Below are 57671 nucleotides of genomic sequence, written 5' to 3'. Positions count from 1 at the left end.
CGCGAAGGTTCCCGATTTTATTTAGTTCTTCAGCAACTTGAACCGCTAACTCACGAGTAGGTGCTAATACAAGACCTTGAATTGTCCCTGCATCTACATCCATCTTCTCAATTAACGGAATTCCAAAAGCGGCTGTTTTCCCTGTTCCTGTTTGTGCTTGTCCGATAACGTCTTTCCCAGAAAGTGCTGTAGGAATCGTTTGTTCTTGAATTGGCGTTGCCTCTTCAAATCCCATGTCTGTAATTGCTTTAACAATTTGTTGGTGTATTCCAAAGTCATAAAAAGTTGTCAATGGATCTTAATCTCCTTTGTATCTAAATTAATTTATATTAATAGCGTTTGCTTTTTCTCAGAGATTTATCATACTGAATTCATGGAGTTAATCAAATTACTTCGTAAATAATCTACATAGGGGCCAATTTTTGGTAGTAGGAATGGAAACAAGAAAACCATATTCCAGTCATATGGAATATGGCCATTATCTTAACGTATATGATATCAATCGATTATAGACGAGTTACGTTAGCAGCTTGTGGACCACGGTTTCCTTCAACGATTTCAAATTCAACGTCTTGGCCTTCTTCTAAACTCTTGAAGCCTTCACTTTGAATGGCACTGAAGTGTACGAATACGTCGTCTCCACCTTCACGCTCGATAAATCCAAAACCTTTTTCTGCATTAAACCATTTTACTTTTCCTACCATGTTATATGGCCTCCTTAAAAAAACAAACTTTGTTAACAGTAGCAAACTGAAGATGACCCGGTACAACTCTAACTGAATAAAGAGGCCGCAGTAAAATCAATTCCTGACTAATTAACACTATTGTAACTATATTACTTTTTATCCTAAAAAGCAAATGAACATTATCGGTTTGTAATCGTTTCAGGGTACAAATCGTGGTTCATTAGGCGGAAGTTTGCCATTTCTTCATATTTAGTTCCTGGTCTTCCATAGTTGCAGTAAGGGTCAATGGAGATGCCTCCACGTGGCGTGAATTTCCCCCACACTTCAATATATCTCGGATTCATCAAATCGATTAAATCATTCATAATCGTATTGACACTATCTTCATGGAAATCACCGTGATTACGGAAACTAAATAAATACAATTTTAGCGATTTACTCTCCACCATTTTAACATCAGGGATATAACTAATGTAAATCGTAGCAAAATCCGGTTGTCCTGTTTTTGGGCATAGCGTTGTAAACTCCGGACAGTTAAATTTCACAAAATAATCTCTTCCCGGATGTTGATTATCAAACGTCTCTAATACGCTTGGGTCATACTCATAATTGTATTTTGTATTTTGGTTCCCTAATAATGTAACATCCTGTAAGTCTTCATCTTTGCGGCCTACCATTATGTTTTCCACCTTTCTCGTTTTCGAGCTTATATTTGATGTCGTTGTTCTATTCACATTTTGGCAAATAAAATGGTGAATTCGGACAATAAAATCAAAATCTGGACAATAAATGCTTCACTTCCGACAATAAAATTAAAAATCGGACAATAAATAACCGAAATTGGACAATATTTAGTTCGCAGATCCTTTTTGAAGAGATGCTAAGCCTTTTTCTCGAGCAACATCGTTAATTTTGTCACTAAAAAACAAAAAACGCACCCTAAGGAAGGATACGTATGGATTCCCTTAGTTTTTTATAGAGGGTTTGTGCTAGAACCTCTCCTGCGTTTTCACAGTTTTATTATTCTTTTATAACGAAACTAATTATAGGGAGATCAATAACCAATGTCAACGAAAAAAGTACATTTAGAAATACTTACATCATTTCAAAAAATGCGAGAAAATAAGAAAAGCGTAAGGTGCCTGCTTATTGGCGACAAGCGCTGGAGGGCCAGCAATAAGTGTCTTGCTCTTTAGACACATTTGATGGACCGAAGCGACCTCGAGCCGATGGCACCTGGAGCTAGACATCACCGAATTTTATACTTTCTTATCACCCATGAAAAAAGAGTGATAGTTGGACTATCACTCCCTGATTTTACACATCTGTATTCTTCGGTTTTTCACTAGTCGGTAATGCTTCACCCTGATTCTGATAACTAATATTATTCGGGTCCAACCCATGTCCGAGTGACCCATATCGATTACCTGCACGCGGGTCGACCAATTCATTTTGCTGATAATACAGTCGCGGCGTTTTAAATAATGCAATCATCGCCTGTAAGAAAGGCATTTCATGGTAGCGCTCAGGCCAACGCTGTTTGATTTGCTCTTTTACTAATGGATAGTATTTCGGGCTAATCGATGGAAATAAGTGATGCTCTGTATGATACGAAAAATTAAAGTGAATTGCATCTACCCACTTCGGAACTGTCACTGATAAACTGTTGGCTAGCGGGTCATTCACAGGTACTAGTGGATTCAATCGATGGTTCGTCGAAATATACGACATGACAATGAAATTTGCTATTAATAATGGAAGTAAGAAAACAAAGATCCAATTTGTAAATCCAATCCAAAACAGAAGACCAATCCATGATGCCCAAGGCAAGATTAACTGTAACCAAACTTTAGGACGGTTTCTTGGATCAAAATCTTTAATGTATACTTTAAACATTCTTGATGAATGTACAGTAAACGTCATTGCGAGTGAGAATAAACTAAATGTAGCACGAATAAATAAAGGAATACGATACATTAAACGCACTAACTTATTTTTTTCTAAATGCTCAGCTGTGATCCATGCATCTGGATCTTTATGTTCGTCTTGCGTGTGAACATGGTGATTCATATTATGCCATTTGCGCCACAAGCTTGGCCCTGTACATAACGGCCAAAAGGATATTGCCCCCAATAAGTCACGGAGCCACGGTTTTCTTACCACGGTTCCATGTAAAATTTCGTGTCCTAAAAAGCCAAGGCTAGCATAACAAGCTCCTAATACAAGAGCTATAAGCAGATTGAGCCAAAGGTTTAACTCAAGCAAACCAACAGCTAAAAAGCCTGCGACAATCACAACCAAAAATGCTAATCCACCTAATAAACGAGATGGTACTGGCTTAAACGCCTCTTTAGGAAGATGAGGTTTTATTCGGGCAGCGTACCAAGATAACGATTGATATTCTTTCATTTCTTTCCCCTTCCGATTTCACTCAAATTGTTTTCATACATTTCCTATTGTTTCTTTAAAATCTTCCTTTAAACACTAAAAGTTCCAATTAACTTTCATTAGTTTTATCGTAACAGTATTTAGTGATGAAAATCAATAGTTTTTTATTACCTGATACTAATAGCTATTATTATTAGTTAGTATTGGAAATATATGCATTTCTATCCATGAAGAATTATAAAGTTTATTCATTTCTCAAAAAAAAGCTGACTCCCTATTGTGTAATCCCCTCGACGCTAATGAATTAGCTACTTTTGAGAAGGCTCACACTTTATGGAGTCAGCATGTCTTTTTATTTAATTACAGGTCGACGTCTTCTTCTGTCCGGATTCCTTTGTTTTGGTTAAACATTTTTTCTACAAGCATTTCCGGTTGCTTTTCAATAATGAGTAAGTCTACATTAGCTTGTGGCATAAACCCTGCCGTTGCCGCTTTTTTTATCAGCTCACTAACTGGTTCATAGTAATTTAAAACATTTAAGGCGCCGATCGGTTTCTTATGGATGCCAATTTGGGCCCAGCACATGACTTCAAATAACTCTTCAAATGTTCCAATTCCGCCTGGTAATGCAATATAACCATCGGCTAATTCGGACATTAACGCTTTTCGCTCATGCATCGTTTCTGTTTCGTGAAACTCCGTTACTAAAGGGTGAATGATTTCTCTTTTAAATAAATTTTTCGGCATAACACCTGTCACTTTTCCGCCTGACTTTAAGACACTGTCAGCGATACTTCCCATTAAACCTATTTTCGATCCGCCATAGACTAACTCAATATTTTGTTCCGCTAAAATACGCCCTAACTGAACAGCACTCTGTTCAAATTCAGGACTTGCACCTACATTTGAACCTGCAAACACACATATTCTTTTCATCGTGTCTCTCCTACATCAATAATCTTAAACTTACTGTAATTTTAACATGTTCATCAACCTATCTTATTGATTGGTTTATTTTTTTTACTAAAAAGAAAACATAATAGAATAAATCTATTTTTATGATAACCTGTAATAGTATGAATGAAAATTAAAGGAGCTATAACAAGATGACTGAAAAGAAAAAAATTAACTTACAAGAAGCAATTAAACAGCAGCTAGCCAATAAAAAGAAAAACCAAGGACAAGGTGGTGTTAACTCACATTCGTCCAATCAACCTAAAAAAATGAAAAGCCAACAAACGAAAAAGATCAATAACCAGCGCAAACGGATGGGAACGTAATGAACGGACAAAACCGAAGTGATATTTCACCAGGGACTCAAGTGAATATCGTTCTAAAACAAGACCAGCGAACAGGAAAATTGACGAACGGTATTGTAAAGGACATCTTAACGAAATCAAGCTTTCACCCCCATGGCATCAAAGTTCGCCTTCAGGACGGTTCCGTTGGTCGTGTAAAAGAAATTCTTTAATAACCAGTATGATATATGATCGTTTGAAAATGACACAATAAAAGGTGTTGCATAAAAAAAGGTGACACATACAAAAAAGGGTGCCAGGTACCTTTAGTACACTAAAGGACCTGGCACTCTTTTTTTATAATTTAAACGAACTTTTTAACGATACAATTAAGTTAAAGACTAATTGATCGGTTGTTGTATGTTTAGGGTCCACATTGAAGTAACCATGTCTGAAGAACTGGAACTTATCGTTCGCTTTTGCTTCGGTCATGTTCGGCTCTACAAACCCTTTAAAGATTTCTAATGAATTTGGATTCACATGATCTAAAAATGTTTTGCCTTCTTCTTTATCTTCATCTAAGATCAAAGGGTTATATAAGCGGAACTCGGCAGGTACAGCATTTGTTGCCTCTACCCAATGAAGAGTTCCTTTAACCTTTCTCCCCGTAAAGCCCGTACCACTCTTTGTTTCTGGGTCATACGTACAACGAAGTTCAACGACATTTCCATTGTCGTCTTTAATCACTTCTTCACATTTAATAAAATACGCGTGTTTTAAACGAACTTCATTCCCTGGGAATAAGCGGAAGTACTTTTTCGGTGGATCTTCCATGAAATCTTCTTGTTCGATGTAAATTTCACGAGAAAATGGAATTTGACGCGTCCCCATTTCCGGATTTTCAGGGTTAATTTCCGCATCAAGCATTTCGACTTGCCCTTCAGGGTAATTCGTAATAACCACTTTTAACGGTTTGATAATCCCCATCGTACGTGGAGCCTTTAATTTTAAATCTTCACGAACAAAGTGCTCTAGCATTTGGACATCTACTGTACTATAGCTTCTCGCTACCCCGATTTCTCGGCAGAAATTACGGATCGATTCAGGTGTAAACCCTCTTCTTCTTAAGCCTGAAATCGTTGGCATGCGCGGGTCATCCCAGCCGTCTACTACATTTTCATCCACTAATTGTTTCAAATTTCGCTTACTCATAATCGTGTTTGTTAAGTTCAAACGAGCAAACTCAATTTGCTTTGGAGAAGCTTCCATTTCACAATGTTCAACGACCCAGTTGTATAACGGGCGATGATCTTCAAACTCGAGCGTACAAATCGAATGGGTTACCCCTTCAATCGCATCACCTAGTGGATGAGCAAAGTCATACATCGGATAGATGCACCACGTATCTCCTGTATTATGATGTGTCGTGTGCGAAATACGATAAAGAACCGGATCTCTCATATTTAAGTTAGGAGACTCCATATCAATTTTTGCTCGTAATACTTTTTCACCGTTACCGAATTCACCGTTCTTCATGCGCTCAAATAGATCTAGGTTTTCATCAACCGAACGATTGCGATTTGGACTCTCTTTACCAGGCTCAGTCAACGTTCCACGGTACTCTCTAATTTGTTCAGCGGTTAAATCATCCACATAAGCTAAACCTTTTTTAATCAGCAGTACTGCACGCTCATACATCTCGTCGAAATAATTAGAAGCATAGAAGAGTCCATCCCAGTCGTAACCTAACCATGTTACATCTTCTTTAATCGAGTCAACAAATTCTTGATCTTCTTTTAGTGGGTTTGTGTCATCAAATCGCAGGTTCGTTTTTCCTTTAAACTCATCAGCTAGTTCAAAGTTTAAGACGATTGATTTAGCATGACCAATATGTAAGTAGCCATTTGGCTCTGGAGGAAACCGAGTGACTACCTCATCGTTTCTTCCTGATTTTAAATCTTCAGTCACAATGTGTTTAATAAAGTTTGACGAATTATTCGTACTCTCCATCCACCTCAACCTCTCTATTTCACTGTTCATTTTATTAGTAGTTATATCATAAAAACACAAAGATAGCTATGAATGACACGCTATTAAAGTAAAATTCATCCACTACTATCATACTCACCATCGCGTCATTGTAAACGTAGGTCTAACCCTCCTTCTAAAGTCTGATTTTTCCCACATAAATCACCCATCCAAATATGTAATCGAACTTCAACCCTCTGCCAGACGTTTCCAAGTACAATCCATCTTAAAATGAAAGTAACAAAAATACAGGAGTGATGAAAGATGCAACATTTTGGATACGATGGACTAATCAATGAAAAGAAAAGGAAAGTTGACCAAATCTCAAAAGATGGTTGGAAATTCTCCACAAACCCCCTCAACAAACACTCTTGGTTCAATAAACTAAACAGGAAAGTCACCACAAAAAAGAGAATAAATCTAAATACACACTGCTGCTAGGGGTGCCAGGCACCTCCAGCGCAGCAACACAATAGCGCATTAAAGGTACCTGGCACCACCAGCAGAGTACTGCAATAGTGCGTTAAAGGTGCCAGGTACCGTTTTTCTAAGGGGGGATAACAGTGGATCGCCATCAAGAGATGACAAAGTTAAAGACAATTAAAGTGATTGCTGAAACATTGAATCAAGGAAATAACTTGGAAGAAATGCTGCAAACGGTATTAAAGGAACTGTTACAAGTGACCGAACTCCAAACGGGTTGGATCTACTTAATTGATCCAGAAGGAGACTATCAATTAGTGGCTGACATCGACCTCCCCCCAGCCTTAAGCTGGCAAGCAAAAAAACCGATGTGCGAAGGAAACTGTTGGTGTGTTAAAGAATACAATGACAATACCTTAAATAGAGCATTTAATATTATCGGCTGTAAACGACTAGACGATGCCATTAAATATCAATGGGGTGAAACAAACGAGATCACCCACCATGCAACAGTTCCCCTTCAAGCGGGAGACGAACGCTTCGGCCTGCTCAATGTTGCAGCACCTCATAAGTCACGTTTTGCGAAGAATGAGCTTGATTTGCTAGAGGCTGTTGCCTTTCAAATCGGTACTGCTATTAAACGAATGAAACTATACCATAATGAACAAAAACGTGCCGAACTCTACCAAACGTTAGGTCAATTCAGCGTAAACATTAACGCCCAGCGAGCTACCGAAGAACATCTAATATATTGTGCTGTAAATGAAATAAACCGTTCATTTTCCTGGTCCGGAATTGAACTACAATGCAACCAACTAAAAGCAGCCATACAGCCAATTACTAAAGTCCCTCTTCATACAATAGAAAAACAGTTCCAGATTGGTGAAACGAACGGAAACTTAACCATTTCACATGAACAACTTGATTCTATTGATGACGAAATCATCCAACAGCTAAGTCACCATCTTGGTATCTTATTTGAAAATTCACGGATTGACTCAAAATCAAGAGAAATTGCCCTCATCCAAGAACGTAACCGACTCGCAAGAGACTTGCACGATTCAGTCAATCAGCTGCTATTCTCACTATCTCTTACAGCTCGCGGTATGAAAGACTTGAAAGACTTAGATAAGCTGCACAACTCCCTATCCTACATCCAAGAACTCTCACAAGAAGCCTTACAGGAAATGCGAAGTCTCATTTGGCAGCTACGGCCATCTGGCTTAGAAAACGGGGTCATAAGCGCGTTAAAGTCGTATGCTGACACGTTAAAATTAAACATCGACGTCGATTTATCCGGAGTACTCAATGTACCTAATTCAATTAAAGAGTGCTTGTGGCGTGTTGGACAAGAAGCATTAAATAATATTAAAAAACATGCGCATACCCCTAAAGCGAAAATAAACATTGAAGCCGAAAGAAATCTAGTCAAAATGACCATAGAAGATGAAGGAATTGGGTTTGACCCTGATACCGTCAAAAATGGTGCTTCCATCGGGCTCTCTAGTATGAGGGAACGAGTCGAACTGCTTGGAGGAACCTTTCAAATCAATTCAACTGTAGGAAAAGGTACGTTATTATCTATTTCTTTTCCTAAATAAGGAGAGATAAAAAATGACCATTCGTATTCTCATTGCCGATGACCACCATGTCGTACGCAGAGGATTACGCTTTTTTCTAGATATGCAATCAGACATTCAAATAGTTGGCGAAGCGATCGACGGCCAGGGTGCCATTGATAAAGTCAATGAATTACATCCAGATGTAGTCTTAATGGATTTGGTAATGCCGACAATGGATGGGATTGAAGCAACGAAAAAAATTAGAGAAACGAACCGTACGATAAAAATTCTTATATTAACGAGTTTTTCCGATCAGGACCATGTAATTCCTGCCATACGAGCAGGAGCTAACGGCTACCAACTAAAAGACATTGAACCAGATGAATTGGTTAAAACGATAAAGGCTGTTTATAACGGACAAAGTCAATTACATCCCGAAGTCACACATCACGTGTTAACGCATATGTCTGGAGAAAGAGAAGAGCAATTAATTGATACACTAACAAAACGCGAAAAAGAAGTGCTGCTTGAAATTACAAACGGAAAAAGCAACAAAGAAATTGCGGCGGCACTTTTTATCACAGAAAAAACGGTAAAAACACACGTTTCCAATCTTTTAAGTAAACTTGAACTGTCCGATCGAACACAAGCTGCGCTTTATGCAATTAAGCATGGACTGAAATAAGATCTCCATCAAAAGTTGTAGAAGGATTTCAGTATGATTCCGTCTATTTCTCTAGGAAAATTTCAATCCTTTCACGGATGGTCTAGCTATTATTTTTTTATACAATAATACTATAGACAACGAGCAAAGGAGAGAAAAATAATGAATGTATTAGTTATAAACGGAACACCAAGAAAACACGGCAGAACACGGATATTAGCTTCATACTTAGCTGATACGCATAATACAAACTATATAGATTTAAGCAGCTTCTCGCTTCCTCTATATAATGGGGAAAAAGACCAACAAGACATTCGAGAAGTAACTCAGTTAAAGGAAATGGCACTAAAGGCCGAAGGCTTTATTTTATGTACACCAGAGTATCATTCAGGAATGAGCGGCGTATTAAAAAATATGCTAGATTTCCTCGGCAGTGACCACTTCAAAAATAAACCTGTTGCTTTAATCGCTGTTGCAGGTGGAGGTAAAGGCGGCATTAATGCCTTAAATAACATGAGAACGGTCGTCCGGGGATTATACGGTAATGCCATTCCTCGCCAACTCGTCTTAGACCCTGTTCATTTTGACAATGAGCAAAGAATGTTATCTAGCGATGGTAAAGAATTAGTAGAAAATGTAGTTGATGAGTTTAACGTATATTTGGAAACAGCTAAGAGACTGTCTTTCATGTAATAAGTGCAAAAGAGTCTAGCTTCTCAACCATTAGTTGGTGCGAGGCTAGACTTTTTTAATTACCTTGACTTCGCCCTACTACCTTTTCCCCTAAAACTAGTTATAATTATTCCCATATATTAATTATTATTCCATATTACGGACTCAAAGCGACCAAATCCACTCCATTATTTTCTATAAATACATGATCATATTCCTATCTTTCTACTTCTCTATCTTTTTATGTACCAACTACTACTTAATTACCCCTTATTATTTCGTTAAGCGAAACTTTAGGAATAGGAAATTAATCCTGCTTCGACCGGTTTTTGCAGTTTTTTATGCTAATATATAAAATTTTCACTCTATTAAATAAATCTTTTATACCAAGAATTTCACCCTACTTTATATTAATATACTAACTACCGTGACTTTTTAGAAAATTCATTCTCCTGCACAGAGCTGGATTTTCACAAACTACTATTATTTAAGGAGAGGATTTTATTGTTTCAACGCAGCAAGAATTCCTTTAAAGGAATTATCTTTTCACTCGTATTCTTATTAGCATTCTCATCGTTTGCTGGCTTTGCTGGAGCAAACACAACTCAAAATTCAGCTAAAGCATATGGTGAGTTTGACTTCTCATCGTCTGACGTAGTTCCAGTTATTGTTCAGCTGAATGAGCCTTCAATCATTGAAGCAAAGCATAAAGGTCAAAAGCAGTCTAAACAAAACTTAAAAAAGGTACGTGACAACGTAAAAGCGGACGTACAAAAAGTAGCACAAAACGCGAAATTTAACCGTGAATATGATTACGTATTCTCAGGTTTCTCTGTAGAAGTAAAAGAAAGTGATATTCCAGAACTTTTAAAAGTTCCTGGCGTAAAAGCAGTCTATCCAAACGTTGAGTATACTGTTGATACGGTTGGTGAAGGCGTAGAAATTGATGCATTTGAAATCTCACCTGAGATGCTAGACAGTGCTCCATTTATTGGATCTGACAAAGCATGGGCAGAAGGTTTCACTGGTAAAGGAATTACAGTAGCTGTCCTTGACACTGGTGTTGACTATAAACACCCTGATTTAAAAGATAACTTTGGAGATTACAAAGGATGGGACTTTGTTGATAACAATGACTCTCCTCAAGAAACTCCAGTTGGCGACCCTCGCGGTGGTGCAACTAACCATGGTACTCACGTAGCTGGTACAGTAGCTGCAAATGGAGCAATTAAAGGTGTAGCTCCAGAGGCAACATTACTTTCTTATCGTGTTCTTGGTCCGGGTGGACGTGGAACAACTGAAAACGTAATTGCAGGTATTGAAAGAGCGGTACAAGATGGTGCCGACATAATGAACTTATCTTTAGGTAATTCATTAAATAACCCAGATTTCGCAACTAGTCTTGCACTTGATTGGGCAATGGCTGAAGGTGTTGTAGCCGTTACTTCGAACGGTAACAGCGGTCCAAATAACTGGACAGTAGGTTCACCTGGTACATCTCGTGAAGCAATCTCTGTTGGTGCTACACAATTACCATACAATCTATTTTCATCAGTAATTGAAACTTCTGACGGTGTTGAATACCCATCAGCAAAAGTAATGGGCTTCCCAAGTGAAGAAGAATTACTTGCCCTTAATGGTGAATTTGAATTTGTTAACGTAGGTTTAGGTTATGCAGCGGACTTTGCAGGTAAAGACGTTGAAGGTAAAATTGCATTAATCAGCCGTGGTGAGTTTGCATTCGTTGATAAAGCGACAAATGCTGAAGCTGCTGGTGCAGTTGGTATTATTATGTACAACCACCTTGCTGGTGAAATGCCAGATGTTCCTGGATTAGCATTACCAACTATTAAAGTAACTAATGTTGATGGACTAAAACTTGTTGAAGAATTAGAAGCTGGAAACAATACCGTTTCATTCGATATCGCATTTGACCGTGAAGTCGGTGAAACAATGGCAAACTTCTCTTCTCGTGGTCCAGTTATGGATACATGGATGATCAAGCCTGACGTTTCAGCTCCTGGTGTAGCGATCGTGAGTACAGTACCGACTCACAACTCAGCACAACCTCATGGTTACGCGTCTCTACAAGGAACTAGTATGGCTGCTCCACACGTAGCGGGTGCTGCAGCACTTATTTTACAAGCGAATCCGAACTGGAGCGTAGACTTTGTCAAAGCTTCTCTTATGAATACAGCTGAAAACCTTTATGACATTAACGGTAATTTATACCCTCACAACTCTCAAGGAGCTGGAAGTATTCGTGTCGTTGATGCAATTAATGCAAAAACTTTGGTTACGCCTGGTAGCCACTCTTTCGGGGTATTCTTAAATGGTGAAGAAACGGAAGTAAGATCTCAACAATTTACAATTAATAACCTATCAGAACAACGTAACCGTTATTCATTTGACGTGAACTTTAAAGAAAAAGGCGTTAAAGTAACAACAAGCCGAAATCTTGTCGTACAACCTAACCGTTCACAAGATGTAAACTTCAATGTACATGTCGATGCTAATCTAGCACCAGGATACTACGAAGGAACAATTACAGTAAGTAACGGAACAGAAACATATGAAGTTCCAACCATTCTATTTGTTGGCGATCCACGTCCATAATGAAATAGAAAGACATGAAAAGGATCAGAGACTTATAATCTCTGATCCTTTTTAAGGTATCTAAAATTTGCACTTAGCCTTAAATTCCACATGCCGTGTTCTTCTTCATATAATCTAGAACTAGCTCTTTCCCTATCGGCTTCCCCACAAAATACCCTTGAACCGCATCACATTGTTTGAACTTTAGAAACTTTAACTGCTCTTCGTTTTCAACACCTTCGGCCACAACACCTAGTCCTAAACTGTGAGCAAGCGAAATAATGACGGATGCAATGGCTTGATTGGCTTCATTCTCATGTGCATCATAGATAAAGGAACGGTCGATCTTTAACGTATCAATAGGAAACTGATTTAAATAACTTAATGACGAAAATCCTGTGCCGAAATCATCAATAGAAATGAAAACCCCTAATTCTTTCAACTGCTTCAGCTTATACGCTGCCTGTTTCGGTTCCTTCATCACCGTACTTTCGGTTAATTCTAATTCTAAAGCATTAGGACTGAGACCTGTTTCTTTTATTATTTTTGCGATCAGTTCAGTAAGGTCATGCTTTTGAAATTGTTGCGCTGATAAATTAACACTGACCGTTAGTGGGTAACCTGCGTCATGCCACATCTTGCATTGTTTACATGCCTCACGAAGAACCCACTCTCCCATTGGAATAATTAGGCCCGTCTCTTCTGCTAATTCAATAAATTGACCAGGATATATGAGCCTACTATCATCTTGCCGCCAACGGATCAGTGCTTCCATTCCATAGATAACCCCCGTTTTTATGTTCAGCTTCGGCTGGTACTGGAGAATAAACTCATTTTTTTCTAATGCTTGCCTCAAAGAGATTTCCATTTCCATTCGCTTTTGTGCACTGTCCTTCATGACCGTATTAAAAAAGCGGAAACTATTTCTCCCCTGTTCTTTTGAACGATACATCGCAATGTCAGCATTTTGAATTAAAGTATGGATGTCTTCACCATGATCAGGGACGATACTAATTCCTATACTCGTTGAAACTTTAAAATTTTGCCCTTCAATAAAAAACGGCTCGTCCATCGCTTTCATGATTTTTTCACAAACTGTAACGGCTTCTCTATGATCCTTAAGATGAGGAAGAATAATAATAAACTCATCCCCTCCCAGTCTAGCCAGTGTATCATTTTCACTGATGGAGTAATGTAATCGTTTTGCGACTTGCTGCAACAAAAGGTCACCGGCTTGATGCCCTAAACTATCATTAATCACCTTAAAGTGATCTAAATCTAGCAGTAAAAAAGCTAGTTTTTCATTGGGAGTTCGTTCTTTCGTTAAATATCTCTTAATATGGGTATGGATATACCAGCGATTAGGAAGTCCTGTAAGGGAATCATGGTAAGCCATATGTTCCACCTGTTTTTCTGCCTTTTTACGATCGCTAATATCCCTGCTTAATCCTAAATATAATGTACGCTCTCCAACATGTATTAAACCTACATTCGTATCAGCTGGAAAAATAGATCCGTCTTTCCGTAACATCCCATGTTCATAATTAAAGGTTTTAAATTGAGCTACTTTTTCATAAACATTCGCTAATTCATCAGCAGATAAGGAGACAATATCTTTAATTGATAAATTCAACAAATCTTCTCTAGAATAGCCTAACTGGTTACACGCTGCGGTATTTACGTCGATTATTTTACCCTCACTATCACTTAGAAAAAAGCTGTCTGCAGCTTGGTCCACTAACTTCCGAAAAAGCTCTTCGCTTTCTTTTAGCCGCTTTTCAGCCTTCACCCGGTCCGTAATGTCTAGTGCAAACCCAAGAAGATACTCTTTCTTTAATTCATCTTCTATTGAAATAATCGTTTTTCCTGTATATACATAGCCTTCTAGACCTTGGAAATCAGTCATTACTTCTTTCGTAAACAGCTGCTTTGTCTCCCACACGTGTAAATCATCTTGACGAACTTTTTCAGCAATAGGCTTCGTAAAAAAATCAAACACTTTTTTTCCAACCAACTCTTCACTTGTTAACCCATTGCAATCACACGCTTGCTTATTCGCAAAAACCGTTCTTCCTTCATAATCTTCTAAAAAAATATTAATCGGTAGAGCATCAAGGATTTTTGTATTCAATTTTTCTTCCGTACGTAATTGAAGTAAAAGTTGAGCCTCTCTTTTTTCCAGCTCTTCTATCCGCTTGCTCAACTCAACTTCTATCGGTGACTGATTTCCCGATTTCATTCCTGTCACTCCCTGAGGTTTATAGTTTTATAGAAACTATTAAATCTGCTACTTATCTATTAGTAAGAAACTCTAATCAGTAAAAAATTCTATATAAATCTATCTTATATTTTCAAAAAGCAAAAGGTCTGTTAAACGACCATATATTTACCATTTTACTATAAAAATTTAACAGAAACTCAATATTATCGATTGACGTTCTTGTCTTTTTTAAGACAAAAGTTGTAGTTTCACATTATATGTCCTCTCATATAATACCAAATTATCTTATTATCTACTTCAATACATTCCAAAAGTACTAAAACCGATCTATTTCTACTTTCAAAAACCATTCTATTGAATTATTTTCCAACATTAACAATATAGAAACAGTTTTTAAATAATTCTTTAAAACTCGTTTGCTAGATTTTTTATAGAACAACTTCTATGTTTTGCATCCTAAAAATTATTAGGGAGGCATATTAATGGTAAACAATGGTATGAACAGGAGAGACTTTTTAAAAGTTGGAGGAATGAGTACGCTTGCATTAACGTTAGGAACTACGGGTGTAATGTCTTTGGCAGATCAAACAAAGGCCTTAGCATCAACAGCAGACCTAACAAAAGGCAGAGGCTGGGGTGGATACGGCCCTCTAGTAAAAGACCCGAATGGAATTATTGACCTGCCAGAAGGATTTAATTACAAAATCATATCTACAACTGGAACAGCCATGGTAAATCCAAGTGGTGATTTAGTTCCTGGTTTACCTGATGGAATGGCTGCTTATCAAGGTCCAAAAAAGAACACTACTATCCTTGTTCGTAACCATGAGTGTGGTACAAACCACCAATACCCTGTAAACGGTAAAAACCCTTGGAGCAAAGGTGCAGCTGGTGGAACGACTGCACTTGTCGTTGGCCCAAATCGTGAAGTCATTGATGAGTACGTAACCAACTCAGGGAACATTCGTAACTGTGCTGGTGGTGCATCGACTTGGGGGACATGGTTAACGTGTGAAGAAACACGTAACCTCGGGCATGGGTTTGTATTTGAAGTCAACCCTCTTGATCCTGAAAATGAAATGTCTAAAACACCAATTCGTGATATGGGTTATTTCTCTCATGAGGCATGTAGTGTCGACCCGGCTACTGGCATTTGGTATTTAACAGAGGATAGTGAGCCTTCATTCTTCTATCGATTTACCCCTCATGATCGCAGCCAGAAATTAGGGTCACTTCAAAAGGGCGGAATTCTTGAAGCAGCTGCACTTGATGAGCTTCCTGGTAATATGGCAAGTACATTTGCACCTGGACAAAAAGTAGGTATTGTATGGAAACAAGTAAATCCAGAACGTGCAAAAGAAGATGCGAGAGATCTCGGTTGCATTCGTTTTACACGACTTGAAGGTTCTTGGTTTGGAGGCGGGGCATTCTGGTTTGATGATACTAGTGCACGTTCAGAAACTGCACCAGCTCGTCATGGCCGTGTCTACCGTTACTTCCCAGCTACAAATACGTTAGAGCTATTCTTTGAATCCAATGATATGAATGATTTGCGTCGTCCAGATAATGTAACGATCACACCTTGGGGAGATCTTTGGATTGCTGAAGATGGTAACCCGCTTGGAGATCGTATTATCGGTTTAACACCTGAAGCTAATGTTTATACGTTTGCTCAAAATTTCATCGATGAATTTGCCGGTGTTTGTTTCTCTCCTGATGGCCGAACAATGTTTGTCAATATTCAAAATAAGCCTGGTATGACCCTTGCAATTTGGGGGCCATTTGCTAGAAGAAATAACGCTAACCAATTTGCGATGAGCCATGCAGCTCCTCCAGCAGGTTTTGCTCCACAGCTTTCTGATAAAGTACTAGCCTATGCAGAAAGAGAAGGCATGTCTCCTTTAGCTGCAGCTGTATTAGATCGCCATGGGGTCACTTTATAATTCTAACTCCATGCCTAATAAGCCCGTTAGATTTTAATGAGGAGGTTTTCCCATGTTATCAAACATTGGTATTCCAGGACTTATCCTTGTCCTTGTCATTGCATTAATTATTTTTGGGCCTTCCAAACTACCTGAAATCGGAAAAGCATTTGGAAGTACTTTAAAAGAGTTTAAGAAAGCAACGAATGAATTAGTCAATAGTGATAGAATGAAAAAAGTAACATAGAAGAAAAAACAACTCTTCAAGCTTTAGAACAAACGAATAGTAGTAAAACAGGAAGTTAAAATTGCAGGTGGAAAGATGTAAGCAGGTATTAGCTATCACTTACATCTTTCTTTCTCTTTTTTGTAGAAACAACCCGCATTAGCTAGAGCAACCAACCGCACTCGTATTTAATCTACTAAAACAGTAGCTCTTACTTTATTTCATATTTACAAATAATTCATGAAAATTAACAAAAAATTTAGAACCTACATACCTTTTTTTCTACAATCATCATACAAAAGACCCGAACAAAAATTCTTTTTCTCTTGCAAACGCTGTGCATTTTAATTAAGAAACTTTCTATTAGAACACAAGTCATTCTAATAGTTTTACTATTACACAAAAAATAGCACTTTGGTATTAAATGCTTATTTTTACATATTAAACACAAACTATACATAAACCATTAACACTTCTCTGCTAAATTTTTAATAGAGTTACTTAACATATCAGGCTTTTAAAACAAGGGAGGTACATAGATGGACAATAAACAAATGAATAGACGTGATTTTCTACGAGTAAGTGGAATAAGTACAATTGCCTTAACTTTAGGGACAACAGAATTATTTCCTCTTAGTGGACAAGCTAAAACGATCCCCCAGGGACGTGCCAATAACCCTACGAGTGGGTTTGGTGGATACGGTCCATTAGTAAAAGACCCAAACGGGATTCTCGACCTCCCAGAAGGGTTTCAATATAAGATCATCTCTCAAACAGGAGATAAACTCTCCAATGGCGCCCCTATTCCTGGTGCGATGGATGGAATGGCAGCATTCCAAGGAAAGCACAATACAACTGTTCTAGTTCGAAACCATGAGCAAGCATTAGATGCTAAGTACCCCGTTTACGGTAGTAACCCATTTAATAGTATGGTAGCTGGTGGAACAACTGCTCTTGTTGTAGGACCTGATCGAGAAGTTGTTAAGGAGTATGTAACGAATTCTGGAACTGCAGTTAACTGTGCAGGTGGTGCTTCTACATGGGGAACTTGGTTAACCTGTGAGGAAGTAGCATACAACGATGGTGCGATGGAGCATGGTTTTGTATACGAAGTAGACCCAAATGATCCAGAAAACCAAATGTCTAAAACACCGATTAGAGATATGGGCTTCTTTTCACACGAAGCTTGCAGTGTCGACCCTGCTACTGGCATTTGGTATTTAACAGAAGATGCTCGACCTATTAGCTTCCTTTACCGCTTCACTCCAAATGACAGAAGCCAGAAATTGGGATCGTTACAGAAAGGTGGAAAGCTCGAAGCCGCAGCTATTGATGAACTACCTCACTCAACTGCAAGTCAATTTATTAATGGTCAAAAGTTCGGCGTCGTCTGGAAAGAAGTAAATCCAGAAGATGCTCATCAATCTGCCCTAAAACAAGGCTGTATTCAGTTTAGACGACTCGAAGGCGCTTGTTTCTCAGCAGGTGTTTTCTGGTTTGACGATACAACTGCACGCCGGGTTTATCGTTACCTCCCGTCGACAAATACGTTAGAGCTATTCTATGAGTCGTCTGACGCTAACGACTTGAAATCTCCCGATAATATAACTATCACTCCATGGGGAGACCTTTGGATTGCTGAAGATGGAAGCGGTCACGACCGTGTGATTGGCTTAACACCTGAAGGAAATGTGTATCCTTTTGCTTATAATCGATGGAACGATTCTGAATTTGCAGGACCATGCTTTTCGCCTGATGGAAAAACATTTTTCGTTAACATTCAAGAACCAGGTATGACATTGGCCATATGGGGCCCTTTTGCTCGCAGGAACGCTGCTAGACAGGTTGTGATGGGGCATGCTGCACCTCCTGCTCATTATGCGCCAAAGATCTCAAACAACGTAGCCGAGTTTGCTGAACAAAATGGAATATCTCCATTAGCAGCTGCAGTATTAGATCGCCACGGTGTAACTATCTAAATCAATCATTACATCTTAAATACTTTAAATAAATGGAGGTTGTTTTTATATGTTAGCCAATATTGGGATACCAGGTTTAATTCTTGTTTTAGTCATTGCCCTTATTATTTTTGGGCCTTCTAAGTTACCTGAGATCGGAAAAGCGTTTGGAAGTACTCTTAAGGAATTTAAGAAAGCCACAAATGAACTAGTCAATGATGAACATGAAGCCAAACCTGAAGAAAAAACTAGACTTCAAGCTGTTGAACAAAAAAAGTAAAGCAAAACGTAAACATAGGGTGGTGCAGGTAAGTTTTATCTACCTACACCTTTTCTCGAGAAAGAAGGGCTCTAGATGGAAAAAGAAGAAATGCAGCTCGTTGATCATTTAACCGAGTTAAGAAAAAGAATTATTGTAACATTTATTATTTTTTTCATGGCACTCATTGGTGCTTTTGTCTTTGTACAAGACATCTATCAGTATCTCGTCAAAGATTTAGACGGAAAATTAGCTTTATTAGGTCCTGGTGACATCCTATGGGTTTATATGATGCTAGCGGCTGTTGTTGCCATTGCTGTGACCATACCAGTTGCAGCCTATCAAGTATGGAAGTTTATCAAACCAGCCCTGAAAAAGGAAGAACAACGAGCGACTCTCATGTTTATTCCAGGATTATTTTTCTTATTTATTGGCGGAATTTCGTTTGGGTACTTTGTTCTCTTCCCACTCGTCCTTTCCTTCCTATTAAATATTGCGGGTGATCAATTTGAAACGTTTTTTACAGCAGAACGGTACTTTCAATTCATGCTCCATTTAACCTTACCATTCGGTTTTTTATTTGAAATGCCTGCTGTTGTTATGTTCCTTACTAAGTTAGGAATCGTTAACCCACAAAAGCTTGTTAAAGGAAGAAAGTTTGCTTATTTCATTCTCATTGTTGTCTCTGTCTTAATAACACCACCTGATTTTATATCAGATGTCTTAGTAATTATTCCTTTACTAGTTCTGTATGAGATTAGTATTACTTTGAGTAAATTTGTCTATCGAAAAAGTAAAAGTATTTCTACCGAAGCTGAAGCGGCTTCAAGTTAAAGAGGAGGAGTATTACAATGGTATCGGTTTGTCCTAGACACGTAAAAGAAGGCTTAGATGTTCTAGATGTCCCACACGTGTATAAAATAGACCAAAAGAATGAGGAAAAGAAAAAAACCTGTAAGTGTCAATTTTGTCATCTGAATGCAAATTACAAATTAGATAGTTTGACCTCTTTTCAAAAGCAACAAAAACCCCTTGATAAGTAATAAAGAAAAAGCCTTAGATGAGAATTTAAGGCTTTTTTTACGTGTTATCGTGTTCCCCGACATATTTTAACTAATCGAGCAGGTTCCACGTAGTTTAGATCATCCTAGCTTTTCCTAACAACAATGTCCCTCTCCTGCTACATCCTTCGTTTTATTACTAGCCTCTAAAACCGTTCACTATATTCCTTTTACTCTATTGAAACATAGTCGTAGCGCTTTACGTTGAGTGTGTGTTCGCGACCTTTACATTAGATACATAGACCAATAATAATCCAGCAATACTAGGGTATTCTCTCACTTTATTTTTGCTCTACCATAGAAGCAAAGTAAAAAGATGTCGATAAGATCAACTTACCGACATCTTTACAACTTTTTTATACAGCTTTTTCTTTTTTCGGTTCTTCTATTTTACTTGGTTCATCACTCATAATTTCACTAGTAGAACGCTTGAATTCACGTAAAGTTTGTCCAAAAGCTCGTCCAATCTCAGGGAGTTTTGATGGGCCAAAAATAATTAAAGCAATGACTAGTACTAAAATAAGACCTGGTATTCCAATGTTCTGTAACATATCATATCACTCCTTTCTTAAAATCCTTTAATTGCAACAACTGCAGGTCTAGGCATTGTATCCCCCGGACGGTGTGGCCACATACTTGTAGGTTTTTTGATATCTCTTGTTTGTTCACCTGGGTGTTGAACAGATAAGAATAATGTTTTCTGGTTAGGCGTCCACCAAGGCCCTGTCAATTCCGATTCAACTGGACCAGAAGCAAATTGGAAAGCTTGTCCCTTCTTGTCCCCAGTCGTAGGGATAACAAACATTCCGTTATTTTTGAAGGGCTCATAGGCCCCTTTGTTTAACGAACTTGTTGAAATGTCAGTTACTGTCCAGAGGTTCCCATGACGGTCGAAGTCTAGGTTATCTGGAGCACTAAAGCCGCTTTGCGTTCCACCAACAGCAAAGATTTCAAAAGAGAATTCAAGTGAACCGAGGTCACCATTTTTCTCAAAGAAACGTGTAATGTGACCATGGAAGTTCCCTCTATTCGAGTTGTTTGTATGCGCGATAAAGATTGTGTTATCTATCGGACTAATTTCAATATCTTCTGGTCGATCTGTTGGAGTTGCCCCAAGTAAGATCGCGGCATCATGTGCATGTACAAGCACATCTGCTTGAGTTTGGAACTTGTTTAATAACGCACTCTCGTTATCTTTTCCCTTAGCTGCTTCACGAACATTTTCAATCGTTAAAGCCACCCATTGTCCAGCCGCCATATCAGCTGCGTAGAGTGTGCCATCCTCAAGTAGTTTAGAATTTTCTTTTCCTTTAGCTTCGTTATATTTACCTTTACTAATATATTTATAGACGCAAGCATCTCTCTTATCATCACCAGAGTAGACGACTACACGACGATCCTTTGATAGACCCATTGCGCAGTTTTCATGATGGAAACGTCCTAATGCAGTATGTTTGCGAGGCTTGAAGTACTTATCATCTTTATCAAATGGATCAACTTCAACAACCCAGCCATAGTGTGTCGTATCAAGTCCTGCGGTGTCAGCAGTTCTTTCCCAATTTTCTTCACATGATAAAACGGTGCCCCAAAGCGTTGCTCCACCTGAACAGTTAGCAAATGTTCCTTGCACTATCGTTGCCCCATTTACGGCGGCAGTCCCTCTTGCCGGTCCTACCATTTCAAATGGAGCTAGTCCAGAAATTCGGCGAGCATATTTAGATGTAGTATCCATCTTCCACTCTTTCGTTTTAGGGTCTTGATACACTTCAATAATTGCTAATCCTTGATTGTATAACAATGATTCAATCTGCTTTGGAGAATAGCCTTTTGAGACGTCCCCCTCTACAAACAACGGATTTGTATATTCGTGGTTTACAAGAAGAAGGCCTCGTTGACTACCTTGGATTGGTAAATACATTGTAAAGTCACAGTTAAACCCGAATGTATCTCCCTTTTGGTTAATGACATCTCCATATGCTGCAATGACATTGTATGTATATCCTTCTGGAAGAACAAGCTCGTCCATTGCTGTCGGCGCAATGGGTTTAAAGTCAATTCTTGATGCACGATTTTCATATCCGAATAAACTACTTCTTCCTTTATCTGCAGCCGATACCTTCGGTGCTAGTGCTCCTAAACCTGTAGAAGCAACTGTTAATGCCGTCATCCCCGTACCTACATAGGTTAAAAATTTTCTACGACTTACATCCATTTTTCTACACCTCTTCATTAAAGTTTATGTTCCAACGAACTCAATAATATATAAACAGTGTTAAGAAAATTTGGTTACTGTGTAAGTAATTTGTTGAGAGAATGTAAGGATTGTAAATTTGCGGAATATTAGTACTGTGTCCTTTTTCCTTATTTCCATTTGCTATGTATATCTTTACTAGTTTTGAGTAAAAAGACATCCTTTTACGTAGTTCCTAATGTTCAATCATAATTTTGATAGAAATTAATGCGGTTTACCATCGGGTATTGAATGTTAAAGTGCAAACTTCAATCGTAATCTCCTGTCCTTTCATCTAAAGCTTAGATTTTAATAAAAAGAACCAAACCTCCGAAGAAGTTTGGCTCTATTCTTATACTGCCTGGGATACCTTTTTACCCTGTTGCAGTTGATGCATTTGATAATACTTGCCTTTTCGTTGCAATAGCTCATCGTGTGTTCCTCGCTCGACGATTTCACCTCGGTCTAATACGAGAATTTGATCTGCATTTCGGATCGTTGATAACCTGTGTGCAATAATAAAAGTTGTTCTTCCTTTTTTTACGACATTCAACGCATGTTGGATCATCGCTTCTGTTTCCGTATCGATATTTGCCGTTGCCTCGTCTAAGATTAAGATCGCCGGGTCATAAGCTAATGCCCTTGCAAATGAGATCAATTGACGTTGACCAGCTGATAGAGTACTTCCTTTTTCTAATACGGGTTCGTCGTATTGCTGTGGTAGTTTTTCAATAAACCTGGTTGCACCAACGTCTTGTAAAGCTTTTTCCACTTGTTCATTAGAAATTTTAGGATCCTCTAAGCTCACGTTCGAAGCAATCGTTCCTGAAAATAAGAATGGATCTTGCAGAACAATTCCCATGTGCTTTCGCAGTTGCTGTCTTGGAATATCGTTTGCATTCATGCCGTCAATCGTAATTTTGCCTCGATTGATATCATAGTACCTAAACAGGAGATTAATAATCGAGCTTTTCCCTGATCCCGTATGCCCAACTAACGCAACGGTCTCTCCTTTATTGGCTGAAAACGAAATGTTTTTTAGAACATCATGTTCTCCGTCATAGGAGAACGATACATTTTCAAAACATACATTTCCTTCATAACGCGGAATTTCGCCTTCATTCACGACTTCTCCCTTTTCATCAAGAAGTTCAAATACTCGTACAGACGCAACCCGTGCTTGTTCTAATTGGGCCAGCTGATTAACAATGTCAGTAACCGGTTGAAACAAGCGGTTTAAATAGTCAACGAAGGCATACAACATACCAATCGAGATGACTCCTGCCATTCCAATCGACTGCCCGCCAAAGTACCAAATCAAAACAACAAAGGCGATATTTCGAAGCACAAACACTAAGTTATGCGAAGTCATTGCATTTAAGCTTAGGAGCTTGTTTTGATACGTAAAATGCTCCTCATTTAACTTCTCAAATTCTTTGGCCGTTTGTTCTTTTCGGCGAAAGGCACGAATGATTGGCATCCCTTGAATCGATTCGTTAATCATTCCGTTAATGTCACTTACTCTTGATCTAATCAGGTGATTATACTTTGAAGCGAACTTTCGGTACAAGATCATCCAAAGGACAATAACTGGTACGAGAAGCAACGTAATCATAGCTAATCTCGAATCAAGTAAGAATAACGCAATAAATATCCCTGTCATATAAATTGCACTTGTAAAAAATGTAGCTAACACTTTCACATAAAGCTCTCGTATCGCTTCTGTATCATTTGTTACACGTGAAACAATTTTCCCTGCTGGTCGATTATCAAAGTACGTAATCGGCAGGCGCTGAATATGCTCGAACACGTCTGTACGCATCTTTTGAATGATTCGGTTCGCTGCTGTTTGAAGCATTAACGCCTTACCGTATTGGAAAAACGCTGCAATAATGAGCAGAACCACATAAAAAGCTAAGAGCATCACCATCGGCTTTATTTCAGGTTGATAAAAGGCAAATATCTGTTGTTGGCTCAGTTTTTCAACTTCAAAGCTCGCTGTCTCTGTTCCTTGCGTTACGGTTAGGGTACTGCCTTCGACTGTTCGATTTCCATTGAAAGGCAAATGCTCTGAAACGACGTAAAAAGAACGTCCAGCTTGAACAATTTGTATTTCGTTACCTGTCTGCTGTTCTGGTGCTGCATGGATGCTGCGCGTATAAAATCCATCGTTATACCAGACCGTTTGATCGCTTTCCTCCGTAACCTCGACCCATGGACTTTCAATTCCTAGCATATGGTCATCTATCATTTTCTTAGCAATAAACGGACCTGTTAATTCCGCTGCAACAGCAATCGTCAGCATGACTAGTGCGATAAAAATTGTCTTTTTATAAAGCATTGCATATTGAAAAAGGCGCTTTCCTGTTGTTTGTTGTTTCATTTAACTCACCTCACCGTATGAATCAGCTTGTTGGCGATCATATTGTTCTTTATACCAACCATTTTGTTGCAGGAGCTGATCGTGTGTGCCTTCTTCCACAATTTGTCCCTCGTCCATAACAACAATCCAATCGGCATGCTGTACGGCCGAAAGGCGATGCGCCGTTATAAATGTTGTCTTTCCTGCACGCTCACGGCGAATATTTTCGATAATTTTTGCCTCAGTTTTTCCATCTACCGCTGACATCGCATCGTCCAAGATCAGGATTTCCGGATTTTTAATTAACGCTCTTGCTATCGAAATTCGTTGTTTTTGTCCACCTGAAAGAGCTACTCCTTTTTCTCCGACTAACGTATCGAGTCCCTTTGGCAGGGCCATTAAGTCTTTTTCAAATGCTGCTAGTTCCAGTGCTGCATCAATCTCTGTTACGCTAACTTCTGCCTTGCCAAACTGAAGATTTTCACGGATCGTACGTGAAAAAAGAATTTGTTCTTGCGGTACATATCCGACCCAAGAGTGTACTGTATCAATCGGCACTTTTTGCAGTGGTACATTATCAATATGCAGATCACCTTTGCCAATCGGATACTCTCGCAGAAGCTGCTTCAGTAACGTCGTCTTCCCGCTTCCTGTTTTTCCGACAACTCCTATTGTCTCGCCTCTATCAACAAATAATGAAATTTCCTTCAAGTTATCTGTCGTTGAAGACGGGTAACGAAATGAGTACTGAGAGAGGGATATGGTACCAGGTACCTTAAGATCTGTCGGTTCAGCATCATCTTGAACATCAGCTGGATAACCAAGCGTTTCATTTACTCGGTCTAATGAGGCATTTCCTCTTTGCAGGACATTAATTAGTTCACCTACAGCAAACATCGGCCAAATTAACATTCCTAAATACACATTAAAGGAAATTAACTCCCCGAGTGTTATCGTCTGATGAAAAACTAGATACGCTCCGTATCCTAGTCCAATGACGTAACTAAAACCGACAAGAATTTTTACAGTCGGTTCAAATAAAGCATCGACTTTTGCTACAGCAATATTTTTGTTGTACACATCTTCTGTCATTTCGTTAAAACGCTTTTCATCTGCTTTTTCTTGAACATAAGCACGAATGACTCGAACACCTGAAACCGATTCTAGGACATTATCATTCAACTTCCCAAATGAGTCTTGTGCAATCGTAAAACGTTGGTGAATAAGCTTTCCGAAATAGTTGATCGCAAGGGCCATAAACGGCAACGGCAACAATGCAGCAAGTGTCAGCTGCCAGCTGATCGTAAAGCCCATGACTCCGATAATAATGATCATGAAGATCGTCGAATCGACTAAGGTCAAAATTCCAAATCCTGCCGTCATTGAAATTGCTTTTAAGTCATTAGTAGATCTCGCCATTAAGTCACCGGTACGGTTTTTCTCATAAAACGTAGGCGTCATTTTTAGAAGATGAGCCATAAAGCGTGTTCTCATAATTCGTTCAATTAAATATGCGCCACCAAATAATTGGTACATCCATACATACGTAATGATGTAACTGACAACGATGAGTCCACCGTAAAATACGAGTAGTTCAACAAGGCGCTCGGTTGTCATTTGTCCGAAGTGTATATCATCAATCGCCATCCCTATAAGTTTAGGTGGAATGACATCTAAAAAACTTACAATAATTAATAATGTAATTGCGACAGTATATCGCTTCCAATATTGTTTAAAAAACCAGCCTAATTTCCACAGGACTGAAAACATAATCTACGTTCCTCCTCAGTTGCTCAATTCATAAAAGTTCGTTAGCCGCTATCTATCAAATCCCACCCAATCATTTGAATAACCATCTTTTTCAGCATGTTAAAAACTCCCTTCAACTTTTCTATTTATTGCAACGAGCATGAAAAGCTCGGAACAACCACAACATATGAAACCGCGGCACTAACAATGTAACGTATTCAGCTTTAGTGTAATTAAACATATCGCTTATTCCATCAGAGAAAGGAACGAAATTAAACTACGTCCTTGGAATGAAACCATAATTACATCTCTACAACTTTAGTGTTGCATGTGCTAAAGCACAAAAAGGCACCATGCTTGGGCGCACGGTGCCTAAAAAAGACATAAAAATAACGTACGTCACTTTGTTCGTGACCTACGGCTGAATTAGAGTATACGCACAAATATAGACGTAGCTTACACTCGGTCCTTATGGCGGGTCACATGTACATTTGAAGTTGTGTTTCGTGTCAATTGGAACTGCTTCATTTCGTAACCCTCCTTTTCAATGTATATTTGCATTTATAAGTGTATATTTTTCCAATAATTGTGTCAACAAGATTTTGAAAACTTCTTATTTTTCGGCAAAATAATATTGCTTTTTTAGTATACACTACAACTAACGAAAAAAATGAGGAGGTCCATGATGGATAAACGGAAAACAACGATTGCAGGTACCGATATTGAAGAAGTGAAACGGCTCAATGCTCAGTCTGGCTTAACTTACAATCAGGTAAAAGAGTTGTTAGCAAAACAACAGGGGACATTCACAAAACATAATCAAAACTAACTATTGCAACCGTGTCTGCTTTAAGGAGACGGTTGCTTTTTTGATTTTCTAACCATTTTATTTTTACCAATAGTTATTTGTTCATGATGTTGCAAAAAAGTACCTCGAGGAGCGAAATAATCGTTATAATATTATTGTATAATTATATTAATACATTAATAAAGTAAAGGAGTTCTCACTTATGCTACCTTGTCGTGATGACGTGTTATTTTTAACAAATCAACTTGTAAATATAGAAAGCATTGTCAATTCAGATGGCGAAAAAGAAATTAGCCGGGCTATTTATATGTTATTGTCTTCCTTCCCTTATTTTATTGAAAACCCTAAACACATCATTAAGCAACAAACCATCGATGATGAGCAAGAGCGTTACAATATACTAGCGTTCGTTAAAGGAACGAAAAAGAAAAGTGATAAAACGGTTATTTTAATGGGCCATATGGATACGGTCGGAATTGACGACTATAATCATTTAAAAGAAAAGGCATGCCAACCCACAGAACTAATGGAAGCCTTAAAACAAGAGAAGCTGCCTACTGCTGTCGCAGATCATTTAAACTCTGGAGAATATTTATTTGGCAGAGGCGTCCTTGACATGAAGAGCGGGGTAGCTAGTCATCTGTATCTATTAAAATACTATTCTGAGCATCCAGAGGAGCTAGAAGGAAATCTTCTGGTGGTCATTGAGTGTGATGAGGAAGACGGCTCTCACGGGATATTATCAGCATTAAAAGAATTAAAGCAATTAAAAGCTGAGCACGGGTTTGATTATATAGGAGCGATTAATGCCGACTTTGTCTCTCCCCGTTTTGAAGGTGATGTGAACCGCTATATTTATAAAGGAACGGTCGGTAAATTACTACCGTCGTTTTTTATAACTGGAGCTGAAACACACGTCGGTTCATGCTTTGAAGGAATTGATCCCAATTTTATTGCTGCTGAATTAACTAAGCAAATTAGTTATAACCCCGACCTATGTAATGAGGCGTTCGGTGAAACGACTGTACCGCCTGTTTCTTTAAAACAAACGGATTTAAAGCCAACCTACACAGTTCAAACAGCCTTATCGGCATACGTCTATTACAATTTCTTTATTCATTCTTGGTCCCCGAAAGAAGTGTTAGAAAAGTTAAAAGACCAAGCTAAAATTGCGTTTACGAATGCACTAATTGAATTCAATAAAAAGTATAAGCAATTTAGTCTAGCAAGTGGACAACCGTATATAGAAATGCCATGGAAAGCTAGAGTGTTAACTTATGAAGAAATAAATCAAATGCTCATTGACGAAAATGGGTCTGATTATATTGACCATATGACTCAATTTAAAGAACAACTTCTATTAGATAAAGAACTAGATACAAGGATGTATGCTGCAAGGGTCGTTGAAGAAGCATGGAAATGGATGGATGATCGAAGCCCAGCAATTATTCTTTTCTATTCTTCCTTATATTCACCTCGAATTGAAGTAACTGGGAAAGATGAAAAAGAAGAAAACTTAATCGCATCGCTTGAGCAAGCAATTACAGATATCCAACCGCATTATGAATATCCGATTGCAACCAAGAACTTTTTCCCTTATATATCAGATATGAGCTTTGTCGCTTTAAGTGATGATGATGCTGGCATTCAGGCTGTTTCGAGTAACAATCCAAGCTGGGGGACAAAACACTATGTGAACTATCAAGATATCCGAGATATTAATGTACCCGTTATTAACATAGGGCCATACGGCTTCGATGCACATAAGCAGTACGAACGAATGGAACTAAAATATTCACTTGAAGTGGTCCCGAACTTAACGAACAATGTAATCCAAAGCCTACTAAGAAAAGCGTAAACAAATAGGTAGCAGGTACCTTTAATGCACTAATGCATTAAAGGTACCTGCTACCCTTTCTTTATTATTTATTCATTTGGGCAAGGAATCCGCCGAGCAGGTCTTCGATGTCTTCTTCTTCTTCAGGTTCTTCAGCAGAAGCAGCAATTTCTTGCTTCGCCTCGTTCCAATTGAAGTTTTCTAAGTCGTCATCTAAGTCAATATCCTTTAGTACTTCAACTTCTTCCTCAATATCATCTAGGTCTTGGTCTTCTAATGGACTTTCCGTACTAACTGTCACCTTCTGCTTTACTATAGGCTCTTCACTCTCAACTTCTTGTAAATAAAGTGCCTCATCAATATCTAGTGAATTACTATTTAGAGCAGCTAAAATTGAAGTCGCACGAACCGGGTCGCTTAGTAATTGGTAGACAATCGTTCCTAATAATGCTTCGGAGTGAGAATGCTTCAACCAGTTTCGTTGTTCTTTACTTAACGGCTTTGGTAGCGGAATCGTTAGTGTTTCTCTTTCTTTTACTAACGAATGATTGACACCTTCCAAAGCAAACTGAGCGATTTTACTAGAGAAGTTTCTCCGCTCAGTTTCTTTTAATTTCTGGAGTTGCTTAATAATATGATCAGGTGTGTCCGAAGGAAGGCGAAACGTTATCGCCTGTCCTCGTTGTATTTCCGTTGTCCCCTTTTTCTTCATCGGATCACCCTATTTTTCTACGGTTTGTTTTTGTGCCACTTTCGTTTCCTTACTATTTTTTCTTACAAAATCTGAAACTAGCTTATAATACGCATTCGCCATCATCCAGATACTTTCTTTTTCATCTTCAAAGAATTCAATATTGTACCCGTCCAGGTTGTTATTTAGTGTTTTAATATATTCCTTTAACACCATTGCTCCACCACCAACAAAATAGCAGATCTCCGTTTGCGAGTTCTTTTGCCATACATTACGAAGATGACGGTATTGTTTCTTTGCTAATTCTAAAAGAATTCGGTCCGTTATATCGTGAACGCTTGTCCGACTTCCTTTAACCATAATATGGTTACGATCATTCTTTCTCGTAATAATTTCTACGACATCACGGCGACTATCAAGTTCAACGCCGTGCTTCGAACGAATTTCTTCACGGATCGCCTCTAATGACTCAGAAACACCAATGTTGAAACCTTGTGCTTTATCATCGTCAACGTTTCTGTTTTTAATAACAGCGACGTCAGTTGATAGCCCACCGATGTCCTGTATTAGGATTCGCTTATCAATTAAGTCTCTATTAATAATGTTTAAATCTTTATCCATAACTAAATTAATATAAGCAGCAAATCCTTCTGGATAAACTTTCACTTCGTCAAACTTAATATTAACTTTTAAACCTTGATACTTTGGTGTTACAAGAAATTCAACTTGATGAACTGATCCCAATAGTTGCGAACGATAGCCTACATCTTTACCTTCTTTTACTTCTCGAAGTGGTAAGCCTGTTCCTAGAGTGTAATTAGCATCAATTACATTCTTAGTGTTATTGGGAGATTTAGCAGTTTCGAGCCCAACTGCATCTAATGCTAATGTAGTGAACAGCATAACTAACGTTTGATCTTCTTCGGACTTACTGCTCCCTGGATCAAGCTCATTTGCATTGTCACTTTTCGTTGCTAGATTTCCGACACGATAAATAACATTGTTTTCGTTTAGAGCAGGGGAGTGGATACGGATATGAATTCCGTCTAGCGGGTCCTTTTCATTTAATTCTTCAATTCCAATAACAGGTCGATCTTCTGTATCTCTAGCAATTACGTTTGGTATGTACAACTCTGATTCATATTTACCGAAAATCGCCTTTACACAATCATTACCAACATCAATCGCAGCTATTCGAGAAACACTCATCCTATCACCCTTTCAAAAATAAGTATTTAAACTATTATCCTTACATTATTTTAAGGGTATCAAACAATTGCTAGAAAGGTCAATAATTCATAAGTTGCGTTCATCTGTATACATGAATACATTATTGTATACAAATATACTCATTTCGTATACAACACATACAAAATTGTAAACATACCGCCGTTTAGCGATGTGTACGTGTTTGTGTTCAAGTATACGTTAATGTAAACATCGCGTATACATCCTGTTTACTTGTATACACTTTTGTAAACAGGAGTCTCTTTTTGCTTTTAGTCTTATAATTCGACTCTAGACTACTTCTTTCTACAGCTTTAGATAACAGATCTCATAACTTATATTGAAAAATAAACTAAAATTTTATTTAGACAAATTTTCCTACTGATAGCAAACCTATAATATTGCTACACTACGCTATGCTCCCCTCCCCCACTGGTTGGGTAAAACAATCTACCTCCTCAGCTCTTCTTACGTTTGATGTTAGTTATTTGAACTGACCTCAAACGTAACCCCAGTAACTCGAGATCGTCCTTCTTTAGGTGTCACCCAGCGATTACCACCTTCTCTTGCATCACAACAAAAAAAGCCGCATCAGCAGCTTCACTTAAAAGTGTCTTAGTGTAACTCTCTCCCCTACCCCACCTAGACAAATCATCTTAAACCGATTGATTACCACTTAGGAACCACTAGAACGATTAGTATCTATTGAAACCAATCGTTCAATATAGTGAGCGACTCGTTGAAAGTTACTCTTCGAAATATATGCTCTTTCTGGATAGTTATCAAACCTCGCTAAGTAGGAGTCCCCAATGTTACTTACTTCAGAAACTTGCTCAATATTCAGAATGTAAGATCTGTGAGATTGTATAAACCTTACATCTAACCTTTCTAGTAGTGAACTCATTGTTTCGTTTGTTTCAATAACTTTTTTGGGCGTATGAATAAGAGCTTTTCTGCCCTCTTTTTCTATAAAAATAATATCCCGAAAAGCTATATAAAAAATCGTCCCTTCATACCTGCAAACTAACTTTTTCTTTCCGTCATGTAACGGCTTAGGGTTTTCTATTTTTGCTCGCTCTAATTGACGGTGGTAATAGATAGCCTGTTTAGCCTTGTCTAACGCACAAAATAATCTTTCCCGATTAATCGGCTTTACAATGTAATCTATTGCCGAAACATCAAATGCTTCTAATGCATAATTATTATGGCCAGTGATGAAAATGACTTTCATATGAGGCATGAATGTAATACATTCTTTCACCGCATCAATACCATTGACCATAGGCATCGTCACATCTACTAAGGCAAGGTCCGGTTCTTCTACTAACACTCGAGAAATCATTTCACTGCCGTTTTCTGCCTCTACTATTGAATAAATATCAGGATCAGATTTTAAGATTTTATTGAGCAGCTTTCTAGATATACTACAATCATCGGCAATAATCACTCGTATGCTTTTCATTCCTTATCCCCTTTAATGAGTACATATAACTAGGGCTATATTATCATTTAACTGACAGCTTTTAAAGTGAAATTTACTTTCTTAAGAATATTTATAGAGCTCCCCCATCTCCCCTACTTTACTTAAGAGAATTTTATTATATCTATTTGTTACTCCTTAATTTGCTTCAAGATGAGAGTTAAAATGGCCCTCTGGAAAAGGATTACTGATCACAGATTCCGCAGTAACCGCATGAACGAGCTCTCCCCTCTTCATAAAAACAATAGCTAAATTAGTAGATCCGGTATCATTTTGTAACATGTTAATTTCAATACCTTCTTCATGTAACGAAAAGAAAACGATACATCTGACTCTTTCATGTTCTGGCGGTATAATGTTCTCCAGCTGGTCAAAATCGATATAGGAACGATTTAAAGTTACGATTTCTATATGCCAATCTTCATGTATGAGTTCAGCCCAATATTTGCTCATGTAATGATTAAATAGCTTTAATGGCTTCATTTTCTTCCTCCTCTAACTTTAAATTTAGTAATTTTGTTCTTTCTTTAAATCTAAAAACTTACGAAATTCATCTTTGGATACCCCAGAATCCATAGCTTCTATAACAAGTTCTCTCCATTTGACATCAAGGACCCCAACTAAAACAGAATCACTATTCTGAAAATTACTGTCGTCTTTTTGTACTTTATTTTCGCCCGAAAGGTTCATCTAATCGAACTCTCCTCTCTTATAAATGGCCTTAACAACACATTTGAATAAATTAATACTTGTGGAACTTTAAATCTGATACCATTCCAGTTTCTTACTTGCATTATATTTGAAGATAAAATAGGAAGTCTAACTCCCTTTCTATCAGTCATAACACACTGAGGCTGACTTATGACATGAAATCGGTCTTTCATAAAAACTTTTCATCGAGTTTATAAAAATATTTACTTTTAATTTCCAACTTACCCTTGATATTTTGTTACTAATTCTTTCTGCTATTCGTTGATGAACGAACTTGAGAAGTAATTAAACCACTATCATCTGTAATTGTTACCGGCGTGCTTAGAGTTACCATTAAAAATAATTCCTCTATATCCTCATTTTGTAAGCGAATACACCCTTTCGATGCATTTTTGCCAATCCTCTCTTCTTCATAAGTACCGTGTATAGCAAACCGAGAGTTAGAAAGTTCTAGACCTCTTGTGCCAAATGGTTTTGTAGTAAATGGAAAATGATGATTAGGATTGATCACTCTTTTATGAATATAAAATTGTTCTGTAGGTGTACTGTTATCTTTTCCTACAGCAATCGGGTAGTGACGGAGGATTTTTGTGCCACTGATTAAAAATAGAGCTTTCTCTTCTTTATCAACAATGATTTCAAGTGGTTGAAAATCGCACGTATCCTCAGAAGGCGGTTGACAGCTATTATGAATATTCGGTTGAACCGATTTAGAAACTAATTGACTTACCTCATTTGGTGAGTATGTTTGAACTGGAGAAGGATGGTAAATCCAACCACCTAGCCCAATGAAAGACAACTGGTTATTAATATCGAATTCGCTATAGTACAATTAAAACGGTTTTCCGCCCTATTGAAACACTTAATTAGTCATTCAGACATGTTTTACGACGTAATAGGTCCTAGCTGATTTTCGCCATGGGTAAGAAAGAATGGATATTTATTAAACCGTCAATATTACTAGTAAAGGTTATTTTGTAAATATTAAAGTTATCTCATAGAAAAACTAGGTCATTCTTATTAATGACTTCTAAGTCAAAGGATAGAAATAATTAAAATTTTTTTTTTATAACCCCCCCAAAAAGGAACAGGCGCCCGTATAGGTAGATGGAAAAGGTGTAAAAAATACTGAGTATAAAGGTGGATACATATGATTGGTGAAACGGTTAAAAAATATCGCATTAGAAAAGGATTAACTCTTTCTGACCTTGCGGAGCGTTCGGGTATCGAAAAATCGTATCTTATTTCTATTGAAGAAAAGATATACCTTAACCCATCCTTACAATATTTTGAAAAAATTTCTCCAATACTAGGTATTCCAGTTGATGATCTACTCATGGAGTGCTCTCAAGAAACCTTTGACCCGATTTGGAATGATGTTGTAATTGAAGCGCTGGAATCAGGATTAACAACCGAGGAGTATATTAACTTTCTTGAATCGACAAAAATGCAAGGTTCTGAAACCGGAAATACTAAGCTACCGATACTCTATCAATTGAAAACGTTCTGCGGGAAATCAACACATGCAGAAGAAGAGTTTCGTATTATCTAATAACTGACAAACACTAATTAAAATATAAAGAAAACAACCATACTCCTTATCGGTATGGTTGTTTTCGTCTAATTCCATATTTACATTATCCAAGAAGTCCAACCTTTTTCGGCGGCCATACGGAGACTTCCAGCTTTTTAGCATACTGAAGTAAATTAGGTGGGTCTTTTATATGAATTCCTACACTTTCTGAGACCGTATTTACATAAATGTCTGCCTTTGCTGATTGTAATGGCCAAGGATCGTGATGAATTTTTCCTTCGTATATACCTTTGTTTCGAGTTACAAAAAGGGTATACCGTTCTGTCAGCCACTCTTCTAAAGTGCCAGGAGTAGAATAATAAATGTTTCCTACCGGTTGATAATGGGCCGAGAATATTCCTTTATTTACGCGCGAGTCGGTTCTCTCACTATAAAACTCAATCGTATCTCCTTGAATAGAACATTTCATACTTGCATGCCTATATGGAAGGTTATACGTTACATTCGCTAATACGACAGCCAACTTGCTATTCGCATCTAGGCTAAAGAAATATACGCCTGGCCTACCGTTAAAGGTTACATACGTTCTTACATTTAATTCTGCAAAAGAAGGAATAAACGGTAATTCAGGTAGTCCACGAGCTCGAATACCACTCATAATAAACGGAACAACGCTAATCCATGCTTCATCTTCAAATGTATCCACTTCAAAACATCTAGGAATAATAGGACGCAGCAACGATTTTGGAACTTTATAATGAGCAAACAAAAGAGAACTCCATGTCTGTGCCATCAACCAACTTTCACTGGTTCGTGATAAGCTTTGACGCTTGAGCTCGTTCAATATACTTCCTCCTTGCTTTTGCGTCTTAATCGATATTTACTTTTTCCAAGCTAGCTCCTTTTCCAAACAATCGCTTTATATTTTCCTCAACGGTTGGTTCAGGAATGAGCGGTGGTGCATGGTGTGGCTTTATGCGGACATCAATAATCATATTGTCGCAGCCCCAATGCTTAAATTCGTAAGAACCATTTACGCCGTAAATATCATGTGACGGATTACTTCGGGTAAACGTTACCCACATAAAATTATTAGTAGATTCGCTTATAAATTCACTATCATCACATAATATGATCATTGGACAAGTGGGCACTCCGCCGTTCGTTTGAATCGCTTCACTTAGGTTATTCAGCTCTTTTTCTGCTTCCTCATACGTTGTAAAGGCCGATCCTTCGAGCGCCACGACACCAGGCATAACGAAGCGAGGCTCACTAAACCCACTCAGCTTTTTCAACTGCTCAGGCACCTCCTGGCATAAGTCTCTCTTTTTATCACCGAAAGCTGCTATTACCACTTTACTTCCAGTATTTAACCCTGTTCCTGAATAATCTAACGTATCAATCGTCGTATTCGTTTGAAAATGAATATCTCTACGAAGATCGAGTCGTTCTAGTATATATGATAGAAACTCAACTTCTTTGTGCGTATCAAGCGCTTGATCTTCTTCTGCGGTAATAAATAAATATTTGGCTAAGCTAAGCTGTCCTGTTCCCAGGATATGGTTAGCTATCGTTAGCAGTTCAGTTGGTTGCTTTACTTTCTGATAAGGTGTATACCGCTCACTGCCAATTGCAAAAAGTAACGGGTGAACACCAGCAGCGTCAACGGCATGAACTTCTTTGACACCTGGGATCTCTTGAGGAATGGCATCACCTGTTAACTCGTGAATAAGAGCTCCAAAAGACGTATCTTCCTGAGGAGGACGTCCGACAACTGTAAATGGCCAAACTGCATCTTTTCGAGCAAACACTTTATGAATTTTCATAACGGGGAATTCATGTGTAAGGCTGTAATACCCTAAGTGATCCCCGAATGGTCCTTCAGGCTTTGTTTCCTCCGGATGAATTTCACCTGTAATAACAAAATCGGCATCATGACTAATACAGTAGCCATCGACGTAACTATATCGGAAACGACGTCCAGATAGTAACCCTGCAAAGGTCAATTCACTTAAGCCTTCAGGCAAAGGCATAACAGCAGAAAGTGTATGTGCAGGCGGTCCACCTACAAAAATACTTACTTTTAGCGGCTCCCCTTTTCGAGTTGCCTTATCTTGGTGAACACCTATTCCCCTGTGTATTTGATAATGGACGCCTATTTCTTTATTAAGTTCATACTCATTCCCGCTCAATTGGACACGATACATCCCGAGATTGGAATTCATAATGCCTGGTTTCTGAGGATCTTCACTATATACTTGAGGCAACGTAATAAAAGCTCCACCGTCATCCGGCCAGTGTTTAATAAGTGGCAGATCCGAAATACTAATTTCTTCAAAGTGAGCTGGTAAAGATGATTTTTTCATCGGTAAAGCCTTCGAAGCAGCAACACCGGTACGGACGTGGTTGAACGGGTTCTTTAGGGCTTTTACAGGATCGTTCCTTACAGCAACAACATTTTGTGCTAAATCCCACGTTTTACGGAAGATAAATTTACTTCTTTCAACCGTGCCAAATAAATTCGAAACCGCTCGAAACTTTGAACCTTTTACATTTTCAAATAATAAGGCTGGGCCTCCGGCTTCATATACCTTTAAATGAATAGCAGCCATTTCCAGATCAGGATCTACTTCTTCATGAATGCGGATTAAATGACCGTACTTCTCTAGATCGAGGATACATTCTTCTAAATTTTGATACATCGTCTCCAAGCTCCTAATTTGTTTTATTTTCATTATATCGGTTCTATGGATCAATGTCTTTTCCTACGCTTAATTGCCTAAAAACTATACGATTTATATAAAAACCAAACGAACTTTTTATAGTGCTCACCTAATGTTCTTCTGTTCCTTTAAAATAAACCCCATTAACGATCGATCATCTTTAAAGTCCCAATCAATAAAAATATCCTTTACCTCCTGTTTGAAAATCTCGTCGAACTTTCCATAATTATGAAAATACTTTTTTTCTAATTCATCTTTGGTTATTTTTAGTTCTTCCGCATAACCTTTTTCTATAAGTGCTTTTTCAATTGGAATTAGTATTCCTTTACGCTCAACTATATACGCTGTTGCAGAAATAGGGTAGATATTGATGATGTCTGGTACTTTTTGTACTAACGAGCTAATTCTAGCAACTTCTGTCTCCAGCCTATCCAAGTTAATGGTCTTATCTACACACACTTCTTCAGTTACTTCCTCATCTAATAAGAAGATTATAAGGCCCGAGTTATTTGGAAAATTCCAATCATGGAACCAATTTAAGATCTCACACCTAAGTGATATTTCTACAACTCCTTTTAGTTGGTCTACGACATGATTAATAATAATAGATCTAGCCAAATCAACCTGTTCATTATGACCTTGTTTCATTAACACTTCTTCCATTGGCGATATAAACCCTTTGATGTATGTAATAAAAATATTCTTACACACAGTAGATTGACATGACTGGGGTCCTTTCCCATAATTCTTTCTCAATAACTTACTTAAATAGCTGCTAATTGAATTGAGAGTTTCTTGATCCAATAGTTATGCCCTCTCTTTCGATTTATTCCATGTCAACTTTGTCGTAGTTTGGTATATTGGGCTTGGCAGGATTAAGCTTGAGTATTATTACACTTTTATCTAGATTAAAGTCCCAGTCAACAAATACATCAACAACTTGCTGGTTGAAAATGGTTTCAAATCGACTATTATTATGTAAAAAACTCTTTTCTAAATTTCGTTTGACCCGCTTTAATAAATCACCTTTACCCAATCGAATCAGTTCTTTTTCAATCCTTACTAAGATCCCATTTCGTATAACTAAAACGGTTCGGTCTTGGATTTGACAAGAATATATTTCGTCTGGTGCTTTTTCAGCTTGTTCACTGATGTCAATGATTTCTTTATCTATTCTCATTTTTTGTGAATATTCCTCGTATATGTCCTCCTTTGGTGTGAAGGGGTCTGAACTTATACAAGTAACCATGGCCGATTTGTTGTGTAAATTCCAATCATAATAGGTCTCGCTAATTTTTTTTCCTGTTGTTAACTCTATGTAAGTATTTAATTGAGGGATAATCGTTTGCATCAATTTATCTCTCATTTGCTGAATTGTCATAATTTGATCTTGTTCAAATAATACTTGTTCAGAAGGCGTAAGAAAATTTCTTAAATAAATCGTTATAAAGGTGTAACCGATTGACGTAAAGACTGATTGGGGTCCTTTCCCAAAAATATCGCGAAATAGTTTCCCTGTATATCCACTAATATCTTTTTGCAGACTCTCTAATACATCTTCCATGAAGTATCTCCTCTCTTATTACCTCAGCTTCTAGTATGTACCACTTCTTTAATAATTAGGCTTTTTTAAAGAAATTAAAATATGACTTTATGAACGCCGCCACTAATAAAGAAAACCGAAAAATATAAGCGGTTTTCTTATATCTCTCGGTTTATTTATATTAAAACTTTTTTGATCACATATATTAAATACTTTATCCTATAAGAAATGACAATCTTAGAGGCATTTGATACCATTAATTGTTTGATATGAGCTTCTGTATCCATTAACTCAGTCATAAAATTACAAAGCTGCTCAGTAATGAGAACTGCTGAATTCATAAACATTTCCTTATATGCATTATCATTTAACTCTTCTTCCATAATCTTACCACTTATTTCCACCATAGCGACAATATGCTTATACGTATTTTTATAAGGTGTAGCTAATTGTAGGTACTCGCAACTCTCATTCTTTAATAACTCATCAATTTCATCTATTAATTGATGAATTTCAGTCATATTTTGCAGCCTTACGATCATCTTTACTGCGTTAAAATAATCATTCATCGGACTAATCTTTTCTTTTAAACCTTCCATATGCAGTGAACCTCCTATAGTCGAAAACAAAAAAAGCCAAAATAGCAAGAGCGACTCATGTCACCTTGCTATTTTGGCTTATGTTTAGCGTAAAATTCTAAAAGCATTTCTACCAAATTAAGAATTCAATTATATACTTGTAATTTTAAAAATGTCATAAAGAAAGAGCTAATCCAATCTCTTCTTCTTTTTATATATTATTAAAATAATTTATGGTTGTAAATAAAAGAATATATAGCAGCGGTCATTTTTATAATCCCATGTCATAAATAACCCTTCAATTTCCCTATCAAATACTTCTTCAAATGATGCTCTTTGAATGCTATAACTTTTTTTAATTTCAATGGAACGCTCTTGAAGCATTTCAATACAGTTTTTTTGGTATAATACTTTCTCGATTTGCAGCATAATTCCTTTGCACTCAGCAAGATACATATTTTGATTCAACTTGAGCATCTCTATACTGCTCGGAGCTTTATGTACTTCTGCACAAATAGAACTCATCTTCTCAAATAACTTCGTTGTTAATTTCGAATGACTGCTTGTTTCAAATCGTTCATTCGTATTACTATTCTCTAGCATTAAAACCCCAGTATTATTATCATAATCCCAATCAGTATGATACGAGGTAAATGTTAGACCTAGCACAGTTACAACTTCATTTTTAAACTCTTGAAAAACCCTCTCGATCACCGCATAGCGAAAGTTGTAGGCCAGATTAATTTGATTAGACTCTACCAGAACCTCTTCTGCCGGCGTTATAAAATTCCTAATATAAATGGTTAACTTATTCGATTGGTTCGTTACAAAACAAGACTCTGGACCTTTCCCAAACTTTTGTTTTAGCATTTTACTAAACGTACTGCTCAATTGCAGGAGGTCTTCTTGTTGGCGATAAGTAGTAATCATTTCTTAGGCTTCCCTCCCCTTTTAGTTAACATCTTTTTTACATTTACTCCCTTTTTATGTATTTATTTCTATAAAAAACCGAAAAGGCCTAACTTCATGAATAGAGAAGTTAGGCCATGGATAGACGGGCTATAATTAATAGTTTCTTCCATTTACCAAAAAATGTATTATAAATATGTTTAAGTTTAATTACAAATTTGTATTTTCGTTACCAATGCCAGCAAGACATTCGTCCATCCTATTTTATCACTAGTTTCTTGATATAGCAATCTACTTAACTATATACAGTTTACTTTCAGTTGTGACTTCCTCTTCTCCTAATGCTGAACACTGTGGCAGTTTAATTAAAAAGGTTGTCCCTTTTCCTAATTTACTTACGACATGAATAGAGCCACCGATAGCTTCGATAATATTATAGACGACCATCATCCCCAAACCCGTTCCCTTTTCTCCTTTAGAAGAAAAATAAGGTTCTCCTAGTCGATTTACTTGCTCCTTTGTCATTCCAATTCCGTTATCCCTAATCGTTAGAAAAATGACATCTTTTTTAGATTCTGCAGAAATATACAGTGTACCTCCATTAGGCATAGCTTCAATACCATTTTTAAATAAATTGATTAAGGCCTGCTGCAGCTTCTGTCGATTAGCTCGAATAAAAAATGAGGAATTATTATATTGAATGTCAATACAATTAGAATTTGCGAGTGGACGTATGACGTCAATTGATCTTTGTAATAGTTCCGCCCCATCAATAACTTTTAAATCATTCGTCGTTGGTTTCGTAAAAGAAAGATATTCTGTAATAATACTTTCAGCACGTTCAACCTCACTAATTGCAATAGAAATATATTTCTCTTTTTCTACTCTACTAATTCCATCGCTTTTCAGAAGTTGTAAAAACCCTTTAACAGTAGTCATTGGATTACGTATTTCATGTGTAAAGCTTGAAGCCACATGATTAACAATTTCCATCTTTTCAGAACGGATAACATGCTCATCCAGTTTTTGTACTCTAATAAATGTCTCACTAAGTACCACAAAAAAGGTAATAAATAACAAGTGAGATAAGCTGATCGTTAAAAATTGCACTGGAGTTATGAAATCATTTAGAACAAATCCTACAGCAACGACAATCAGTAACGAGGATACTAGGCCCACAATTACGCTTAACAAAATTCGTAGTTGATGTGAGAAAGAACGAAATTGGATGGATATAAATCCAATGAAAATAGCATGTAACGTAACTACAATCATTGAAAGGTAAGTTTCGTCTATTCCCCACAGTAGTCGGTATCCAATTAGGGCGATAGAGAGCAATAAACAGATGCGCCATCCTCCATACAACCCAGCAATAGCAATTGGTACGAAACTTAAATCAAACCAAAGTTTATCAGTTATTTGAATCGGAAAGGTTACACAAAGAATGACTGCAGCCAATGCAAATATAACAAAACTAGATTTTTGGACATTAGTTCCCTCACGCTTTTTAAATACAAACAAAACGAACAAACAATAGCAAACGAATATGAAGAAAAAGTTTAACACTACATCCTTTAAAATATCCAATTAATCTCCCATCTTTCTGATTAATATTTTCAATCTTCTCTTCGTTTAAGCAACCCATAAAAAAAGCCAAAGTAAGAGTAACAACAACGGCTACTTCCCACTTTGGCTTTAAACTTTAGCATTAATCTAAAGATCCTTTACCCAATTATTAACTTTTGGTTTTAACAAAACTTATTGTCAATGGTATTGTTAGGTCTGCAGGCTAATGACTAAAAAGGTAGTCCCAGATCAACATATATCAACAATTTAATTTACAGCATCAAAAAATAGATATAGGCATCTTATTCCTAAAATCCTTTTATAGAATATAACAAATTGGTGACTTTTTCAAGAATTTAGGCGTGTTGTTATATTAACTTTTACTCAAAATGAATTTAGTATGCAGATATAGTTATACCAACATTCCATATATTTTGAACACATATACAATAACTTGTGAAGAAAGGTATCTCATGAGATTTTTGGGATATTAACTCAGGGATATCACAACCTCTTATTATAAAGATAAAAAAGACAATTCATCTAGGATTTGTCTTTTTTATCTTTATTCATTAAGTTAAGTCTTTAAAGAGAACGTTTTTCACTCTTTTGTTTCTAATAACGAACAAAAGGACCTAAAAAAATTACCTTACTTGTTCAATATCATATTGTCTGCCGGTTCGTTGTACTTTATTCCAACCCTCCTTATTGATGAAATACTGGATCGTCCCACTCAAGACAAAAAATAAAGTTAAATAACGGAAGATTAATAAATCCTGCAAGAGAGTCATACCTAGTTTTATCAAATCGCGAAAATAAAACTTTTGATTATGGATTCGAGCAATAATAATTGCCACCACATTATAAATTATATTTAACGTAAAACTAGCAATAATATAGACTAATAGGAATTGAAATGCGGTAGCTGGAAATACAACAAGTACAAGTAAAAGTATTATAACCATAAGATAACCACACAGTACCCCTGTAAAAAAGGCCTCAATTATAAAGAAAAATGATAAAGGTCGTGTAAATAATGTTCTTAACAGTGATTTCTTATAGATAAATAAACAATCCGTAAATGCCTTTTGCCAACGAATTCTTTGCTTATATAAATCGAGTATATTCTCTGGTACTTCCGTATAGCACTTGGCTTCTGGGATAAATAAAACCTTTAATCCTTTTTGTTTATTAACATACTGTTGTACTTTTAGTGTGATGTCAATATCTTCACCAACTGTTCTCCGATAACCTCCAACATCTATGAGAACTTGCCTTTTAAACACCCCAAATGCCCCTGAAATAATCGCTAGTGCATTTAGCCTTGCTAATGAAGCTTTATAAACATAAAAGCCTTTAAAGTATTCTAATATTTGACTTCTTACTAACATTTTTAAACCTAGTGTCGGTCTTAAACTTTCTTTATCCACCTTTCTTCCCTGTAATACATGGACAATTCCACCTGCAGCAACAACTTTTTGATCTTGAAAAGCATTATTAATTATAGGTAGTGCTCTCTCATCTAAGATACTATCTGCATCTAAGGTTATTACTAACTCATTTGAAGAGTAAGCAATTCCAGCATTTAAAGAATCAGCCTTACCTCCATTCACCTTGTCTATTACAACCACATTGTTAAACCTCTTTGACTTATATACCCCTAAAACAGGCATATATTCTAAGTTAGTAGTAGTTCGTTTCACCGTCACCTCTAAATCTAACAACCTTTTTAATAAGCTTAATGTATGATCTGTTGAACCATCATTAATAATAATATATTCGTAATTCTGATAATTTAAGTTTTTCATACCGAAAATTAATGTCTCAACAATCGATTGTTCGTTATAGCATGGAACTAATATACTCATCGATTTCTCGTTTGGGGACCTCACGCTTTTCATATAGTAGGGCTTTTTTGATGATAAAATACAAGCATTAACTATATGGAATATTGGGAATATCGTACAAATTGAAAATATGACCAATATCGTTATATTAAGTATACTTTCCATTTTTATTATCCTACTTTCTTATAAATTTTAACGTAATCTATAGAGAATATGGCAGGAAAGAATGTACTTAAATCAGGGTCCCCTGGCCAATTTCCACCTATAGCCAAATTAATAATAAGATGCATTGGCATATCCGGGATGTTATTGGTAGAAGTAAAAACAAGCTCTTCATTCACATACCACCGTATTTCGTTTTCTTCCCATTCAATTCCGTATATATGATCTGTATCAATTTCCTGATTTTCTGTTTTATTATAAGTTGTTTGAAGTTTTCCGTTTTCCCTCCAATGGTGAACTTGATAGATGAGATGCGGTTCGTGACCAACATTTTCAAATATATCAATCTCAGGTAAATGGTCCTTTCCATCAGACGGTAACATCCATATAGCTGGAAATAGTCCTTTACCAACAGGGTACCTTCCTTTCACTTCAACTTTCCCATAAAGAAAATCAAATTTACCCTTCGTTTCAACAAGTCCCGAACTATACTTTTTAGGAGCGACACCATCCTCCTTTGCTATTAAATTAAGTCGACCATTACTAACTTCTACATTTCTGGGAGAATACTCCTGAAGTTCGTTGTTATAGCTTTCTTTTCGCTTTAGAGCCGTCCAATTTTTTGTATTCAGTTTTTCATCTGTAAAATCATCAAAGAAAACTAACTTCCAACCGTCTACATCTTGTTCATCACTTGGAGGTTCACTCCAACTGCTGTCTTCGCTTTTCACTTCGATCTTATGAGTTGGTGAAACAGATACAGACTCTTCGGATAAAGCTTGATTATTGAATGAGCGACTTTTTTCCCCACCTAACCAAAAGAACGAGATTACAATTAGAAAGACTAAGGTAATTCCTATCCATTTTTTCATAAAACACACCTAATCATATTTGAATTTTTTATTCGTTTTAAAGAACATTGTATCTCATACACAATAGTGGACTACCATGCCAAAATTCCTATAAAACAAATAGTTCACTTCACTCCTTTGCTAAAATTTTCATTCAATATCTATATTTTATTGTGCTTTATAGAGAACAATAACTGCTAAAAAAAGACATAGAAAATAAATTTTCCATGCAAGCTTTTTTGAGTTGTGGATCAATCATTCTACAGATCTCCACTAAAATTCTATTGATACTCTTTTATTATAAATTGAACTACAGTTAAATTTAAATGATTTTTTTTCCAAAAAATTCGACAGTTTATACGTACATTACAATTATTGATAAGTAAAGATATATTCACTACATAACATCGACCTCAACATTTCTTTAAATTTGCCCATGAAAAATATATTTAACTGTAGTTTATTAAATCTATTAAAATTGATGTGGCTCTTTGTATATATATGTCGAAACAAAAATCTTCCATATTCTCTAAAACGAATATATAATTCGAAATAGAGACAATGCACTACTATTTCACGTGGCCACAAGAAAGAAAGGCGCAAAGTCCTAAATGTTAGGCCTATGTACTTAGTTTTAACTTTGGGAAGCGATGAAGTATAACCCTTATTTGGACACCTTGGGGTATATGAAGCTAGTGGTGTAACCGGCCCTCTTAATGATTGGTTTTTACTATATTAAAAAATTGATTTAAGAGGAGAAATGGGAAATGAGAAAATTAACAAAAAAAGTAGTAGGATTAACAATTGCAACTTCTTTAGCATTATCAGTATTTGCAGGAGGAGCTTTTGCTGCAGAAGCAGGAGCTGAAGATGTAACAGAAAATGTAGAAAGCAAATTTGTTAAGGATGTCCATGAATTAACTTTAACAGCAGATACTTATGAATTGGAAGTCGGAGAAACTGTTACACTTACAGCATCGGCTTTGAAAACAGGCTCTGCCGCAACGTATAACTGGACAGTTAATGATGAGGTATTTGAAGGAGAAAGTTCGTTAGTACTAGATGATGATGGTTATTACACTTCTGTAATTACGTTTGAAGCAGATGAAGCAGGTACTTATAAGTTTGTATTTGACATCCAAATGACAGCTGGTAATAGTCAAGTTTCTTGGGAAGGACAAGAAAAGAAAGAAGTAACATTTGTAGATCCTGCTCCAGCAGATGGCGATAATGAGAAAGACAATAATGGTAAACAATTAGGGCACATCAAAAAGGATGTGCCACAAGGACCTGCTTCTGGTTCCAATGCAGGTGGGAAAAAATAATTATTATTAACAAAAGAGAGGAGAATGGCTTATTTGGCCTTTTCTCCTTTCATTCTATTACAACAGTATTTGTTCATTTAGAAGCATAGGATACCTTCACAGTGACTCCCCGAATAATCTTGTTTCACAGCGTGTTCCACGTTTTTTAATAATGGTGTGTACTAGACAATTGTATTATTAGAAGTCTCTATGTTGATATAAAGTAACTATCCTCTTATCTAACTCACTCCCTATTTATAATTCAACCTGTAAAGCTTTCCTATCGCCTACTTCTTAGCCCAGAGAAATTAAATAATTGCAACAACCCCACCAAGTATTTCTCCAGTATCCTACATAAGTTCACCAAAAATTTATAATAAACTTCCCCAACTTACAAAAAACGACAAAATATAAATTTCCTATCTAGTAAAATGGTAGTAAAAGATTATAATTAAGTTAGATAAGAAGTTTTAGAGTCTAAGAAAGTCGAAGGTCGGGGGGATATATATGGGTTATGCCGTAGAAAAATCTGTAGAAGAAAATAATCTTCGACAGAAACAACCTAATAAATGGTATAAAAACTGGAAGTACATTCTATCCATTATTATCTTTATTACTGCACTTATATTGACGGTAATGATCTACTATCAAAATACACATTTTAATTCAAACATTACGATTAATGGAATAGAAGTTAGCGGGCTGACAGCTGATCAAGCCCTAGAAAAGTTGCAAACCTCTGTGCTTAAAAACCAAATCTATGTTGGGGACCAGCTCATTTTAGAAGGAACTGAAACAAAGATGGAGTTTACAGAAAGTGACTTACCCGGGATTAGAGAAACTTTAAGAAGTCAGGCGACCTTTTTCCCATCTACAGAAGCGAAAACGTATTTTTTACTGCCAAGTCAAACCGACGAATATCGTAGTGAAGTTCTGAGAACCGAATTCGAGCAAAAACTCACCACTATGAATGAGCAATTGGCAGCGCCTGTAAATGCGCAAGCCATCTTAGAAGAAGGCGAAATTCTGATTTCTGAAAGCATTGAAGGTGAGCAATATGATGTCCATCGTCTTTTAGATGCGTTCGACAAGCAAGATTATACGAGCGAAATCTTTCTAGAGCCCCTCTATCTAGAACCGATCAAGGAAGATAGTGAACTTGTACAAAACCAAGTAAACAAGCTGCAGGATTTCCTTCAGCATACGGTCGATTATGAGGTAGAAGACCAAGTCTACTCCTTAATAGCTAGCGACCTTATTACAAGTGCTTCCGTATCAGAAGATTTGAAGATCGAGATAAATAAACATAGTATTCCTAAGAAAGTAGCTGAAATTAATGACGCTCAATCCACTTTAGGGAAAGATTTTACCTTTAAGACTCATTCAGGTTCTGTTATATCTGTTAAAGGAAAAGGATATGGCTGGGCACTTGATGTTGAAAAAGAGTCAAAATTGATATTAGAAGCTTTTGAAAACGGTGAAACGTCATTTTCTGCTTCTAATATTTACGGAAATGGCTGGGGCGGTGAAGGCTTTGGTTACGGCGTTACCGCAAACAACGGCATTGGACATACGTATGCTGAAGTGTCCATCGCCCAACAACGCATGTGGATCTACAGAGAAGGCGAACTAGTCTTAACCACCCATGTGGTTACTGGAGACCGAACTAAAAAACAAGATACCTTACCAGGAGTGTGGTACATTCTTTTTAAACGGACACCATATACACTCACTAGTGATACGTACGCCATTGACGTCGATTATTGGGCACCGTTTACAAACAGCGGTCAAGGCTTCCACGACGCAGACTGGCGAACTAACTGGTCAAGCAATGCCTACCATAATCAAGGATCTAACGGCTGCGTCAATGTACCACCAAGTGTCATGAAAAAAGTTTATGATAATCTAAGGGTCTATGATCCAGTTGTTATCTATTAACGACAGAAACCAGGAAATCGCAGATGATTTCCTGGTTTTATTATGTCACCAAAGTGACTAGCCGATTTCTTTCTACCACTTTAGGTACCAAGTCATTTATCTATTGAGACCGTTCTCCAATTGTTTATCAATCCACTGATAAATGTCTTTCATTACTTCATCCTTATTTAATTCATTCAACATTTCATGACGTCCTTCTTTGTAAAAGGTATAATTAATATTTTTCATTCCTACCTTTTTATATTGTTGAATTACTTTTAATACACCTTTTTTATTATGACCTACAGGATCGTGATCACCACTAAAAATAAAAATCGGTAAATCTTTGTTTATTTTTTTTACTTCTTGATGATGGTGAATAGTCTCAAGCCCAGATATTAAATCATAATAAAATCCTGAGGTAGCGATAAAGCCACAATGAGGATCTTTAATATACTTTTGAACTTCCTGCGGATTTCTTGTTAACCAATCATACTCCGTTTTTGCTTCCTTGAATCCTTTGTTAAAGTTCCCAAAAAATAATTTATTTAGTAATGGACTTTCTGTTCGATTACCTATCTTTCGTATTTGAGATTTTGCAACTAATTTCCCTACTTTCCCTGAAATGCCGGGGTTTCCGCCTGTACCAGACAAAATAACCCCCTCAACAACATCATGAAACCGTTGGATAAAACGGCGGACTATAAAGGATCCCATACTATGACCCATGATGAACACTGGTGTTTCTGGGTATTGACTATGAATACTATCATTTATCTCTTTTATATCCTCTACAACTCTTTCAAAACCATTTTTATCTGCGAAAAAACCAAGAGTTCCGTTGTTTTCTCCTGTTTTTCCATGACCGCGATGGTCGTTTGCAACCATAAATATCCCTTTCGTTAATAAAAAACTTGCAAGTTCATCATAACGAAATGAATGTTCTGACATACCATGTGCAAGCTGCAAAACAGCCCTGGGCTTTACATTCTCATCATACCATTGATTTATAAATACCTCATGATCATCTGACATTGTAAACCAACTTTGTAGTAGCAAAATAATCATCCCCACTTTTTGTTTCTTATAATCAAACAAATTTCTTTCAGAACATATTTTCGTGAAGGCTGTATTACAAAAGGGCATTCACGATAATTTTATTACTTGGCTAGCTAACCTGCTCATTCATAACAAAAAAGAGACGCAACTCACACTATAACAAAGGTTATAACGAAGCTGGTCCCTCCTTTTCTCCAACCAAAAATATTAACTTATTCTTTATTATAGCAACGTTTCCATTAGGCATAAACCCTCTTTTACATCTGAAAGGACGGTTTCTTACTTTCCACCGTGATGAAACGCTATCTATAATCCGAATGTAACATCAATTTGTACAAGTTCTGAACGAGTGCCAATGCGAATAGGCGGACCCCAAAACCCAAAACCAGATGACACAATGGAATGCATCTGACCTTTTTGCAGATATCCCCAATCGTTTTCATAAATCCGTTGTGTAATTAAGCGGCCAGGAAAGACTTGACCAAGATGCGTATGACCCGAAAGCATTAGGTCAACCCCTAGCTTCTCAGCAATATCTAAATCATAAGGCTGGTGATCCATTAGAATAACGGTCTTTGTTAGGTCGATCTCTTCCATTAAATCAGCAACCTCTTCTCGTTCAGCGTCTCTACGATCTCTTCTCCCGACTAAAAGGATATTCTCATTAACTGGTATTACTTCATCGTACAATACTCGTAAATTGCCTCTCTCTAGTGTATCAATTAACTCATCTATAGGGCCATTATGCTTATCATGGTTTCCGAGCGAGACATATACACCTAAAGGAGCAACGATGTCTGCTAAAACTTCATCCATGCCCTGGTTAATAAATTGGTTGATTTGATCATCAACAATATCACCTGGCAACAAGACGATATCTGGTTCGAGCTTATTAATGTTTTTCACCATCTTCTTAGCCTGTTCCCTGCCAAAAAGAAGCCCAAAATGCATATCTGAAGCCATAACAATATTAAGTTGCTCTATCGCGGGGCTCTCTTTTTTTATATGAATATCGTAAGTTTGCACGGTCGGACTGTAGGCATTATACATTCCATAACCAATTAATGAAAATACTAATCCAACGATAATCATTCCAGGCCATTTGTCGAGATACTCTTTCGGTAATTGAGTATTACGTAGAAGCCAAACACTAATATGCACAATTGGCAAGAGTAGTACTAATATATAAAATACCGCCATCCAGACCGAGCCGATAGAATATAAAATAACATTTTCAAACAATCTTCCCGTTACAAATGAAGTCGCAACCACCGTCAAAACGAAAATGTAGATGACTTTTATTTTCCAAGATAATTCAGCCTGTACTCTAAACTCCATCCAACGCCAGCCGCTCCAGCCTATATAATATACAAGAAGACCATACAGTAACAGAAAAACCAGTCCAAAAAGAAGCAAAACCGTTATCTCCAATCCATTAATAATGTTAAAATCTAACAGTAGGTTGTGCAATTACTCTTGAATTTAATCAACAAACCTACCAGCTCGATTGCACCGCGATATTAAAATGAGTTACAAAAAAAAGCACGTCTAATTGACATGCCAAATAATACCCATTATTTAATTAACCACCAAGACCATTTGTAATCAGCATAATGACTAACGGACCTAAAATAACAATAAATAGTGCGGGGAATATAAATAAAATCATAGGAAATAACATTTTGACTGGGGCTTTCATCGCTTGCTCCCTGGCTGTTTCACGCCTCTTCTCCCTAATTCTTGTCGTTAAATTCCGTAATGACTTTGACATTCCAATTCCTAATTGATCGGCCTGAATTAATGATGTAATGACACTTTGAAAAGTATCAGATGGTACTCTTTTCCTTAAGTCATAAAAGGCATCTCTTCTTGACTTTCCTCGTTTCATTTCTTCGATGGTGAGAAAAAACTCCTCTGATAATGGCCCCTTTGATCTTTGGCAAGTTGTTGTAATTGCAGCGTCTAACCCCACTCCTGCTTCAATCAATAGATTGACCTTATCAAAAAAATCTGGCATTTCCTTATTTATGTCTTTAATTCGTTGTGTCTTTTTCTTCATTAGGAAAAACATCGGGTAACGAAAGCCGAGAAAGGCAACTGTAATCGTTAACAGCCAGGTCATTGCTGTTTCCTCTGAAATGGAGGTAAAAAAGAAAAATACGATCACGCTGAAACCGATACTGATTAATAACTGGATTAAACGAAACTCAATCGCTGACAGTTTTAAGGAATATCCAGCGTCTCTAAGCAATTGATCTAACTTTTTTCGTTCGGATAAGGAAAGTCGATTATTGATCGTCATAATCGCTTTGTCCCAGTATTTCTTCACAATAGCTAATTGTAAGATGGATTTTCTTTCTTTGACGCCTGCATTCTTGTTTGAATTATTAATGGCTGAAAAATAGGATTCAATCCTTTGGTCTAGTTTGATTTTTCAACGATACACCGTCAACAAAATTGCAGCAAAAGTCAACATAAAAAAGATTGATGTCAAGATAAAGAAAATGATCTGTATCATCGTTTACACCTCAATTCGGATAATTTTTTGAATAAGCAACCATCCGATCATAATAAATATTCCAGAAAAAAATAACATAGCCAAACCTAACGGGTGTTCAAGCATTGGACCAAAATAACCTGGATCTACAGCGTACAAATAAAACGCAAGTCCTACCGGCAATAATGTAATAACTAAGGCAGAAAGTTTCCCTTGTGAGGTAAGCGTATTCAGCTCTTCTAAAATTCTTATTCTTCCTCGAATGGTCTCCTCCATCGTCTCCAGTAGTTGCGCTAAATTTCCCCCACTTTTTCGTTGAGCGATAATCGCTTGTAAAGCCACTTCTAATTCTTTATTGGGTAAGCGTGTAAGCAAGTTGGCAAAGACCTCGTCCATTGGTATTCCTAGTCCAATTTCTCGTACAGCTCGATCAAACTCAGGACCAATAGGATCTGGCATTTCCCTTCCAACCAATTGCATCGCCTGTATAAAGCTAAATCCAGAACGCATCGAATTGGCCATCATTCCTAACGTCTCAAGTAATTGATAAGGAACTTGAGATATTCGCTTCTTTCCTTTCCAAGATATATATATAGTAGGAATTAAAAAACCACCAACAGTAAACACAACCGCAAGGATGACATGAACACCTAAAACAGTGAATAAAACTCCAACTCCTATAGCACTTAACAAACGCAAGACAAAAAATTCTTCTATTGTTAAGGAACTACCTGCCTGCTCTAATTTCTTTTTCGTATTTTCATTAAAGCTCATACCGTGAAATAATTTGGAAAAAGCAGCAATAAACTTTCGAAATTGACTTGCCTTTTTTTCAACAGTTACTGCAACTTCCTCATTTCTAGACTGGCTTGGTACAAATTCATGGAGTCGACGCTTTAACGTATTCTTCCTTAAGACCATTTTTGTGAGGAGAAAAAAAAGAACATAAGAATTGATAAAGATAAGAAGTAAGTTTATAACTGTCTCCATTTTACCACTCCCTTGTAAACCATGAGGAAGGAAGCTCGAAGCCATTAACCTCTAATTGTTCTGAAACCTTTGGTCGAATACCAGTCGACATAAAACTTCCATCAATCTTTCCATCAATGGTTCTTCCTTTCTCTTGAAAGACGAATAAATCTTGAAGAACGATCGTATCGCCTTCCATTCCTACAACTTCAGTAATATGAGTAATTTTCCTCGTTCCATCTTTCAATCGAGCTTGTTGGACGATAATGTCAATTGCACCAGTTATCTGTTCACGAATGGCTCGAACTGGTAAGTCAAAACCAGCCATTAAAACCATCGTTTCAAGACGAGCTAACATATCACGAGGGGAGTTCGCATGTCCGGTACTCAAACTTCCATCATGACCTGTATTCATCGCTTGAAGCATGTCTAGTGCCTCTGCACCACGAACTTCCCCAACAACAATTCGATCTGGGCGCATTCGAAGGGAGTTTCGTACAAGTTCGCGAATCGTAATTTGACCCTTTCCTTCAATATTTGGCGGCCTAGACTCCAATGAAACGATATGATCTTGCGATAGCTTTAGCTCAGCTGCATCCTCTATCGTAATAATGCGTTCATCATTTGGAATAAACGAAGACAATACATTTAAGGATGATGTTTTTCCTGACCCTGTCCCTCCACTTATAAAGATGTTCAGATGAGATTTGACACAGATGTCTAAAAACTCAGCCATATCTCGACTTAATGTGCCAAATCGAATTAAGTCTTCAATTGAGAATGGATTTTCAGAAAATTTACGGATCGTTAATGACGGTCCCTTTAATGCAAGAGGTGGTATAATAGCATTCACACGAGAACCATCCGGTAGACGGGCATCAACCATCGGAGAACTTTCATCGACCCTTCGTCCAATCGGTGAAACAATCTTTTCTATTACTTGGATGACATGTTGGTCATCCCGAAATGCCGTTTGACTTTTTATAATTTTCCCGCTTTTTTCAAAGAAGATATCCTTTGGTCCATTAACCATAATCTCACTGATATGCGGATTTTCTAGTAAAGGTGTAATCGGTCCATATGCTAACAGCTCATACTCAACCGTTGCCAGTAACGTTCTTTTCTCTTCAAATGTTAATCGTTCTCCTTCTTTCTCTAAAAAGACTTGACCTAATTCTCGAACCTTCTGTTTTTCATCCGCTTCACTTACACTTGGCTTCTTCTTCAGTTCCTCTAGTAAAAATTGATGCATTTTTTCTTCCAATTCTAAATACCTGTTGGTTTCAGCTACAGCTAATTGAGGATACTCTTCTTCAAGAAATTTAGGTTCTTTCTCTACGACAAACTTGTTAAAAAGAGACATTCGACATTCACACCTTTCTATTTACTAAATGAAAATAGACGCTTTTTTTTCTTTCTTGGTTCGATACTCGACATTTCTTGAACGGTCAGTTTACTAGATAAAGCTAAGAAGCTTTTTGAAAATGGTGACCGGATATGAGAGACACAAAGAGGGACTCCCTCATTTATTGAAGTCTTTACAAGAGTTTCTTGGTTTGGCAAAGTAGCGAAAACTCCTTGCCCTAACATGCTTTCAATTTGGCTTGTTTCGATGACTTTACTCTTCGGCTCTTTATTTACAACCAGTTTTAACTTGTCAGACTGTTGAAGTGTTTCTAATGTATCGATATACAACTTCGTTGAGCGTAAAACAGGTAACTCACTTGTTGTTAAGAGAAGAATGTCATCCGATTGGCTTAAACATGCAACGTGAATTTCTGATAAATATGAAGGCATATCGATTATGATCGTTGTATATTTCTTTTTTAACTCCGTAATAGCTGTGGTTAAGTGTTCGTCTGTAAGGATTTCAAAAAATTCTGGGCGTGGTGGAGCAGCTAAGACGGAAACCCTGCTTGCATGTTCCGTTAAATACTTAGTAACGGAAAAACCTTTGCGACCATACCCCTCCTTAACCCATTCATAGATGGTTAGTTTTGGCTTCAAATCATAGAAGACAGCCACATCACCAAATTGTAGGTCAGCATCAATAACCACCACCTCTTCGCCACTCTTTGTTAGCGCTGTAGCTAAATTCGTAACAACCGTCGTACGTCCTATTCCACCTTTTGCACTACACACTGAAATCACTCGACTTTTCTTCGCAAGACGAAATGGAATAACCTCTTTATTGTCTAATCGTTGTTTCATATATTTTTCTGATTGAACGATTACTTCTTTCACTTCTTCTATATCTGAGGAGATTCTTAATGTATTCGAAGCGCCTACGAGCATTGCTTTACGGATATTCTCCATATTATCTGGAACGATTAATACAATATAAACGTGCGGAAATTGAATGGAAATTTCTTGACATAGTTCATAGATGTTATACACCGTATTCACTTTTAAAAAGAGAATGGAATGATCAGATTGCTGTAAATTCATATACAAATCTTCCAAGCTTGGATGACTAATTAAAGGATATTGTCTTTTTTCTAAAACAGCTTCTAGCTGATCAGTAGGTGCATTCGTATCCGAATAATAGAGCCAGCTTATCTTCATTATTCATTTCTCCCTTCCACAAGTTCTCTTTTAACGCGAATTTCTTTATCGATAACCTCTTCGTCTTCTGAATCTCGTAACATAAAGTAAAATCCTTCTTGGTTTCTGGCCACTAAGCTTAATAACACACCTTCATCAGGTGTGACCTCGACCGTTACCGTTTCATAACGTAACGCTTCATCTGGAGAATGAACGGCTTCCCCCGCAGCTAGTACTCTCACATTTTGCAAAACTAACTCGGCTTTACGAAACGTCTTTTCTTCTTCCTCCTCATCTTTCTCTATACTAGTTTCAAAGGCAATAATATCGACTTGTGAATTTGGTTCAATATAACCGGAAACCCCTTCTTGTACCTTGGAGACTTGTAGTGAAATCGCACGTTTTCCTTCACTAACAGCAGCCATTTCATTTCTCATTTCTCTCGATTGGATCTCCCCTTCTTCAACTTCACTTTCGATTAGTTCTGGCTCAACTTCCACTGGTGCAGATGCTGAAGATGATTCATTTGTAAATAAAGCAAGATACGCGACAAACGTAACTAAAATTCCAAATATAAATGACCACGCCCAAATACGCTTTGTTTTCATATGTACCTATGCTCCTTTCTTGTAAATTTTAACTTTAGGTTTTACTCAACCAATTTCACACCGTACAATCCTGTTTCAACTTGACTTTCACCGATTTCCCCAGAAGTAATCATGCTGATAAAATGACCTTTAATAATACCATTACTATTACTCCATGCTTCAATCCAATAAGCAGCAAAACCTACGATTTCTACTGTATCTTTCCCTTGAATATCTTCAAATGTATCAACAACAGGTAAGAATAATATACGTTCACAAGAATTGTCGGCTGTAGAGTGATGTTGACAATGTGATTTATCCTTATCCTTTTCAATTAAAGTCAGAATTGCACTTCGAACTTGACCAGTCTTATTACCAGGTTCGGTATCAACAGGTTGTCCTTCAGAAACTGACATTGTACTTCCATTTACAATCGCTGATCCTAAATTCGAAGCACCTGTACCGTCTATTGATAGATAATGACAATTACCGTTATTCACTCCAGGATTCGTGCAGTTTAGCTGAGTTGCATGAGGAATAGAGTCTTTTGGTATTGCAAGTGGCGCTACTCCATTCGCAGAAACTAATTGACCAACTTCAGCTCTGGCTGAAGCTGTTACAGTCATTTCATTAAATCCTATTATTCTAGCGAAAGTTAAAGGAACGGTAGATTCGTTTGTTGCTGCTATTGAATGACTGTTTGTTGATATGTTGCCATCTGGTAAATAAAATTGGTTTTTGCTCGAAAGGTCCTTTGCGATACTTCTAGCACTTGTTTCATTGGTTAAGAGAACTTGTGCAGATCCCAAAACAGCAGCATCGAGTGACTTTTGTAGAGTGCTTTTCTCTGAATACGCTCTGCCCACATCAACTACAATCGCTACAGCTCCAAGAAGCATGACCATTGACAAAGCAACCATTACAACAACTGTTCCATTTTCATTTTTTAATAAAGATAGTAATCGTTTCATTATTCAACCCTCATTACCGTCGTATTTGTTAACGTAAACGGCCCAACAATGTTACTGATGACTGGGGTTAGAAATGTAACTGGATAAGTAATCGTTATTGTTACATCACTTCCAGATGTGCCAGGATTAACATGCACCTGGCTAGTAGTTAAATTTATACTAGAAGCATGATTGACAGCAACAGCTCTAACCTCAACTTCATTCTGTCCAATGCTAGCCGCTCTAGCAGCCTCTCTCCCTGCATGATCTATTGTTAAATAAGCGTGAAAGGTTCGACCAAAATCGACGATCCCAAATAAAAGCATAATTAAAATGGGAACAATTAACGCAAATTCAACGAGTGATTGCCCCTTTTGTGATTTCATCAAATCCCCCCAAACAGAAATGCACATAAAGTTCCTAGAACAATAGCTACTCCATATGGGAATGTAATGCTAGACGCTTTATCTACTTTCAAAGCCATGGAACCAAGATTGCTTCTCAAAAAAGGGAGCGAACAATAAATGGCCTGTAATGAATGACGAACTCCTCTTTTCTTCATAATAAGAATAATAGAGATAACTCCTCCGATAAGTGCAGTATAAATAAATGAATAGAATACGAAAGTAGAACCTGTCAGTGCTCCAATGGCCGCCATCAACTTCACATCCCCAGCACCCATTCCACCTAACAAGTAAGGAACAAGTAGGACACCAAATCCAACAAGAAATCCAGCACCACTAAATAGGAATCCTTGCCATCCATTTATTAGTGAATAGTAAATAAAACCAAATAAAATAGATGGGAGAGTAACAATATTTAAAATTTTACGCCTCTTTATATCCGTTATAAAAGATATTAATAGTGCTATAAATAACATGGTATAAATCACCAGTATAACCACCTTTATTTAAGTAGAATGAAAGCCCTACAGAGTAGGGCTTATAGTTTTGTTAGTCTTGCAAACTTCTCTACATTATTTTAGAAGTCAACATCATTGAAGATACCTGTAAATAATGTTGTCAATTGTCCCCTGAATAGTGTTACTGCTCCTATTACCACTGCCACTACTCCTGCCAGCAATACTCCATACTCTGATAATCCTTGCCCTTTTTCTTCTACCACTAAGTTTT

The 57671-nt window shown here is 37.2% G+C and carries 52 protein-coding genes and 2 riboswitches (1 of these 54 running past the window's edge); of the genes, 16 read left to right on the top strand and 36 right to left on the bottom strand.

What is annotated here, in order from left to right; genetic code table 11:
* The 5 genes from cshA to AC2VNP_RS09090 form a co-directional block, all read right to left on the bottom strand.
* Positions 1 to 292, bottom strand: the 5' portion of a protein-coding gene (gene cshA / locus AC2VNP_RS09110) for a degradosome RNA helicase CshA (RefSeq protein WP_486917028.1). Its footprint begins 1229 nt before the window's first position; the window shows 292 of its 1521 coding nt (coding positions 1–292); the start codon lies at positions 290 to 292; its stop codon lies off the left edge, out of view.
* A 214-nt stretch (positions 293 to 506) separates the two neighbouring features.
* The gene (cspD, locus tag AC2VNP_RS09105) at positions 507 to 704 is read right to left on the bottom strand and encodes a cold-shock protein CspD (protein WP_236035100.1); all 198 of its coding nucleotides are present in this window, start codon (positions 702 to 704) and stop codon (positions 507 to 509) included.
* A 161-nt stretch (positions 705 to 865) separates the two neighbouring features.
* Complete coding sequence (gene queF, locus AC2VNP_RS09100; RefSeq protein ID WP_486917027.1) at positions 866 to 1363, bottom strand: preQ(1) synthase; 498 nt, start codon at positions 1361 to 1363, stop codon at positions 866 to 868.
* 282 nt (positions 1364 to 1645) lie between these two features.
* A riboswitch (PreQ1 riboswitch) is annotated at positions 1646 to 1691 on the bottom strand.
* A 312-nt stretch (positions 1692 to 2003) separates the two neighbouring features.
* Complete coding sequence (gene desB / locus AC2VNP_RS09095) at positions 2004 to 3095, bottom strand: Delta(10) desaturase DesB (protein ID WP_486917026.1); 1092 nt, start codon at positions 3093 to 3095, stop codon at positions 2004 to 2006.
* Positions 3096 to 3434: 339 nt separating this feature from the next.
* Positions 3435 to 4010, bottom strand: coding sequence for an LOG family protein (locus tag AC2VNP_RS09090; RefSeq protein ID WP_486917025.1), 576 nt, complete (start codon positions 4008 to 4010; stop codon positions 3435 to 3437).
* A 170-nt stretch (positions 4011 to 4180) separates the two neighbouring features.
* On the opposite strand from AC2VNP_RS09090, the gene AC2VNP_RS09085 reads away from it, so the two are divergent.
* Together AC2VNP_RS09085 and AC2VNP_RS09080 are read left to right on the top strand one after the other, a co-directional pair.
* Positions 4181 to 4354, top strand: a complete 174-nt coding sequence (locus tag AC2VNP_RS09085; protein ID WP_486917024.1) for a hypothetical protein — start codon at positions 4181 to 4183, stop codon at positions 4352 to 4354.
* Positions 4354 to 4545, top strand: a complete 192-nt coding sequence (locus AC2VNP_RS09080; protein ID WP_486917023.1) for a YwbE family protein — start codon at positions 4354 to 4356, stop codon at positions 4543 to 4545. The genes AC2VNP_RS09085 and AC2VNP_RS09080 overlap by 1 nt, the downstream gene beginning before the upstream one ends.
* Before the next feature lie 124 nt (positions 4546 to 4669).
* Here AC2VNP_RS09080 and AC2VNP_RS09075 read toward each other — a convergent pair whose 3' ends face one another.
* Positions 4670 to 6322, bottom strand: coding sequence for a glutamine--tRNA ligase/YqeY domain fusion protein (locus AC2VNP_RS09075; protein WP_486917022.1), 1653 nt, complete (start codon positions 6320 to 6322; stop codon positions 4670 to 4672).
* Between the two features lie 581 nt (positions 6323 to 6903).
* Here AC2VNP_RS09075 and AC2VNP_RS09070 point away from each other — a divergent pair.
* The 4 genes from AC2VNP_RS09070 to AC2VNP_RS09055 all read left to right on the top strand — a co-directional run bounded on the left by AC2VNP_RS09070 (position 6904) and on the right by AC2VNP_RS09055 (position 12277).
* A complete protein-coding gene (locus AC2VNP_RS09070; RefSeq protein WP_486917021.1) occupies positions 6904 to 8364 on the top strand; it encodes a GAF domain-containing sensor histidine kinase in 1461 nt (486 codons plus the stop codon).
* A gap of 13 nt (positions 8365 to 8377) precedes the next feature.
* Positions 8378 to 9010, top strand: a complete 633-nt coding sequence (locus tag AC2VNP_RS09065) for a response regulator (RefSeq protein ID WP_486917020.1) — start codon at positions 8378 to 8380, stop codon at positions 9008 to 9010.
* A gap of 141 nt (positions 9011 to 9151) precedes the next feature.
* On the top strand, positions 9152 to 9682 hold the full coding sequence (locus tag AC2VNP_RS09060; RefSeq protein ID WP_486917019.1) for an NADPH-dependent FMN reductase: 531 nt from the start codon (positions 9152 to 9154) through the stop codon (positions 9680 to 9682).
* Positions 9683 to 10165: 483 nt separating this feature from the next.
* The gene (locus AC2VNP_RS09055) at positions 10166 to 12277 is read left to right on the top strand and encodes a S8 family serine peptidase (RefSeq protein ID WP_486917018.1); all 2112 of its coding nucleotides are present in this window, start codon (positions 10166 to 10168) and stop codon (positions 12275 to 12277) included.
* Positions 12278 to 12356: 79 nt separating this feature from the next.
* Here AC2VNP_RS09055 and AC2VNP_RS09050 read toward each other — a convergent pair whose 3' ends face one another.
* Positions 12357 to 14495 carry a sensor domain-containing protein gene (locus tag AC2VNP_RS09050; RefSeq protein ID WP_486917017.1) on the bottom strand — a complete coding sequence of 713 codons (2139 nt, stop codon included), beginning with the start codon at positions 14493 to 14495 and terminating at the stop codon, positions 12357 to 12359.
* A gap of 464 nt (positions 14496 to 14959) precedes the next feature.
* Between AC2VNP_RS09050 and AC2VNP_RS09045 the strand changes: the two genes are divergently transcribed.
* From AC2VNP_RS09045 to tatC, 5 genes are all read left to right on the top strand, one after another.
* A complete protein-coding gene (locus tag AC2VNP_RS09045; protein WP_486917016.1) occupies positions 14960 to 16420 on the top strand; it encodes an alkaline phosphatase PhoX in 1461 nt (486 codons plus the stop codon).
* A gap of 52 nt (positions 16421 to 16472) precedes the next feature.
* A complete protein-coding gene (locus AC2VNP_RS09040; protein ID WP_486917015.1) occupies positions 16473 to 16646 on the top strand; it encodes a twin-arginine translocase TatA/TatE family subunit in 174 nt (57 codons plus the stop codon).
* 518 nt (positions 16647 to 17164) lie between these two features.
* Positions 17165 to 18604 carry an alkaline phosphatase PhoX gene (locus AC2VNP_RS09035; RefSeq protein ID WP_486917014.1) on the top strand — a complete coding sequence of 480 codons (1440 nt, stop codon included), beginning with the start codon at positions 17165 to 17167 and terminating at the stop codon, positions 18602 to 18604.
* A gap of 49 nt (positions 18605 to 18653) precedes the next feature.
* Positions 18654 to 18863, top strand: coding sequence for a twin-arginine translocase TatA/TatE family subunit (locus tag AC2VNP_RS09030; RefSeq protein ID WP_486917013.1), 210 nt, complete (start codon positions 18654 to 18656; stop codon positions 18861 to 18863).
* 75 nt (positions 18864 to 18938) lie between these two features.
* Positions 18939 to 19676 carry a twin-arginine translocase subunit TatC gene (gene tatC / locus AC2VNP_RS09025; RefSeq protein WP_486917012.1) on the top strand — a complete coding sequence of 246 codons (738 nt, stop codon included), beginning with the start codon at positions 18939 to 18941 and terminating at the stop codon, positions 19674 to 19676.
* A 583-nt stretch (positions 19677 to 20259) separates the two neighbouring features.
* On the opposite strand, the gene AC2VNP_RS09020 is transcribed toward tatC, so the two are convergent.
* From AC2VNP_RS09020 to AC2VNP_RS09005, 4 genes are all read right to left on the bottom strand, one after another.
* Complete coding sequence (locus tag AC2VNP_RS09020; protein WP_486917011.1) at positions 20260 to 20454, bottom strand: twin-arginine translocase TatA/TatE family subunit; 195 nt, start codon at positions 20452 to 20454, stop codon at positions 20260 to 20262.
* 17 nt (positions 20455 to 20471) lie between these two features.
* Positions 20472 to 22115: a PhoX family protein gene (locus AC2VNP_RS09015; protein WP_486917010.1), complete on the bottom strand. Its 1644-nt coding sequence runs from the start codon at positions 22113 to 22115 to the stop codon at positions 20472 to 20474.
* Positions 22116 to 22485: 370 nt separating this feature from the next.
* A complete protein-coding gene (locus AC2VNP_RS09010) occupies positions 22486 to 24516 on the bottom strand; it encodes an ABC transporter ATP-binding protein (RefSeq protein WP_486917009.1) in 2031 nt (676 codons plus the stop codon).
* Entirely contained in the window at positions 24517 to 26265 is a 1749-nt protein-coding gene (locus tag AC2VNP_RS09005) for an ABC transporter ATP-binding protein (protein WP_486917008.1), read from the bottom strand.
* A gap of 664 nt (positions 26266 to 26929) precedes the next feature.
* Between AC2VNP_RS09005 and AC2VNP_RS09000 the strand changes: the two genes are divergently transcribed.
* Together AC2VNP_RS09000 and AC2VNP_RS08995 are read left to right on the top strand one after the other, a co-directional pair.
* The gene (locus AC2VNP_RS09000; protein ID WP_486917007.1) at positions 26930 to 27073 is read left to right on the top strand and encodes a hypothetical protein; all 144 of its coding nucleotides are present in this window, start codon (positions 26930 to 26932) and stop codon (positions 27071 to 27073) included.
* Positions 27074 to 27254: 181 nt separating this feature from the next.
* Positions 27255 to 28910: a M20/M25/M40 family metallo-hydrolase gene (locus tag AC2VNP_RS08995; protein ID WP_486917006.1), complete on the top strand. Its 1656-nt coding sequence runs from the start codon at positions 27255 to 27257 to the stop codon at positions 28908 to 28910.
* Between the two features lie 64 nt (positions 28911 to 28974).
* Here AC2VNP_RS08995 and AC2VNP_RS08990 read toward each other — a convergent pair whose 3' ends face one another.
* From AC2VNP_RS08990 to AC2VNP_RS08965, 6 genes are all read right to left on the bottom strand, one after another.
* Positions 28975 to 29601, bottom strand: a complete 627-nt coding sequence (locus AC2VNP_RS08990) for a hypothetical protein (RefSeq protein ID WP_486917005.1) — start codon at positions 29599 to 29601, stop codon at positions 28975 to 28977.
* A 9-nt stretch (positions 29602 to 29610) separates the two neighbouring features.
* Positions 29611 to 30789, bottom strand: a complete 1179-nt coding sequence (locus tag AC2VNP_RS08985) for an Alp7A family actin-like protein (RefSeq protein ID WP_486917004.1) — start codon at positions 30787 to 30789, stop codon at positions 29611 to 29613.
* Between the two features lie 694 nt (positions 30790 to 31483).
* On the bottom strand, positions 31484 to 32269 hold the full coding sequence (locus AC2VNP_RS08980) for a LytR/AlgR family response regulator transcription factor (protein ID WP_486917003.1): 786 nt from the start codon (positions 32267 to 32269) through the stop codon (positions 31484 to 31486).
* A 156-nt stretch (positions 32270 to 32425) separates the two neighbouring features.
* Positions 32426 to 32770: a hypothetical protein gene (locus tag AC2VNP_RS08975; RefSeq protein ID WP_486917002.1), complete on the bottom strand. Its 345-nt coding sequence runs from the start codon at positions 32768 to 32770 to the stop codon at positions 32426 to 32428.
* 24 nt (positions 32771 to 32794) lie between these two features.
* On the bottom strand, positions 32795 to 32977 hold the full coding sequence (locus AC2VNP_RS08970; protein WP_486917001.1) for an anti-repressor SinI family protein: 183 nt from the start codon (positions 32975 to 32977) through the stop codon (positions 32795 to 32797).
* Between the two features lie 262 nt (positions 32978 to 33239).
* Positions 33240 to 33797 (bottom strand): L,D-transpeptidase, encoded by a 558-nt coding sequence (locus AC2VNP_RS08965; protein WP_486917000.1) that lies wholly within the window; start codon positions 33795 to 33797, stop codon positions 33240 to 33242.
* Positions 33798 to 34148: 351 nt separating this feature from the next.
* Between AC2VNP_RS08965 and AC2VNP_RS08960 the strand changes: the two genes are divergently transcribed.
* Positions 34149 to 34550 carry a helix-turn-helix domain-containing protein gene (locus AC2VNP_RS08960; protein ID WP_486916999.1) on the top strand — a complete coding sequence of 134 codons (402 nt, stop codon included), beginning with the start codon at positions 34149 to 34151 and terminating at the stop codon, positions 34548 to 34550.
* 85 nt (positions 34551 to 34635) lie between these two features.
* Here the strand turns inward: AC2VNP_RS08960 and AC2VNP_RS08955 are convergent, their stop codons facing one another.
* The 9 genes from AC2VNP_RS08955 to AC2VNP_RS08915 form a co-directional block, all read right to left on the bottom strand.
* Entirely contained in the window at positions 34636 to 35376 is a 741-nt protein-coding gene (locus AC2VNP_RS08955) for a YqjF family protein (RefSeq protein ID WP_486916998.1), read from the bottom strand.
* Positions 35377 to 35401: 25 nt separating this feature from the next.
* The gene (locus AC2VNP_RS08950) at positions 35402 to 37234 is read right to left on the bottom strand and encodes a UbiD family decarboxylase (RefSeq protein ID WP_486916997.1); all 1833 of its coding nucleotides are present in this window, start codon (positions 37232 to 37234) and stop codon (positions 35402 to 35404) included.
* Positions 37235 to 37360: 126 nt separating this feature from the next.
* Positions 37361 to 38059, bottom strand: coding sequence for a Na-translocating system protein MpsC family protein (locus AC2VNP_RS08945; protein ID WP_486916996.1), 699 nt, complete (start codon positions 38057 to 38059; stop codon positions 37361 to 37363).
* A gap of 22 nt (positions 38060 to 38081) precedes the next feature.
* Positions 38082 to 38819 carry a Na-translocating system protein MpsC family protein gene (locus AC2VNP_RS08940; RefSeq protein WP_486916995.1) on the bottom strand — a complete coding sequence of 246 codons (738 nt, stop codon included), beginning with the start codon at positions 38817 to 38819 and terminating at the stop codon, positions 38082 to 38084.
* 155 nt (positions 38820 to 38974) lie between these two features.
* Entirely contained in the window at positions 38975 to 39397 is a 423-nt protein-coding gene (locus AC2VNP_RS08935; RefSeq protein ID WP_486916994.1) for a hypothetical protein, read from the bottom strand.
* 210 nt (positions 39398 to 39607) lie between these two features.
* Positions 39608 to 40306, bottom strand: a complete 699-nt coding sequence (locus AC2VNP_RS08930; RefSeq protein WP_486916993.1) for a Na-translocating system protein MpsC family protein — start codon at positions 40304 to 40306, stop codon at positions 39608 to 39610.
* 270 nt (positions 40307 to 40576) lie between these two features.
* The gene (locus AC2VNP_RS08925) at positions 40577 to 41806 is read right to left on the bottom strand and encodes an ATP-binding protein (RefSeq protein ID WP_486916992.1); all 1230 of its coding nucleotides are present in this window, start codon (positions 41804 to 41806) and stop codon (positions 40577 to 40579) included.
* A 689-nt stretch (positions 41807 to 42495) separates the two neighbouring features.
* Positions 42496 to 43719, bottom strand: coding sequence for a glycosyltransferase family 2 protein (locus AC2VNP_RS08920; protein WP_486916991.1), 1224 nt, complete (start codon positions 43717 to 43719; stop codon positions 42496 to 42498).
* 149 nt (positions 43720 to 43868) lie between these two features.
* Positions 43869 to 44732, bottom strand: a complete 864-nt coding sequence (locus AC2VNP_RS08915; RefSeq protein ID WP_486916990.1) for a glycoside hydrolase family 16 protein — start codon at positions 44730 to 44732, stop codon at positions 43869 to 43871.
* 613 nt (positions 44733 to 45345) lie between these two features.
* Positions 45346 to 45428: riboswitch (cyclic di-GMP riboswitch) on the top strand.
* 50 nt (positions 45429 to 45478) lie between these two features.
* Here AC2VNP_RS08915 and AC2VNP_RS08910 point away from each other — a divergent pair.
* Together AC2VNP_RS08910 and AC2VNP_RS08905 are read left to right on the top strand one after the other, a co-directional pair.
* Positions 45479 to 46036, top strand: coding sequence for a hypothetical protein (locus AC2VNP_RS08910; RefSeq protein WP_486916989.1), 558 nt, complete (start codon positions 45479 to 45481; stop codon positions 46034 to 46036).
* 486 nt (positions 46037 to 46522) lie between these two features.
* Positions 46523 to 47953, top strand: coding sequence for a L,D-transpeptidase family protein (locus tag AC2VNP_RS08905; RefSeq protein WP_486916988.1), 1431 nt, complete (start codon positions 46523 to 46525; stop codon positions 47951 to 47953).
* Between the two features lie 96 nt (positions 47954 to 48049).
* Here AC2VNP_RS08905 and AC2VNP_RS08900 read toward each other — a convergent pair whose 3' ends face one another.
* The 10 genes from AC2VNP_RS08900 to AC2VNP_RS08855 form a co-directional block, all read right to left on the bottom strand.
* Positions 48050 to 48991, bottom strand: a complete 942-nt coding sequence (locus AC2VNP_RS08900; protein WP_486916987.1) for a lysophospholipase — start codon at positions 48989 to 48991, stop codon at positions 48050 to 48052.
* Between the two features lie 306 nt (positions 48992 to 49297).
* Positions 49298 to 50461 carry a metallophosphoesterase gene (locus AC2VNP_RS08895; RefSeq protein WP_486916986.1) on the bottom strand — a complete coding sequence of 388 codons (1164 nt, stop codon included), beginning with the start codon at positions 50459 to 50461 and terminating at the stop codon, positions 49298 to 49300.
* A gap of 112 nt (positions 50462 to 50573) precedes the next feature.
* Positions 50574 to 51320 carry a type II secretion system F family protein gene (locus tag AC2VNP_RS08890; protein WP_486916985.1) on the bottom strand — a complete coding sequence of 249 codons (747 nt, stop codon included), beginning with the start codon at positions 51318 to 51320 and terminating at the stop codon, positions 50574 to 50576.
* 192 nt (positions 51321 to 51512) lie between these two features.
* Positions 51513 to 52478: a type II secretion system F family protein gene (locus tag AC2VNP_RS08885; protein WP_486916984.1), complete on the bottom strand. Its 966-nt coding sequence runs from the start codon at positions 52476 to 52478 to the stop codon at positions 51513 to 51515.
* A 1-nt stretch (position 52479) separates the two neighbouring features.
* Positions 52480 to 53820, bottom strand: coding sequence for a TadA family conjugal transfer-associated ATPase (locus tag AC2VNP_RS08880; RefSeq protein ID WP_486916983.1), 1341 nt, complete (start codon positions 53818 to 53820; stop codon positions 52480 to 52482).
* Positions 53821 to 53837: 17 nt separating this feature from the next.
* Entirely contained in the window at positions 53838 to 55022 is a 1185-nt protein-coding gene (locus AC2VNP_RS08875; protein ID WP_486916982.1) for a CpaE/TadZ family protein, read from the bottom strand.
* Positions 55022 to 55609, bottom strand: coding sequence for an RcpC/CpaB family pilus assembly protein (locus AC2VNP_RS08870; RefSeq protein WP_486916981.1), 588 nt, complete (start codon positions 55607 to 55609; stop codon positions 55022 to 55024). Before AC2VNP_RS08870 ends, AC2VNP_RS08875 begins: the two co-directional genes overlap by 1 nt.
* Before the next feature lie 41 nt (positions 55610 to 55650).
* Complete coding sequence (locus AC2VNP_RS08865; protein WP_486916980.1) at positions 55651 to 56559, bottom strand: pilus assembly protein TadG-related protein; 909 nt, start codon at positions 56557 to 56559, stop codon at positions 55651 to 55653.
* Positions 56559 to 56924 (bottom strand): TadE/TadG family type IV pilus assembly protein, encoded by a 366-nt coding sequence (locus AC2VNP_RS08860; protein WP_486916979.1) that lies wholly within the window; start codon positions 56922 to 56924, stop codon positions 56559 to 56561. The genes AC2VNP_RS08865 and AC2VNP_RS08860 overlap by 1 nt, the downstream gene beginning before the upstream one ends.
* Positions 56924 to 57430, bottom strand: a complete 507-nt coding sequence (locus AC2VNP_RS08855; protein ID WP_486916978.1) for an A24 family peptidase — start codon at positions 57428 to 57430, stop codon at positions 56924 to 56926. The genes AC2VNP_RS08860 and AC2VNP_RS08855 overlap by 1 nt, the downstream gene beginning before the upstream one ends.
* Between the last annotated feature and the right edge of the window lie 241 nt (positions 57431 to 57671).

Source organism: Alkalihalobacterium sp. TH-98, assembly GCF_057473385.1.
This window is presented reverse-complemented; position numbering and strand designations above follow the sequence as displayed.

Excerpts from the sequence above, each read along its gene's own strand:
- cspD (WP_236035100.1), bottom strand. The coding sequence starts at position 704 with ATGGTAGGAAAAGTAAAATGGTTTAATGCAGAAAAAGGTTTTGGATTT.
- queF (WP_486917027.1), bottom strand. The coding sequence starts at position 1,363 with ATGGTAGGCCGCAAAGATGAAGACTTACAGGATGTTACATTATTAGGG.
- desB (WP_486917026.1), bottom strand. The coding sequence starts at position 3,095 with ATGAAAGAATATCAATCGTTATCTTGGTACGCTGCCCGAATAAAACCT.
- AC2VNP_RS09090 (WP_486917025.1), bottom strand. The coding sequence starts at position 4,010 with ATGAAAAGAATATGTGTGTTTGCAGGTTCAAATGTAGGTGCAAGTCCT.
- AC2VNP_RS09085 (WP_486917024.1), top strand. The coding sequence starts at position 4,181 with ATGACTGAAAAGAAAAAAATTAACTTACAAGAAGCAATTAAACAGCAG.
- AC2VNP_RS09080 (WP_486917023.1), top strand. The coding sequence starts at position 4,354 with ATGAACGGACAAAACCGAAGTGATATTTCACCAGGGACTCAAGTGAAT.
- AC2VNP_RS09075 (WP_486917022.1), bottom strand. The coding sequence starts at position 6,322 with ATGGAGAGTACGAATAATTCGTCAAACTTTATTAAACACATTGTGACT.
- AC2VNP_RS09065 (WP_486917020.1), top strand. The coding sequence starts at position 8,378 with ATGACCATTCGTATTCTCATTGCCGATGACCACCATGTCGTACGCAGA.
- AC2VNP_RS09060 (WP_486917019.1), top strand. The coding sequence starts at position 9,152 with ATGAATGTATTAGTTATAAACGGAACACCAAGAAAACACGGCAGAACA.
- AC2VNP_RS09050 (WP_486917017.1), bottom strand. The coding sequence starts at position 14,495 with ATGAAATCGGGAAATCAGTCACCGATAGAAGTTGAGTTGAGCAAGCGG.
- AC2VNP_RS09045 (WP_486917016.1), top strand. The coding sequence starts at position 14,960 with ATGGTAAACAATGGTATGAACAGGAGAGACTTTTTAAAAGTTGGAGGA.
- AC2VNP_RS09040 (WP_486917015.1), top strand. The coding sequence starts at position 16,473 with ATGTTATCAAACATTGGTATTCCAGGACTTATCCTTGTCCTTGTCATT.
- AC2VNP_RS09035 (WP_486917014.1), top strand. The coding sequence starts at position 17,165 with ATGGACAATAAACAAATGAATAGACGTGATTTTCTACGAGTAAGTGGA.
- AC2VNP_RS09030 (WP_486917013.1), top strand. The coding sequence starts at position 18,654 with ATGTTAGCCAATATTGGGATACCAGGTTTAATTCTTGTTTTAGTCATT.
- tatC (WP_486917012.1), top strand. The coding sequence starts at position 18,939 with ATGGAAAAAGAAGAAATGCAGCTCGTTGATCATTTAACCGAGTTAAGA.
- AC2VNP_RS09020 (WP_486917011.1), bottom strand. The coding sequence starts at position 20,454 with ATGTTACAGAACATTGGAATACCAGGTCTTATTTTAGTACTAGTCATT.
- AC2VNP_RS09015 (WP_486917010.1), bottom strand. The coding sequence starts at position 22,115 with ATGGATGTAAGTCGTAGAAAATTTTTAACCTATGTAGGTACGGGGATG.
- AC2VNP_RS09010 (WP_486917009.1), bottom strand. The coding sequence starts at position 24,516 with ATGAAACAACAAACAACAGGAAAGCGCCTTTTTCAATATGCAATGCTT.
- AC2VNP_RS09005 (WP_486917008.1), bottom strand. The coding sequence starts at position 26,265 with ATGTTTTCAGTCCTGTGGAAATTAGGCTGGTTTTTTAAACAATATTGG.
- AC2VNP_RS09000 (WP_486917007.1), top strand. The coding sequence starts at position 26,930 with ATGGATAAACGGAAAACAACGATTGCAGGTACCGATATTGAAGAAGTG.
- AC2VNP_RS08995 (WP_486917006.1), top strand. The coding sequence starts at position 27,255 with ATGCTACCTTGTCGTGATGACGTGTTATTTTTAACAAATCAACTTGTA.
- AC2VNP_RS08990 (WP_486917005.1), bottom strand. The coding sequence starts at position 29,601 with ATGAAGAAAAAGGGGACAACGGAAATACAACGAGGACAGGCGATAACG.
- AC2VNP_RS08985 (WP_486917004.1), bottom strand. The coding sequence starts at position 30,789 with ATGAGTGTTTCTCGAATAGCTGCGATTGATGTTGGTAATGATTGTGTA.
- AC2VNP_RS08980 (WP_486917003.1), bottom strand. The coding sequence starts at position 32,269 with ATGAAAAGCATACGAGTGATTATTGCCGATGATTGTAGTATATCTAGA.
- AC2VNP_RS08975 (WP_486917002.1), bottom strand. The coding sequence starts at position 32,770 with ATGAAGCCATTAAAGCTATTTAATCATTACATGAGCAAATATTGGGCT.
- AC2VNP_RS08970 (WP_486917001.1), bottom strand. The coding sequence starts at position 32,977 with ATGAACCTTTCGGGCGAAAATAAAGTACAAAAAGACGACAGTAATTTT.
- AC2VNP_RS08960 (WP_486916999.1), top strand. The coding sequence starts at position 34,149 with ATGATTGGTGAAACGGTTAAAAAATATCGCATTAGAAAAGGATTAACT.
- AC2VNP_RS08950 (WP_486916997.1), bottom strand. The coding sequence starts at position 37,234 with ATGTATCAAAATTTAGAAGAATGTATCCTCGATCTAGAGAAGTACGGT.
- AC2VNP_RS08940 (WP_486916995.1), bottom strand. The coding sequence starts at position 38,819 with ATGGAAGATGTATTAGAGAGTCTGCAAAAAGATATTAGTGGATATACA.
- AC2VNP_RS08935 (WP_486916994.1), bottom strand. The coding sequence starts at position 39,397 with ATGGAAGGTTTAAAAGAAAAGATTAGTCCGATGAATGATTATTTTAAC.
- AC2VNP_RS08930 (WP_486916993.1), bottom strand. The coding sequence starts at position 40,306 with ATGATTACTACTTATCGCCAACAAGAAGACCTCCTGCAATTGAGCAGT.
- AC2VNP_RS08920 (WP_486916991.1), bottom strand. The coding sequence starts at position 43,719 with ATGAGTATATTAGTTCCATGCTATAACGAACAATCGATTGTTGAGACA.
- AC2VNP_RS08915 (WP_486916990.1), bottom strand. The coding sequence starts at position 44,732 with ATGAAAAAATGGATAGGAATTACCTTAGTCTTTCTAATTGTAATCTCG.
- AC2VNP_RS08910 (WP_486916989.1), top strand. The coding sequence starts at position 45,479 with ATGAGAAAATTAACAAAAAAAGTAGTAGGATTAACAATTGCAACTTCT.
- AC2VNP_RS08905 (WP_486916988.1), top strand. The coding sequence starts at position 46,523 with ATGGGTTATGCCGTAGAAAAATCTGTAGAAGAAAATAATCTTCGACAG.
- AC2VNP_RS08885 (WP_486916984.1), bottom strand. The coding sequence starts at position 52,478 with ATGGAGACAGTTATAAACTTACTTCTTATCTTTATCAATTCTTATGTT.
- AC2VNP_RS08880 (WP_486916983.1), bottom strand. The coding sequence starts at position 53,820 with ATGTCTCTTTTTAACAAGTTTGTCGTAGAGAAAGAACCTAAATTTCTT.
- AC2VNP_RS08875 (WP_486916982.1), bottom strand. The coding sequence starts at position 55,022 with ATGAAGATAAGCTGGCTCTATTATTCGGATACGAATGCACCTACTGAT.
- AC2VNP_RS08870 (WP_486916981.1), bottom strand. The coding sequence starts at position 55,609 with ATGAAAACAAAGCGTATTTGGGCGTGGTCATTTATATTTGGAATTTTA.
- AC2VNP_RS08865 (WP_486916980.1), bottom strand. The coding sequence starts at position 56,559 with ATGAAACGATTACTATCTTTATTAAAAAATGAAAATGGAACAGTTGTT.
- AC2VNP_RS08860 (WP_486916979.1), bottom strand. The coding sequence starts at position 56,924 with ATGAAATCACAAAAGGGGCAATCACTCGTTGAATTTGCGTTAATTGTT.